Origin of the sequence: Sinomonas atrocyanea, from assembly GCF_030811715.1 — a bacterium.
GTDB lineage: Bacteria > Actinomycetota > Actinomycetes > Actinomycetales > Micrococcaceae > Sinomonas > Sinomonas atrocyanea_A.
Genome location: NZ_JAUSRH010000010.1, coordinates 115344 through 159684, shown reverse-complemented (window position 1 = coordinate 159684; position 44341 = coordinate 115344). Strand labels below are relative to the sequence as shown.

Here is a 44341-nt window from a genome sequence, read left to right as displayed (position 1 = left end):
GCTCACACTGTCCCCGCCGCCCCTCGCGGGGGGGGGGCCCCGTGTTGGGGCCCCCCCTCATCGCCGGCCCCGGGGCGGCGGGGGGGTAAAACCCCCCCCCCCCCCCCCGGGGGGGGGGGGCCCCGCTGCGGTCCAGGGTGGAGATGGGGGGAATTGAACCCCCGTCCGGTGCGGTTTTGCCAGGTATTCTCCGGGCGCAGTGTGCGTCGGGATTTCTCGGCCCCAGCCATCATGCACACCAGTGGCTGACCCGGGCCCAGTCGCCTTGAAGTCCCGGCAGCTCCGACGACGAGAGCTGCCAGCAGTGGCTATCTAATCGACGCCAGGATCCGGGACGATAGCAATCCCGGGCTGACGGACTTGCTCGCTACTTAGGCAGCGAGGGCGAAGTCAGTGCGCTTAGAGTTGGCACTTATTGGTTTACAGAGAGCGTTGACGAGATGACTCTGCATCCTCGGCCCGCTTCCCCTGTCTCGACCTACACCGTCGAAACCGATCATCCCCGTATGTGGTTGTCAAACCGTCCCGGCCTGAACCGGGACCCCGTCGGCGAACCGTCGGAACAGCCAGTATAGCGCGCGGGGCGCCGGGATTATTCCCCAAGCCCACACGGAGGCGACCGTCGTCACCGCGGAAGGAGGCCGGCCCGGTCTTTCGCCCCGAGCACGGCCAGCGCGGCGGCGTCCACGGTGGAGGCGAAGGCAGGATCCGCCTTCGCACGGGCCACGATCCCGGCCCAGACCCGTGGGGCCAGCTGCTGGTCGGTGCACAGTGCCATCGTGCCGCCGGCGGCGAGGAAGTCCGCCCCGCGCTGCTCGGGCGCGATGCCGGAGAGCTGGACGGCGTCGCAGAGGTCGTCCGAGACGACGATCCCGGCGAAGCCGAGGTCGCCGCGCAGCATGCCGCCGATCACCGTGGGCGAGAAGACCGCATCGTGGCGGGGGTCGATCGCTGGATAGGAGGCGTTGGAGAGCATCATCCACGGCACCCCGGCCCGCACGGCGTCCGCGAAGGGGGCGACGAAGGGATCGTGCCGACCGGTCGTGGCGTCCGTGACGCCGGAGGCCGTGTCGGTGTTCGCCGTCACGCGTCCGAGGCCGGGGAAGTGCTTGGGCACCGCGATGAGGCCGGCGTCGGCCATCCCCTGGGCGAACGCGATGCCGTGGGCGGAGACCGCCGCCGGCGTGTAGCCGAACTCGCGCTGGAAGTGCCCGATGGGCGTGTTCTGCGGCGCGAACGCGGCAGAGGGAACGGTGTCCATGACCGGGGCGAAGTTCACGTCCACGCCCGCGGCCGCGAGCTCGCGGCCCCAGCCGGCGGCGGCCGCCCGCAGGGCCGCGGGGGCCATGCTGCCCTGCGCGAGGGCCGTGGGCATGTCGGAGAACCCGGGGCCGCGCAGGACCTGCACCTGGCCGCCCTCCTGGTCGGTGGCGACGAACTGCCCCACGCGCCTGGTCGCTGCGTCCGTGGCCTCGGCCCTGATGCTTTGCACCACGCCGGCGACGGCGCCGACGCCAGCGGTCGAGCGGCCCTTGAGGAAGACGTTGCCGATGTGGAGCCGACGCAGGGCGTCGAGGGCCGCGGCGTCCGGTCCGGCCGCCGGCGAGCTGACCATGATCACCTGGCCCACCCGCTGCTCGAGGCTCATCGACGCCAGGATCTGGGCCGCGCGGCTCGTCGCGGGAGCCGCAGTCGTGCTCGGTCGCGGGGCAGGTGCGGACGACGCCGGCGGCGCGCCGGCGGCGGTGCGGGTCGCGGTGGGCGTCGGCTGGCTGCTGGCGCCCGAGGGCGAGGCGGATGCCGGCCCGGTGGCCCCTGCGGAAGGGGTCGGCGCGGGCCCGGCGGTGGGGCCGGCGAGCAGGCGCGGCAGCACCAGGGCGCCGACGACCGCGAGCACGGCGACGAGGCCGACCGCGACTGCAGCCCAGGGCTTCCAGTTCCTGTGGGACATGGCCTGTCTCGTGTGCCCTTCCGTCAGCGGCGGTTGCGGGCCCGCATGGCGCGCAGGGCCTCGCGCTTGTCCTGCGCCTCGCGGAGGGCGTGGCGCTTGTCGTAGTCCTTCTTGCCCCGCGCGAGCGCGATCTCGACCTTGGCCCGGCCGTCGCTGAAGTAGACCTGGAGGGGCACCACGGTGAGCCCCGACTCATTGACCTTGTGCTCGATCTTCGCCAGCTCCTCCCGGTGCAGCAGGAGCTTGCGCTTGCGCTTGGAGGGGTGGTTGGTCCAGGACCCCTGGGTGTACTCGGGGATGTTGACCGCTTCGAGCCACAGCTCGCCGCGGTCGAAGTGGCAGAAGCCCTCGCCGAGGGAGATGTGGCCCTCGCGGAGGGACTTCACCTCGGTGCCCATGAGGACGAGCCCGGCCTCCCAGGTGTCCAGCACCTCGTAGTCGTGCCGGGCCTTGCGGTTGGTGGCCACGACCTTCCGGCCACTCTCTCTGGGCACGGCGGCGCTCCTTGGGATTCGGTGATCGGCCTGCGATCAGGGCGGACATTCACGGCCGCGCGCGGGCGCGGCGGGACCTACCAGTCTACAGCAGCCCCATGGGGTTCACGGGCTGGCCGTTGAGCCATGTCTCGAAGTGCGCGTGGCAGCCGGTCGAGTTGCCCGTGCTGCCCGAGTAGGCGATGACCTGCCCCTGGCTCACCTGCTGTCCCGGCGACACGACGACGTTCGTGTTGTGGTAGTAGACGGTGGTCAGGGAGTTCCCGTTCACGACGCCGTGGGAAATCATGACTGTCCACCCGCCGCCGCCCGTGGTCCATCCGCCGACGGTGACCGTGCCGGCCGCTGCAGCATGGACCGGAGTGCCGCAGGCGGCCCCGAAGTCGATGCCGGTGTGCATGTAGCCTCCGGTCCCGTAGAAGTCGATGGTGCCGGGCGGGGTCGCGCGCCAGCCGAAGCCGGAGGTGATCGGGATGCTCCCGTCGAAGGGGTGGATGAGCCCGAACGCGGACGGGGTCACGGCCGCGGCCTGCGCCTGGCGCGTCTCCTCCGCGGCCTGGTTGGCGGCGGCCTGGGCCGCTGCCTCCGCGGCGGCCCGGGCCTGGCCGGCACGGATGGCGGCCTGCCGCGCCGCCTCGGCACGCTGGGCGGCGATGCGGCGCTGCTCGGCCTCCCACGCCTCGCGCAGCCTGCGGTCCCGGTCCTGGATCTGGGCGGCGACCTGGTCCTGCTGGGCCTTGACGTCGGCGATCTGCTTCTGGATGGCGGGCTTCTGCGCCTCGAGCTCCTTGCTCAGCCGGCCGGTGTCGTCGACGAGCTTGTCGACGGCGGCCTTCTTCGACGCGGCGTCGTCGCGGGCGGCCTGCTCCTTCTTGAGGGCCTCGTCCGCCTTGCCCTTGAGGTCCTTGATCTCGGCCTCGACGGCAGCGAGCCGGGCCTGGGAGTTCACGTTCGCGGCGTTCTGCTGCGCGAGCTGGTCGAGGGCCGTGTTCTGGCTCTCCATGACGGTGTCCGCGAGGTCGAGCGAGCCGGTCAGGGAGTTCGTCTCGCCCGAGCCGAGCATCAGCCCGACGTTCGAGGGCACGCCGCCGGACATGTAGGACTCGCTCGCGATCTCGCCGATGAGCTTCTTGGTGCTGTCCATCTTGCCGCGGTCGGTCTCGAGCTGGGCGGTGATCTTGGCCTTGTTCTGCTGGGCGGCGTCGACCCGCACGGCCAGGGCGTCGACCTCGTTGCTCGCGGCCGCGACGCGGCCCTGGGCGTCGAGGAGCGCCTGCTGGGCTCCCGGGAGCCGGGCCTGGTAGGTCGCGAGGTCCGCGGCCGTCTGCTGGATCCGGCCGTCGAGGAACTCGAGCGACTCCTTGACCTCCTGGGCGCGCTGGTCCAGCTGGGCCTTCTGGTCGTCGAGATTGTCCGCCCTCGCGCCGGAGCCGGCCAGCGCGAGGGTGACCACGAGCATCGCCGCGGCCGTGAGCCCGGTGCCCCGGCGGAGAGCCGTGCGGCTTCCCCGGGGCTCGAAGCCACGTCGTGTGCTGACCGCCTGCATGCTTCTGCGCTCCTGTCCGCTAAACCTTGAGATACCGACGGAGCGTCAGCATCGATGAGACGCCCGCGAGGACCACGCCCGTGCCGACGAGCAGGGGTGCGAGCATGAGGGTCTGGGACGGCGAGATGAATGCCGTGCCCGGGTACTGGGACGTCAGGACGTCCCCGAGGAAGAACTTGGCCACCGCCCAGAGGGTGCCCGAGGCGAGCACGGCCCCGATCACGGCCGCGATGGTGCCCTCCAGCACGAACGGGAGCTGGATCATGAGCTTGGACGCTCCGACGAGCCGCATGATCCCGGTCTCCCGGCGCCGGCTGAAGGCCGAGAGCCTGATGGTCGTGGCGATGAGGAGGATCGCGCAGACGATCATGACCCCGGCGATCACGATCGCCACGAGGGAGGCGGCGTTCATCACGGAGAAGAGCCGTTCGAGGACCTCCCGCTGGTCGCTCACGAGCCGGACTCCCGGCCGCGAGGAGAAGGTCTCGGAGATGATCTGGTACTTCTGGGGGTCCTTGAGGTTGACCCTGAAGGAGGCCGGGAGCTGGTCCGGGGTCACGGAGTCCACGATCGGGGAGTTCGCGAACTGCTCCCGGTAGTGCTGGTAGGCCTCGTTCTGGGACTCGAAGTGGTAGTCGGAGACGTACTGGGCGACGGCCGGCGAGGACAGCAGGGCCTCGAGCGACTTGCGCTGGTCCTCCGTCACCGCGCCGGAGACGCAGCCGGGGGCCTTCGACGTGCCGTTGCACAGGAAGATGGCCACCTGCACGCGGTCGTACCAGTAGCCCTTCATCTGGTTGATCTGCAGCTGCAGCATGCCGGCGGCGCCGACGAACGTCAGCGACACGAAGGTCACGAGGACCACCGAGACCACCATGGTGAGGTTCCTGCGGAGCCCGCTCGCGATCTCGCCGAGGACGAAGGCGGCCCTCATGCGCGCTCTCCCCCGGCCGGGGCCACCGCGGGGATCATCGAGGTGTACAGGGCCTTGGCCTCATCGCGAATCACCCGGCCGTCCACGAGCTCGATCACGCGCTTGCGCATGGAGTTGACGATGTCGGTGTCATGGGTGGCCATCACCACGGTGGTGCCGTTCTGGTTGATGCGGTCGAGGACGGACATGATCCCCTGGCTCGTGGTCGGGTCCAGGTTGCCGGTCGGCTCGTCCGCGAGGAGGATCCCGGGGCGGTTCACGACGGCGCGCGCGATCGCCACGCGCTGCTGCTCGCCGCCGGAGAGCTCGTGCGGCATGCGGTGGCCCTTGCCCTCCAGCCCCACGGTCTTGAGCACCTCGGGCACGGCATCGCGGATGATCGCGCGGCTGCGCCCGATCACCTGCATGGCGAAGGCGACGTTGGCGAACACCGTCTTCTGCGGCAGGAGCCGGAAGTCCTGGAACACGACGCCGATGCCGCGCCTCAGGCGCGGCACACGCCAGCTCGGCAGCGAGGCCACGTTCTGCCCGGCTACCAGCACCGCGCCGCCCGTCGCCCGCTCCTCGCGCATGACGAGGCGGAGGAAGGTGGACTTCCCGGACCCGGAGGCACCGACGAGGAAGGCGAACTCGCCGCGCTCGATCTCGAGGCTGACGGAGTCGAGCGCCGGGCGGGCCTTCCGGTCGTAGACCTTCGTGACATTGTCGAAGCGGATCATTGCTCTCAAACCCGTCGGGACGCACGCGTCCTGAGCCCGGCGCTCGGGCGAGGCTCGGAGGCAGGGGGCGCCGGCTGCTCGACTATAAGCACAAGGGCAGGACGTCCCGGGGTTCTCACCCCGGCGTGTCGGAGTCCAGGGACGCGGCCGTCTCCGCGGCGAGCGGCTGCCTGGCCAGCACGGCCTGCGCGACGGCGGCGGCGCCGTCGGCCGTCATGACGATCGTGTAGTGGTTCGTGCCGGGCACGTCGAGCACCTCGATCGCCGGGTGCTCCCGCCGCACCCGGTCCATGACCTCGTCCGGGTAGAGGGGCGGGAGCTGGCCCAGGAGTCCGCGCTCGGCCCGCAGCAGCAGGGTGGGAACCCGCAGCCGGTCGAGGGCGCCCAGGAGCGATTCGCCCCCGTACAGGTCGGCGTTGTCGTCGGCGAGGGCCGCGAGGGCGGTCGCGGGGCGCAGGCGGGGCGCGGCGCCGTCGAGGTCGTAGCGGATGTACTCCTCGAACTCCGGCGTCCACGCCCCCGTGAACGCCGGGTGCGGACCCCAGTAGTCGAGGTACGACTCGGGGCTCGCGAACTCCATCCGCAGCCGCTCGGCAGCAGGGCCAAGGAGCGCCTGGAGCGCCTCTTCCGGGCTCATGCCGGGCGGCGGCGCGAGCGGGATGCCGCCGTCCACGAGCACGAGCCGCTCGACGAGCTCGGCGTGCCGATCCGCGAGGACGAGGGACGCGAACGCGCCCATCGAGTGGCCCACGACGACGGCGGGCCGGTCCGCATCCGCTCCCGCCGCGCGCAGCACGGCGGCGAGGTCGTCGGCGTGCTGCGCCATGCCGTAGGGCCCGGGCAGAGCATTGCTGCGTCCGCGGCCGCGCAGGTCCGGCGCGACGACCCGGGCGACGTCTGCAGCAGAACCCGGCCGGGCGGCGTCGTCCGCGGACCCTCCCAGCTCCCCGGCCGGCGGCGCGAGCAGCGCACGGGCCACGAACGGCCACGCGAGGTGGGAGGAGGTGACCCCGTGGACCGCGAGGACGGTCTGCCCGTCCTCGGCACCCCTCCGGGACCACTCTCCGGCGCGCAGCTCACCGCCGCGCACCGGAACGTCGAAGGTGCGGTAGTCCAGGGATTCACTCATGCGAGCCGTCCTCTCTCGGTCTGTCTGCTGGTGCCGGCGCGGGGGCCAGACCGCGCTGGATGATGTCCATGAGCTCGTCGAGCACACGGTCCGGGATCTCCACACGGGGTCCCCCGGGCCCGCGGTCCTCGGCCTCCCACAGGATGTAGCGCATCCCGAAGAGCTCGCCCATGCCCATGAGGGCCCAGGCAGCCACCTCTGGGTCCATGGGGCGGACCTCGCCCGCCTCCTGGGCCGCGGCGAGGCCGTGCACGTAGCTGCGCACGATGTTCTCGTAGTGGCGCCGCTGCGCCGCGGGCGAGACGAACTCGGCCTGCCGGATGATCCGGTACAGGGCCGGGTGCTCTGCCGTGAAGCGGAAGAACGCCCGGAAGCCGGCCCGTTCCGCCGCCAGGCGCGTCCCGGCGGTGCGGGCCGCCTCGGTCATCGCGTGCCGGACGCGGGCGTTGAGGTCGTCCACGACCTCGTCGAAGATCTCCTGCTTGCCCGCGAAGTAGAGGTAGAAGGTGCCGAGGCCGATCCCGGCCTGCTCGGTGATCTTCACGATCGAGGCGTCATGGTAGCCGGCGGAGGCGAAGACGTCCTCGGCGGCCGCGAGCAGCCTCGCCCTGGTCCTCGTGCCGCGGGCGGTGCGGGGCTGGGCGCTCATGCCCGCTCCCCCGCCACGGTACCCGCGCCGAGCTCGGCGCCGCGCGCCCTCAGCCTCGCGCGGGCGACCTTGTGCAGGCCCGTGCGGGGCACCTCGTCGACGAACTCGATGGTGCGGGGCACCTTGAAGTGCGCGAGGACGCCGCGGAGGTGCTCGGTGAGCTCCTGGGCGTCGGTGGCCGCCCCGTGGCGGACGACGACGAAGGCCGCCCCCGTCTCGCCCCAGCGGTCGTCCGGGGTCCCGACGACGGCGGCGTCCGCCACCGCGGGGTGCGCGAGCAGTGCCTGTTCGACCTCCGAGGGCGAGACGTTCTCCCCGCCCGAGATGTAGATGTCCTTGAGCCGGTCGACGACGCGCAGGAACCCCTCGCCGTCGCGCTCGACGACGTCTCCGGTCCGCAGCCAGCCGTCCACGAGGACCTCGGCCGTCGCGGCGGGGTCGTCGAGGTAGCCGGCGAACACCCCGGGACCGCGCACCCACAGCTCCCCGCGTCCCTCGCCGTCGAGCTCCTGGCCCGTGGCGGGGTCCGCGACGGCGATCTCGACGTGCGGGTACGGCGTCCCCGCGGAGCCGACGCGGCGCAGCGCCTCCTCAGGGGCCAGGCACAGCACGTTGGGGCCGGCCTCGGTCAGCCCGTACCCCTGGGTGAGCGCGACGCCTCGGGCGTGCCACGTGCGCAGCAGCGGAGCCGGCATGGGCGCCCCGCCGACCACCGCACGGTCCAGGCTCGTCAGGTCGGCGCGGGCGAAGCCCGGATGCTGGGACAGCATGAGGTAGTGGGCCGGGACGCCCATCATGGTGGTGACCCGGCGCTGGGCGATGAGCTGCAGGACGCGGCCGGCGTCGAAGCCCCGCTCGAGGACCACCGTGGCCCCGGTCCACCAGGCCAGGAGCGCGTGGATGTTCCAGCCGCCCACGTGGAACTGCGGCATGATGCACAGCACCACGTCGTCCCTTCCCACCTCGACAGTCCGGGAGAACGAGAGGTTCGTCCAGAAGCAGTTCGCGTGCGTGAGCACGGCGGCCTTGGGGCGCCCCCCGGACGTGCCGGATGTGAACACCGCCAGGAGCGGGTCGTCGTCGTCCACCCGGCGCCGGGGCAGCGGGTCGCCCGCCCGCGGCAGCCCGCGCTCGATCCCGTCGCGGCCCGGTGCGGCGGTCCGCGGCGGCTCGGGCAGGAGCGCGGTCGCCGCGGCCCCGAGCGCGGCGTGCTCGGGCTCGATCACCAGGAGCGCGGGGGCGCACACGGCGAGCTGCTCGGCGAGCTCGGCCGGGGCGAGCCGCCAGGAGAGCGGGACGAGCGTGAGCCCCGCCTTCGCGCAGGCGAAGAAGGCCACGATGTGGTCGGCGCTGTTCCCCGTGAGCGTCGCGATCCGCTGCCCGGCGGCGTATCCGGCCTCCGCGAGCGCGTCGGCGAGCGCGGCCGCGCGCTGCTCGAGCTCGCGGTACGTGAGCGTCACGCCACGGTCGTCGACCGCGATGCGCTCCGGGGTGCTGCGGGCACGGTCGGCCGTCCATCGTCCGAGGGTGTGCAGCCCGTCGGCGCCCTGTGCTCTCATGCGTCCTCCAGTACTCGTTCGAGCCGTTCCTCCGGCTCGGGCGCGCGTGCGGCGCCGCGGCGCCGCGGCCGCAGCCTCGCGGCAGCGCCGGCGAGGCCGCCCGGAAGGAACACCACCACGAGGATGAACAGCGTACCGAGGATGAACAGGGGTTCGGACAGCGGGATCCGCAGCACCGGCGGGAGCTCCTTGATGGCGGGCGAGGCCGCGAGCGCGGCGAGCCGCTGGTCGAGCAGCGTGTACAGCACGCCACCGACCACCGCGCCCCACCGCGACCCGACGCCGCCGAGCACCACCATGACCAGGAGCGTGATGGTGAAGTCCGAGGACACCGAGCTCGGCACGGCACCCGACTGGAGGAGCAGGAAGACCATCCCGGCCAGCGCGGCCAGCGCTCCGCCGACCGTGAACACCAGGAGCTTCGGCGCGAACGGTGCGAGCCCGAGCACCCGCGCCCTCAGCTCGTTCTCCCGCACGGCCTCGGCCACGTGGCCGGCCCGGCTGGACTGGATCCACAGCACGACCGCGTAGACCGCGACGAGCGCCGCGAGGGCCAGCCAGTAGAGGTTGCGGGTGTTGACCACGCCCACGAGGGCATCCGGCAGGTTCTCGGCGGACAGGCTCAGACCCTCGTCCCCGCCCGTTGCCCCGCCCGGGTTGCGGCGCACGAGCACCGAGCCGGCCTGGGCGAAGGCGAGCGTCACCATCGCGAACGGGATGCCGCCCACCCGCAGGCTGATGCTGCCGACCGCGAGGGCGAGGACGATGGCCAGCACGAGGGCCAGCAGCGCCGCGGGAACGAGGGGCAGCCCGAGGTGTCCGAGGATGACGGCGAGGCCGTACACCCCGGCACCGAAGGAGAGGGCATGGCCGAACGAAAGCAGGCCGGCCGCTCCCAGCAGGAGGTGATAGCTCAGCGCCGCCGCCGCCATCGCGAAGCACAGCGCGAGCAGCTGCAGCGAGCCCGGCGTGTAGGTCGGGCCCGGCAGGATGCCGGGGAGGTCGATCGCGAAGAGCGGCAGCAGGGCCAGGACCAGGACCGCGGCCCCGCCGCCGGCAACCCGTCCCCAGGGCGCGGCGCCACGGCGGACACGGGGCCTGAGCCCCTCCGGCGCGGTCACGCCGCCGCCCCGAGGAGGCCGCGGGGGCGGACGAGCAGCACCACGGCGAGGGCGAGGACGACCACGAAATCACCGATCCCGAAGTAGAAGTTGGCGAACTGCTGGAGCACCGCGACCCCGACGGAGGCGATCGCAGCTCCGGTGAGGGAGCCGAGGCCGCCGATCACGGTGACGATGAACGCGAAGATGAGCAGCGAGCCGCCCAGCAGGGGTGAGACGTAGCCGAAGTAGTGGCTCGCGAGCACGCCGCCCAGGCCGGCGGCGGCGCCGCCGATCGCGAAGACGAGCGTGAACGCCTTCCGGACGTCGATGCCGAGCGCCGTCACCATCGCCCGGTTCTCCACCCCCGCGCGGATGATGAGGCCGTACCGCGTGCGCCTGAGGAAGACCACGAGGCCCGCGAGGACGAGGCCGGCGCAGACGATGGCCACGAACCTGTCGTTGGGGACCTTGGCGCCGAGGACGTCGGTCGTGTCCTTGAACCAGGCCGGTCCGCCGATGTAGACGGCGTCGGTGCCCCAGATCCCGTCGAACAGCGCCACCGTGGCGAGCGAGAGCCCCACGGTGACGAGCACCTGCTCGATGTGCCGCAGGTACAGCGGGCGGATGAGCGCGAGCTCGGTGACCGCCGCGACGGCGGCCCCCGCGGCCGCGCCCACGACGAGCGAGAGCAGGAAGGACCACCAGGAGTCCGCGCCGAGCCGCCTGGCGGCCTCCCAGCCGAGGAAGGCCCCGAGCGTCAGGAACGAGCCGTGCGCGAAGTTCAGGACGCCCATGAGCCCGTAGATGAGCGACAGGCCGGAGGCCACGAGGAAGTAGAGGGCCCCCAGGCCCAGTCCCGTGACGAGGAGGAGGATGACGGTGCTCATCGGGCAGCCTCCTTGGCATCCCCGGTCTCCTCGGCGTCCCCGCCGACCCCGTCCCCGCCGATGGCATCCCCGCCGACCCCGAGCAGGCGGCGGGTGAGGGGCTCGTCGTCGAGCAGCTCGCGCGCGTCGTCCGCGCGGTGCACGACGCGCCCGCCCGAGAGCACGATTGCCCCGGCGGCGAGGCGGCGGACCACCGCGAGGTTCTGCTCCACGAGCAGGATCGGGACGGCCCGTGCGGCTGCCTCGAGCGCCACGGCCACCTCTTGGACGACCTTCGGGGCAAGGCCCTTGGTCGGCTCGTCCACGAGGAGGATCCGGTTCTCGTTCAGCAGGGCACGGGCGAGCGAGACCATCTGCTGCTGGCCGCCCGAGAGTGTCCCCGCCGCCTGATGGGCCCGGCGGACGAGGTCGGGGAACAGGTCGGCAACGAGGTCCCGGCGCTCCTTCGAGCCGCGCCCGCGGACAGAGAGCTGGAGGTTCTCCTGCACGGTGAGCTTGGAGAAGACCTCGCGGTCCTCGGGGACATAGCCCACGCCGCGCTGGACGATCCGGTGGGTCGGCAGCCCGTCGATCCGCTCGCCGGCCAGGGTGACCCGTCCGCGGCGGCCGATGAGGCCGAGGACCGCCTTCAGGGTGCTCGTCTTTCCCACGCCGTTGCGGCCGAGCAGGGCCGTCACGCCGCGGTCGGGCACGGCGAAGCCCACGGCCTCGACCACCTGCTGGCCGCCCACGTGGGCCGAGAGCCCCTCGATCTCGAGGACCGCGGTCATACGGGCTCCCCCAGATACGCGGCCTGCACGGTGTCGTCGGCCATGACGGCGTCCGGCGTGCCGATGGCCAGCAGCCGTCCGTGGTGCATGACCGCGACGCGGTCCACGAGTCCCAGGACCACGTCCATGTGGTGCTCGACCATGAGCACCGTGGTCCCGCGGTCCCGGTGGAGGTCCCGGATCACCTCGGTCAGCGCGCCCACGTCCCCCGAGCCGACACCCGCCATGGGCTCGTCGAGCAGGACCACGCTCGGGTCGGTCGCGAGCATCATCGCGATCTCCACCTTCCTCTTGTCTCCATGGGAGAGGTCCTGCGCCCGCAGCCCCTCCTTGTCGGCGAGCCCCACCTCGGCGAGCCTCTCCCGCGCGCGGCGCGTGGCGGCGTCGTGCGTCCGCGGGAAGGCGAGCACCGAGAGCGAGCCGCCGAGCCGCGCCTGGGCCGCGAGGCGGACGTTCTCGAGCACGCTCAGTGCCCCGAACAGGCTGGAGGTCTGGAATGTCCGCCCCAGCCCCGCCTTGGCGCGCCGGTGCACGGGGAGGCCGGTGACGTCCCGGCCGTCGAGGAGCACGCGGCCCGCGGTGGGCCGGGCGAGGCCCGAGAGGACGTTGAAGAGGGTCGTCTTGCCCGCACCGTTGGGGCCGATCACCCCGAGCATCTCCCCCTTGGCGACGGCGAAGCCGACCTCCGCGAGGATGCTCGCACCGCCGATCGCGAGCCCGAGGCCCTCCACCGCAAGGGCGGGACTCTGCGGACCCGCTGCCACGCCGGTCAGCTCTTCTTCTCGGCCGGGGCCACGGCGTCGGCCGGGACCGCCTTGACCAGCTGCGGCGTCCACGCGCCGTCCTTCTGGACGAGCTTGGCCTGGTACATCGGCTGGACGAGCACGTGGTCCGAGGCCCGGACGCTCTCCTTGCCCTTGGGTCCGTCGAACGAGTAGCCCTCGAGGCCCTTGACCATGTCGTCGACGTTGGCACCGGACTTGACCGCCTGGACGATCATCTGGCCGGCCACGAAGCCGTCGGGGGTGAAGAGGTCCGGCTTGGCCCCGGCGGCCTGGACGTCCTTGACCATCTCCTGCTCGACGGCGTTGTTGCCGCCGGCGCCCGGGAAGTAGTGGCTGAGGAAGCTGATCTTGCCGCTCGCGGCGCCGTAGGCCGAGAAGGTCGACGCGTCGCCGAGGCCCGTGACCACGGGGGCGGCGTCGAAGACGCCCTGCTGGGTGAGCGACTGCCACATGGCCCCGCTCGTGGCGCCGGCCCACGCGACGAACGTCATGGCGGGCTTGGCATCGATGATCTGGCGTGCGAAGGGGGTGAACTCGGTGGCGTCCTCGGGGACGAGGACCTGCTGCACGGTGGCACCCTTGGCGCCGAGGACGGCCTTGACGGCCGCGACGTTGCCCTGCCCGAAGGCGTTGTTCTGGGCGAAGACCACGATCTTCTTGCCCTGGAGGTTGTCCACGAAGGTGCCGGCGGTGGCCACGTCCTGGAGGGACTGCCGCCCCGAGCGGAAGGTGTACTTGTTGGCGCCCTGGAGCGCGTCGGTGGCGGCGGGGCCCGAGATGTAGAGGACCTTGTTCTGCTCGGCCTGCTGGGCCAGCTTGAGGGCGACGCCCGAGACGACGGTGCCGGCGAGGATCTTGTAGTCCTTGCCGATGAGGTCCTTGGCCTCGGCGACGGCCTTGTCCGGATCGCCCGCGTCGTCCTGGTAGGTCAGGTTCAGGGTGGCGTTGCCGACCTTGCCGGTACCGCCGGTCGCGTACTTGATCCCGGCCTGGAGGCCCTGGTAGTAGGCCGCACCGTAGGCCGCGAGCGGGCCGGTCTTGGAGTAGACGATGCCCACGTTGACCGTGCGCGCCGCGTCCGAGGCGCCGCCGGCGCCGGCGGCGCTGGAGGTGCTGGGGGCGCACCCCGTCGCGGCGAGGCCTGTGGCCAGGGAGGCGGTGAGGAGGAACTTCGTCGTTGCCTTCACGCGGATGCCTTTCGTGCGGGTGGTTCGGAAGAGGGTTCCGGCGGGCAGGCCGGAACCTGAAAGGTGATTCAGGTTACGGAAAACGTACGACGGCGAGGGGTCGCCGTCAAGGGGTCCCTCCCCTTCCGCCGAAGTCACCCCGCGGGAGCGCGACGTCACCCCGTAGGCGCGCGAGGTCACCCCGCGGGAGCGCGACGTCACCCCGTAGGCGCGCGAGGTCACCCCGTGGGAGCGCGAGGTCACCCCGTGGGAGCGCAAGGCGGCCAGTGTGGCGCACAGAAAGGGCCCGGAGCCTCCAACAGGAGGCTCCGGGCCCGGAGAGCTCGGGGTCCGCTCTAGCTCTCGGCGTGCTGGCGCTGCCCGGCGCGCCAGCGGATGCCTGCGTCGATGAAGTCGTCGATGTCTCCGTCGAGGACCGCGGCGGTGTTGCCGACCTCGTGGTCCGTGCGCAGGTCCTTGACCATCTGGTACGGATTGAGCACGTACGAGCGCATCTGATCGCCCCACGACGCTTTGACGTCGCCCGCGAGCGCCTTCTTCTCGGCGTCCTCCTGCTCCTTCTTCAGCAGCAGGAGCCGCGACTGCAGGACGCGCATGGCGGCGGCACGGTTCTGGATCTGGGACTTCTCGTTCTGCATCGAGACGACCAGACCCGTGGGGATGTGCGTGAGCCGCACGGCGGAGTCAGTCGTGTTGACGGACTGGCCGCCCGGGCCCGAGGACCTGAAGACGTCCACGCGGATCTCGTTGTCCGGGATGTCGATGTGGTCGGTCTGCTCGATGAGCGGGATGACCTCGACGGCCGCGAAGGACGTCTGGCGCCGGCCCTGGTTGTCGAAGGGGCTGATCCTCACGAGACGGTGCGTGCCGGCCTCGACGGAGAGCGTGCCGTAGGCGAAGGGAGCGTTGACCTCGAAGGTCGCGGACTTCAGGCCCGCCTCCTCCGCATAGGAGGTGTCCATGACCTTGGTCGAGTAGCCGCGCCGCTCCGCCCAGCGGAGGTACATGCGCATGAGCATCTCGGCGAAGTCGGCGGCGTCGACACCGCCCGCTCCGGCGCGGATCGTCACGACGGCCTCGCGCTCGTCGTACTCGCCATTGAGGAGCGTGACGACTTCGAGCTCCTCGAGGGCCTTGCTGATCGAGCCGAGTTCTTTCGACGCCTCGGCGAGCGCGTCGTCGTCGCCCTCTTCCTTGGCGAGCTCCACGAGGACCTCGAGGTCGTCGATCCGCTCCCCGAGCTTCTCGACCCGCTCGAGCTCGGACTGCCGGTGGGACAGCCGGGATGTGACCTGCTGGGCCTTCGAGGGGTCGTCCCACAGGTCCGGGGCGCCGGCGGCCTCGCTCAGCTCGGCGATCTCGGCCCGCAGCGAGGCGACGTCCGTGACCTGCTCGATGGAGGAGTGGGTGGCGCGGAGGGCGCGGATCTCTGCGGGAAAGTCGATGTCAGCCATATCCATCCAAGATTACGCCATGGCCGCGGCACGGCCGCGCGTCCGGTCAGTAGCCGGGGGCCGCAGCCATCAGGAAGTACTGCTCGAGGGTCGGCACGCCCCAGGAGCGCATCTGGGCGGCGGCGTTGGTTCCCACGTACCTCAGGTGCCAGGGCTCGAAGGTGTACCCGGTGATTCCCTGGAAGCCGTCGGGATAGCGCACGATGAACCCGTACCTCCAGGCGTTGGCCGCCGCGAACCTCCCCGCGGGGGTGTCACGGAAGCACGCCTGGAGGCCGCAGGGGGCGCCCGGGTTCCCGATGTCCATGGCGAGCCCGGTCTGGTGCTCGCTGAATCCGGGGCGGGCGGAGATGGTGTCGGCATAGGCCTGGCCGTACCGCGCCACGTAGGAACCGTAGAGCGCCGCCTGGTCGCTGTAGGAGCGGTACCCGCTCACGGTCGTGATCGGCACCCCTGCCGCGGCGGCGTCGCTGATCATCTTCCGGAGCGCGCCCGCCGCGTCCGCACGCATCTGCTGGGTGCCGACCCAGACCAGGGAAGGCGGTGCATACGTGAGGGGGCTCAGCGGCCGGCGCTTGTTCACTGCGACGAGCGGGTTCCAGTCCCAGAGGCTGTAGGACATCGGCGCGTTCGGGTTCCACGTGATCTGGCCGCCCCAGAAGCTCTGCGTGCACCTGGCTGCGCACACCTCGGCCGAGGTCGGATACCCGAAGGGCCCGTTCTCCCACCCGTACGACGCCCAGTACGCGCCGATCGCGCCCCACACCGGGTTCGTTCCGAGGGCCGGTGACCAGTACACCTTGCCGCCCTGGAAGTCCTGGTAGCAGCCGCCCCCGCGCAGGCCGCACCGCTCTCCCCCCACCGCGTAGCCGAGGTGTCCCGTCTCCCATCCCAGCCCGGCCCATCTGGCCTCGATGCCTCCCCACGTCGCATGGGCGCCGCTGGCGCGCGAGAAGTGGATGCTCCCACCCTGGTAGTGCCGGACGCAGCCGTCGTCCTTGAGCCCGCACCGTCCGGCGTCGATCGGGTTCCCCAGCCGTCCTGCGCTGCCACCGAGCCGCTGGTAGGCGGCGTTGATGGCACCGCCGTCGTCGAGTGCGCTGGCCGGCGAGGCACCCAGTGCGCCGGCGAGGAGGACCGCGGCAATGATTGCCGCCCATCTGCGGAGCAAGGTGGTCATGACGTCCCCTGATCTCGGTCCCGCTGCGGCGGTCCGCTCGCCATCTTCCCGCATCGTAGGGCTGCTCCCGTCGGCCTACAAGGGACCACCGGCCCGCCTGACGTCATCGCAGGAGCCTCGCCCTCGCGCTGGAGGTCGCCTGGATCGGCACCCCGTCGGGAAGGATGACGTTGACCACTGGGATGCGGGCGACGGCGGTCAGGGTCACGGTGGCCGTGCGGCCGTCGGGGCTCCCGGTCGCTGCCGCCACCGTCAGACCCTCGAACCGGGCCGCGGAGCCGTCGCGCGCGAGATAGGACGCCACGACGCCCCGCACCTTCTCCGGTGCGAGCACGGCGGCCGGCGGCCCGTCACCAGCTGCGGTCTCGACCAAGGTGAAGCTGTCAGCGGCGGCCACCGCGGCGCCGTCGGCCGCCGAGAGCAGCTTCTTGAACTCGATGTGCACCGCCGATACGGCCATCACCGTGGTGGCCACGAGGAGGCACAGCGCGGTGAACCCGATGATGAGCACCGTCAGCTGCCCGGATTCGTCCGCGTCGCGGCCGCGCCGCATGCGACGCACGACGGCGGCCGCCCACCCGGTCATCGGAACCTCCCCACGATCTGGGTGGCGGAGGCGTCGATCCGGCCGACGGTGAGTCCGAATGCCGAGGTCACCGGGCTGAGCGGCAAGGGCACGTCAACGTGCACCGAAGCGCGGACGGCGGTGCCGGCCTGGAGGCACGGGGAGCGGTCGCAGGCGACCTCGAGGCGGGCGGACTGCTCGGCGAGCCCGAAGTCGGACAGGGCCACCCGCACCGATGCCTCGGCCGCCGCGTGGGCCGACGCGTCATCCGCCGCCTGCGCGAAGGCCTTGGCTGCGTGGTCCGCCGCCCCGGCGGCGGCGAACGAGGCTCCCTGGAGTGCCGCGACGGTGAGGACGAAGTAGACCACGGGGACTAGCAGGAGCACGCCGAGGAAGACGAATTCGACGACGGCGCTCCCGTCCTCCCCGAGGGCGGCGGCCCGGGCCAGCCGGGGCCGGTCACTGCAGCGGCGCATGGCCCGCGACCTCCATCGTCCCAGCAGGTCCTATCAGGCCGACGACGGGGATCGGTGCCACCACGCGTACCTCGAGGGTCCGCACGCCCGAGCTTTCGGACTGGCCGACGGTGACGCGGGCCGCGTAGTCAGCTCCCACCGCCCCGGTGATGAGATCGGTGGCGCGCTGGCGCGCGTCGGCCGGCGTCCGGTCGCCGAGCGCGATCCTCGCAGCCGTCCAGCCCCTCGCACGCCCAACACTTCCGGGACAAGTCCCGGCCAACTAAGCCACCAGCTCCCCGCCGTCTCCTGCCTTGGGCGGGGAGCTGGTTATACAAGGAGTGGTCTCAGTGATCGCTACGACATGTCCTGCAACTTGATCGCCGCGCCATCCTTCTCGCATTTTTCGGCCACTGTCTGAGCCTGCATGAAGAAGGCCGTGCCTTGGTCCGAGTTCCCATTCGTCAGCCCCGGAGTGTAGGGAATCTCATCATGGAGCGCGACAGCGACATCGCCATGGGCTTTGTCGTAAGCATCCTTTGTGGCGCTAGCGAGGTCGCGAGCCGCGGACCGCGCTATGTCCGTGCCCAACTTGGCTCGGACTGTCCCCGCCAGCCCGTTGTAGGACGATTCGAACAACTTACAGGCAGTGTCGTTCTGCGAAGGAGCCGAGCAACCAGCTAGAAGGACCGCCCCCAATGCCGCCATAGCGGCCAGTCTCATATTCATGGCTTGAGTGTATGGGCAAGCGCACTAAGTGAGGGACAGTTGCCAGATCGTGTCGGGGCCGCGAAGACAACTCGGGACCAAAGGCCCTAATGGTCTGATGCCCCGTCTCCTGCCTTGGGGGATCCGGTTGAACCAGTTGTGCCTCAGGAGACCGCTACTCCACGTTCAGCCCTTGCTTTGGCTCCGCGACAACAGTTCGAAGAGCTTTTCTGCAATAGGTGAGGCGGTGGACTCCGAAGGAGAATCACCCTTCCCAAAATTCGGTTCTCCGAAAGCCCTCACTGCAAAGGATGTCCTAAGCGCGTCTCTTACAGACTCGGATCCGATCGGATCCATGTACGCCTCGAAGGTCTTGAGTTGCACTGCGAGTGCACCGGCCCAATTGCCGACAGACCTGTGGTGGTTAGCTTGCTTCGCCAAGTAGCCGGCCAGCGCGAAGATGGCACCGGTGACAACCAACCTCTGGACTAGATGGACATAGTCCGACCCTCCGACAGAAGGAGCGAAAACCAAAATCGCCGCAACCATCCCACCAAAGATCATGAGCGCAATAGTCGCGAACCTGAACTTGCCAGCCGTATCTTTCTCAGCCTCCGCCAGCTCGTCGAAGAACTTGGCCATTGCGTTCTGCCCAGTTGTCCCGGCAGCCTCGGAGACCTTCGTGGCTGTCTCTTCGATCTCTTCGCGCTTATCTCGGGAGGTAAGCACGTCGAAATCCTGTTGCAGCCTGTACATCAGGTTCAGTATGGCCTCAGGAGCATATGCGGATACTCCCGGCTCATATGAACCAAACTGCCGGAGGACGTAGTTAAGCAATGATAGTAGCTCGCGGGCGACTCCGTTTTCGTTGAGTATGCGATGGGAAATGGCACCCGTACGGACCTGCTCTGAGATTTTATCGATCCGTTCGAGCAGCTTAGGCGTGAGCCAGAAGCCTTCGCGCTGCTCAGCGTAAGTATTCTGAACAAAGGAGTTGGAGAGAAGCCTGGCCCATGAGGAGAGAACCCCGGAAAGCAGTGATGGTCTAACGTCTAGCGAATAGGAGGCATCGGACCCTTCATAAGAGAAACTGGCGGGCTCCAAAGCGTCGGCAAGTTCGCTGACTTTCTTCGCTACTCGTTTGATCTCGTGGAGCGCTTCGACATTGACCATGAACCACTAACCTCCGCTACCCACCCAATACCCTAGCCAGTCCTCAATCATGCCAGACCTCGGCTACATTGTTGTCACCACACCCCACGTGCAGGACCGTTTTCTGTGTCAAGGCTGGTCCGTCCTCATCCATGCGATCCGAAGCACCATGGATCTTCCACCTCCGAAGGGTTTGACAGTCTCCTGCCTACGATGCAGACATGACACCGAGCCCTTCCGAAGTGGCGGCAGCGACAGATGCCGCCATGTCCGCAACCGACTGGATCCAGCTCGCAGCCGTTCCTGTCCTGACGGGTCTCTTCGCTCTCCTCGGAGGCTGGCTGGGGTCCAAGATCGGCAAGGCCACGGAGCACCAGCAGTGGCTCCGCAACCAGAAGCACGAGGCCTACGTCTCCTTCCTGAACGAGGCGCGAGACTTCCTCACTAAGTACAGGTCGCTCAACTCGGAATCGTTCGATTGGAAGGAGTTCGTAACCCGGATCCGGCCTACTAACATCCTCATTCTGGCTCCCGAGCCCATCCGCGAGGCAGCGACATCCCTACACGGCGGGCTCCTCTTCCTCTGCCTGCACGCCACTGACGAGGAGCGACGAACGTGGCCGAGTGTGAAGAGGGGGATCGAGACCGCCGAAGATGATTACATGCGGCTGGAGGAGCTTTGCCGCAAGGAGCTAAGAGACCTGAAGGTCAACTAGACACTCATGCAAAGACCCCCGGCTGGCTGAGTCCCATGTGCAGCCGGGGGTCTTCTGTGTCCAGCCTAGCGAGGTATTCATATATCCCGCCTCAGCCCGGCACGTCGCCGCGCTCTCTGGGGCCCTGTGCGAGTCGCTGCGGCAGCGCGGCGACGAGCATGGAGAGTGCGATGCCGGTACGCATCAGTGCGGTCCTGCGGATGGTCGGTTTCAAGTCGGTTCCCTTTCCCCCGATCGGGTGGTGCGTGAGCGCGGTAGTCGATGGTCAGAAGCCAAGGGTGATGGCGGCGACGCCCGGATAGACCGCGAAGACCACGGTCAGAGGAAGGACGCCGAAGACAAGGGGCACCACGCAGGCTTACCTTTCGTATTACTGGCTCGCCCTCTCGCTCGCGGGCCCAGTACATCATCGAGGAGGCCGAGATGCAGGGGTGCAGCAATTCCGAAGAGCACCAGGCCGATGAGCTGGCTGACCCCGGCGCCGCTTACGGGCTGAGCGTCTTTGATGCCGGTCTGATCATCGAGATGGCCAGGGGTGGCGGGGTGCACGAGGTGGCCGAGGATAGCCCCGAGTGGCTGGTGCTCCTGGCCTACGAGGCTCTTCAACGGCCACACTGCACAGAATGACGCCTGAACGGCGCTACTCCGCACTGCTAGCTACAGACCCACACGCCCGCTTCTTAACCTCCCGGCCGACGTGGGTCGAACGGAGCGAAGCGGGCGTTGAGATGGTGGATGGCTGCCTGTCGTGCGCGCACTTCCTAGATTTGACCGAAAATGGACCAGGCGTGTGGCTTGAACGGGAAGACAGACTGCACCCGGACGGCACAGTCAGTCTCGGCACAACTCGGGCGTTCGTCGGGATGGACTTGTCCTGGCGGGTACGACGAGCCCGGCCGTCCTGCAGGAAGTCGCTGCGGCTCTTTCAGTTGCTGCAGACCTTATCGAAGGTGAAGCCTCGGGCTGAACTCGGGGCTTATGGCCGCCCGGCACTCCCCCACAACGGGCGGAGCGCCGGGCGGCACCTGACGCTCACCATGCTCCAGACGATCCCATCGCTCCCGCACCCGCATGGCCGCCGGGGCGCAGCCACAGCCCTCCGGGGAAGTTACGAAGGATCCGCTCAAGCAAGATCTCCAACAACAGAAGCCGAGGCCAAGACCGCCGCCGAAGAGTCGTCACGCAAAGAACGCTCAGCATAGGCCTGCAACTCAGCAAGTCGCTCTTTAGCCTCCCTCACCAACGCATACGCCTCCCTGAGCTTCTCCGACTTCTCATTTTGCTCCGCCATCTCAGGCAGGGGCGGAATCGGGAATTCCAACAATTGCTCGGCATTCTCCAAGCGGGTTCTATTGCTGGTGCCGGTAGTGAAGCCGAGGAGCATCTCCTTTGCGGCATCTGACCGGAGAAGGATCTGAATGTACTCGAGACTCGCACGTTCGCTGGCGCCTTCTCGGAGCCGGTAGGCGTACATCTCCTTGCTCATTACGAGACCATGGACGTCGTCACCCGCAACTGCAACGGCGCCGTTCACCAGATCGATACTGGATAGGACCAGGTCGCCCTTCTGCACGACCCAAAGGTCACTCGGACTGTAGTCAACCTTGGCCTGACCCTTTCTAACAACCTCGCCGGTTCGAGCCGCGAGTGCGAAATCGTACTCCCCATTACGTGATGCTTCGGGGCTAACTCGCGACACGACCTCAAGGATATCTCCCAGTGAGATTAGCGCCCCATACCTGATCGCCATTTCAGCGCGTCGCTGAGTGAATCGGGCATCATAAAAGTCCAGCCTGCCTCCGCCGACACCTTCATCTGCTCGTGAGAAGAAGGTCTCGCCATGCCCTGGCAGCGCTTGGGTGGCTGACAGCGCACCCGGGGCATCGAGGTAGCGATTCCGGTACGACCGCAGCACTGCAGACTGGAACGAGCGATAACTGTTGAGGACCTGCGGCAGGTCATCACCGACCCAGGTGCCTAATGCACTGTATCCAACCCGTTCCGCATGAGAGAAGAAGATCGGCTCTTTTTGAATGAGCTGGACGTCCGGCTTTTTGATCAGGTAAAGCACCGATGTTTTCGCATCGGTATGCGCCAGGTACTTGAAAGCGTCTCGCGAAAGAGAAACGACCGCCTTCACGAAGAAGTGCCTGCGTACAAATTCTCGGACGACTGAATATTCAGGAGTGTTCAAAACGGCTTCGTCTACGACGATGGCGGTGCGGCCACCCTGCCATTCGATACCGGCGTTCTGATCACGGTCTCCTCGCAGGTAGTTTGCGATCGCGCCCAGGAATAGGGCGCCACCCTTGAGGGACCGCCCACGGGGGACCTGCGTCACCTGACCAGAAGAGATGGCATGGCGCAGCTCGACAATCCTGGCCGCCGCCCGGTCTCGAGCACTAATTGTTCGGGTTAGCTTGCCACGAGGACGCTCCGCGGGTTCCATTGCCTCAAGCTCGGAGATGAGTGCTATGGAAGCTTCATGACGCTTCTGCTGTTCCGCGAGCTGGCGTTCTTCCACTGTCTCTAGGGGAACGACACCAAGTGACTGGTAGAAGGCGGCACTGTCGTCGGCTTCGCCCCCCAGAGCGATCCACGACTGAAGCGCAGCCGTGTAGTCGGTGTCGCCCAAAGGGGGGTTCGTGAGGACGATGTCCACACTGCCGTTCAGCCCAGTCTCGCGGCCCGGAAAGACCGAGCGGTCGGCCAGAGCCAGACCGTTCACCGTTGCAATACCGGATCTGCCGTCCCCGTGGATGAACATGTTCATCTTGGCGATAGTTGAGACCCAGTCATCAATATCAGCCCCGAGCAGCTGACGTTCCCTGATGGACTTCTCGACTTCTTGGAGTGGAGAAGTGGCGAGATGAGCCTTGCTGAGCATGTGTTCCATCGCCGCGATGAGGAATCGCCCAGTACCCACGGCCGGGTCCAAGGTCACGTCGGTCGCCCTCATCTCAACGAGGTCGGCGCCGAAAGATACCACCTGCGCAGGCGTGAAGAACTGTCCGACCCGCGTATCCTTTTCGCTCCTTCTAGCGAGTGTTTCGAAAACGGCACCAAGCACGTCGACTCGACCTGCGTGGAAGTCGTATCGGTCGAATGCAGGGAGAATGAGTTTTTCGACCAACTCGTCATTGATACGTGCGTGAAACGTCACCGGTACCCCGCCGACAGGCTGGAGTAACCCCGTCTCCCTGAGGCTCGGGTCCTCGCTTATCTCATGGAGAAGGGCCTCGACCATGCGGCCGCCGTAGCTACGGTGCCAAGCCGCCGGCACTCCTTCCCGCCAAGAACGAAATCCGTCGAGCGTGAAACGACTCTGTTGGCCGGTGTGCCTCTGGCGGCGTTCTTCATAAAGGCGAATAAACGCAAGGTAAACCAGAGTGATGTTCGCGTTGTTTCCAGTGATTCCGTGACTTCTAAAGTCATTTTCGACCTTCTGGAGGTCCTTCTTCAGCTGACGTTCGCGCTGCGCGTCGAACTCTTGCGACTCCTCCGCAAGCTCAGCCGCCAGCTCTAAGTCTTCAGGAAAAATGGTCTGCTGCACAAGTTCGCGGGCTCGTGCATCGTCGACCGCAGTGCTCCATCGGGCGAAAAAATCACCTAAACGGGACGAAGGATAAAGCTGTGGGTCCGCCGAGCTCAGCTTGTCGAGCATAAGCTGAGTGGCTTCAAAGTCGAGGCCCACCATGCGGCCCGGGGTGCCTTCGCGCTCCTGATTGCGATTGTACAGGTCCCGGAAGTTAGTGCTCATGCGAGCAGAAGTTGCAGGGGAGACGTACAACATGCCGTAGTCACGGTATCCCCCAGCGGCGATCGCCCTGCTGAGGTGGTCTTTTACCGCGAGAAACTCGCCGTCAGCAGCCGAGCCTCGTCGCTTGGTTACCTCTACGAGGATGAGGCGGCCGTTTGCAGGGTCCTGTACCTCGATGTCCGGCTTTCCGCCTGGTGAGTGGCGTCCACCCGAGTTCGTGCCGTGGTGAACCACGGTACAGCCGCGGGGTTCGAACGCCCTCCGAAGGTCGGCAGCCAACTGCTGCTCAAGTTGAGTGGACGCGTCAAGCTCGTCGTAGCGACTGGCCATACCTTGTTGGTCCCGTTTCCTTGTGGTCTCGATGATGGTCACAGACTGTCTACAGCCTACCTATGACAGTCGTGCCGGTTGCGCCAGCGACGCAGTCAGCGGCGGTTCTTGACCACTCACTCCTGCTCTCGCTCTGGACGAGCGACCCAGGAGCGGGTAGCCGAACGATGGCTGCTCCAGCTATGGAAATAGCTGGGCATCCTGCTGGTGGTTTTTGAGCCGGCAGGTCTCCATGTGAGTGGACAGCCCACTGTCGGCCGGACCTTCAACCCAAGTTACAGGGACGTCCCACGCGGACTCATGATTCGGCAGGTCCACCTGCTTCACATCCCCAGTGAAACGGATGCTGACAATGTCGTGGGGCACCTCCGCAGTACCCAGCGGTAGTCCCGCCGCTCCCGGGGTAGCGGCGCGAATTTTCGTCTCACAAGCGCTTCTGACCTCAGAAGCTGTCGCACGATCCACGGATGCAGCTGCTGCAGTCGTGACAGTGGGCACTTCCGCGCCGTTTGAAGCAATGCCGCAACCGGCCAAAAAAGCGAGAGACCCGAGCACCATTAGCGCAATGGCCCGGTAGGCGCCTTTCGCGGGCGCCAGCCCCTCCTTGTTCTCCAGTCCCCCGACCGCCGGCTCACTCATTATCGAGAGGCGGGGGACATTCTCCGCGAGTCACTGGACAGAACGACGGATCGAAAGGCTTCCTGGCTGCGTCAGTCGCCGACCAGCGCTTTGTAACTTGGTCGTCCTCGCGGAGATAGCGAGCGAGACACAGAACAGACGCCCCCATGGCCCCGGCGCGTCTGGCCTGGATCGCCACCGAGAGCGCGTTGCTACCGGAGACCCAAGAATCCTCCACGACCAACACGTGCTGGTCCTTGGGGTCGTGGGTGAAGCCGAAGTCGTCAGGACGAATGCCGTCTCCTCGCCCCTCACGTGGCTGCCCAACGAATGTAGCTTCGTTGTTGAGCAAATCCTTGGAGAAGTAGTGCGTCACAAACTCCTCGAGCGGGTGGGGCTTCCTTCCTCGACCAGATGGGACCGTTACCACTGATGTGACGGGCATTCGGGTGAAGCGCTGAATGCAACCCCAGTGTGCGACGGTGAAGTAGTACATCAGGATCGACAAGCGGCGGACTGCAGCTAGATTCGGCGGATCGCCTTTGTAACCATATACGTCACGGCGGGACTGAGGTGTTGCGCCTGCATAGGTCAGCGGCACTACGACTTCAGGCATAGCCCCTCTGTAGGATCTGCTCGCCTGATTGCACTGATAGCAGTGCGAATAGCCATAACTGATGGGCCGGACACATAGCCTGCAGTAATCAAGCTCGGGCAGTACAGCGCCGAAAGCGCCGGCCCCCGATTCGAGCGGCTGGCCCGGATTCCGCATGATTTGCGCCACCTCCGGAAGGTACTCAAGGCTAGGGCCCCCGCTCATCACCAAGATGCTGCCCTCATACCGATCCCCGGGAAGACGGCTCGCACGGGCTTCGCCTTGTCGAAGGCTACCTGGGCGGCTTCGTCAACTGAGGAGACCACGCTCACGTCGAGGCGATCAGGATCGCTGGCTAGTTTCCGGCCCCAGCTCGTTTCCTTCGCCACGGCGTCCCAGATGACGAGGGGTCGTCCATGTGTGATGGCACGAAAGGCCTGGTGTTTAGTCCCCGACTTCTCCGACGCCTCCACTATGACGGTTGCGGCGGAGAACGCCGACATCACTGCGTTGCGCATAGGAAAGTTGAAGCGGGTCGGCCCTGTACCGGGCCAGAACTGCGATAGAACGAGGCCTCCACCGCTCTCGATACGTCGCTGAAGATGCTCCGAGCTCTTCGGGTAGTACCGGTCGATACCGGTCCCGATAATCCCGACCGTCCTGCCATCCGCGCGAAGAGCCGCCGTATGGGCCGCGGCATCAATGCCAGCGGCAAGCCCTGAGACCACCGGGACGCCCTGCTGCGCGAGCCGTTCCGCGAGCAGCGAAGCCGAGGCCAGCGCGTCCGGCCCGGCGCTACGGGAGCCGACGATGCTGATACCGCGTTCGCGCTCGCCACGCGGCCATAGCCTTCCACGTCCGAACACGAACGGTGGAAGATCGTGGACTTCACGGAGTTGGCGCGGGTACTCGGGATCCAAGTAGGTCAGGAAGCGGGTGCCATCACTCTCCCACTGGTCGATGAGTCGTGCGGCGTGCTCCACCAAGTCGTCAACCGCTCCAAACGCGCCACCGCTCTGCCGCTTCTCTTCCAGAAGTACGCTCGGCGGCACATCGGTCTCGAGGAGAACATCCCGCAGGGGAGCCCATTTGAACTCCCCCGGGGGTCGTAGTAAGGCGACGAGTGACGCGCGCTCAAGGGCTAGATCCATGAGCTCCAGCCACCTCCCGTATCCCTCATATCACTCCTCTTGTAGGTTACCGTCTCGCGAGCGTGGGCCCTGCGGCAACGCGGCATTGTTGCACCCAGTCACCTGCCGTTGCCGGGATCCTTGGCGTCGGAGGGTGGTTCACCACACACTTTTTGGCGATCCCCCAGAGATATTCGCTAGGCACCGGGGGCGAGGTCGGCGAGGGTGGAGGGGGGATGGTGGGGTGGAGGCTACTGCCCCTCCCCCTTGGGTTGCGCCTGCACGTCGTTGCCTCGCCGGCACAGCCGCCCGGTGGGCTGACGGTCGCACTGGGTGTCGTCCTGCTGCACCTATCCGCGGGCAGGTCCCCACCGGCGCGAGACACGCAGGCCCACCACACGCCGCTCCCGGCGTTCGCCGGTGCGGTGAGACACGTTCGGGGCCGGCTGGGCCTGTCAGCCATCCCCGCCGCGCCCTCGGCCCGGTAACGCTCTGCCCACCGCCTGGCCGTGGTGACCGAGACATCGAAGCGCTCCGCGGCCCGGCGCAGTGGCCAGCCGTCCTCCACGATGCAGCGGGCAAGCCGCAGCCGGCCCGTCGGCGTCAGGGAAGCGTTAGCGTGGGACATGAAGACCTCCGGGTTGAGGAGCGGTTCCTAGACAGCTCCACACCTCACCCGGAGGTCTTCCTCATGTCACGCCGACATGCCGATCCCGCACCTAACGTCCCGGGTCAGTACATCTAGTCCGCCGCGCACGCCTCACGCTTTCTACGCCGCAGACTTCTTGGCTGCAGACTTCTTGACGCCGCGCCTTCGCCACCATCGCTTGATGCGGGCGGACTGGAAGTCAAGAGCTGCGGCGCTTCCCCAAATGACTCCGCCGATCAGTCCGACGGCAAACTGGCCCGGTTGAACGGGCTTATTATCGATAGCCGACGTGATAGCAGGCGCCATGAGGCCCAGGAAGAAGAACGCAGTTGGTCGCAACCAAGCTACGACCGTCGAGATCGCAGTGCCTATCCTGGAGGACAATAACTCGCCTTCGGCGTCCTGGATGTGCTCGGCCAGTACCATCTCTCGCTTGTCCGCAATCAGACGCGCCGTTGTCTCCAACTTATACGAGAAGGCGTTCACAGCCGTTTTGTGGGCAGCCGCAGCTTCATCAGATAATCTCGATAACGGCGTCAGGCTGGCAGCGCTTTCGGAAGGGTGAATGGCGCCTGCGATTGGAAGCTGCGCATCTTCTGTTTTCGGAGCAGCGCCATCATCGATCATGATCGGTCGGCTTCCCCTCGGAGGCTCCGCCAACATTGGAGTCCGTCGCCAAGTGCCGACGGCTGCGCCCCAAATCACCAGCCTCTAACTTCCGAATCACACGATTTAGCGTCTCAATTTTCTGCTCTTTATCGTGCAATTCCATAGTTAGCTCGTTCAGCATGCGCTCCGCTCTGCTTATGGTCGTTGCATACTCGGCGCGCCTCTCCCTAGTTCGCTTACGAGTCGCGTAGAGCGTACCCGCGGCTCCTGCCGTCAACGCGAACACGGTTACGGCAGATTGAACCAAGATCAATTGCTGGCCTATGCTATTGGGCGAGCTGGGCGAATAGTCTTGCGACAGTGAAAGAATGAGGATCGTCGCTGCGACGGCGACCGCCATAGCACCGAATAAGACAGCACCGAGCGCCCAGAACCGGGCCTTGGCTTCCGCCAGCCGTTCGCGCCTGTAGCGATCCAGTTCTGTCTGAAGGAGCAGCGCTGCGAAGTCGTCATCGGACGAAGAGGCATGGCCAGCAAATCCCCCTGAGTTCGTTAACCGGTACCTCTTGCTCGATCGTGCCACCATGTGGAGATTGTATGCGTCAACAAGACCGGCTGTGCTGATGATCCACTCCCAGTTCTGAAACTACGAGGGGTTGACGAGTGGCACCATCATGCCGATCTCCTTCTTCCCGGCGGCCTCCATGAGTTCCCGTTTGGCCAGGTCGCGGACATCCTGCGCCTGGGCGCGGAGGACGTCTGCCAGTGGCGTGCCCCGTTCGATCGCTACCACCAGGCCGTCGACGAAGCGCGAGATGGGGGCGACGTCGACGCGATCGCCCATGGCCTGCAGAGCCCGGACGAGTGGGGTGCCCGAGCGGGTGTCAGCCAGGACCGCCGTGAACTCGCGTGCCAGCTCGCCCTGGGAGACCCGGGCCGTGCGGTCCAGTGCCCCTGCCGCTGTCTCCCCTGCGCCGACGGCCAGGGCCATCATGTCGGCGACCGAGGGGAACTCGGCCAGGATGCGCTGCTTGCGCCTGCTGATGGCCAAGCCGAGCAGATAGTCGCGGGCCATGAACCCGGCGGCTGTGGCAGCCAGGACCATCAGGACTGCGAAGAGCGCGTTGAGCCTGCCGGAAAGTGCGGCGGCGGTCGAACCGAGCGCCGCCAGCACGAAGGCTGCGCCCGCCCAGAGGAGCTGCTCGGCCCTGAAGTCAACCGGGTTCTTGGGCGAGCCGGCCTGCGCAAGGCGCCGGGCGAGGGCCGCGTTCCCGAGGTTGAGCCGGCCGAGCGAGCCCACGGCGTCGCGCAGGAGGGGCCGAAGGATCTGTTCGAGGGGTCCGAACGGCGTGATGTTCGCTTCGGCGTCCTGCAGGAGGCGCGAACGGCGGTCCGCCGAGCGCAGCTGTGGCGCGACCCGTTCGGTGAAGGTGGTCCGCCGCATGACGGGCAGCCGCACGAAGGCGAGCCAGAGGCCGATTCCGCCGGTGGCGCCCGCGAGCATGGCCAGGGCCGTCGTGCCGCTCACCGGAGGACCCGCTCTTCCTCAGGCAGCGCCGCGATGCGGAGCATCAGCCGGTAGCACAGCACCGAGACCCCGAGCCCTACGAGGAGTACCGCGAGCCCGGTGGGCCGGGCATAGGCAGCCATGGCCTCTGGCCTCGTCGACATCAGCAGGAGCACGATCCACGGGGCCGAGACGGCGAGGCGGGCGGCGTTGACCGTCCACGACTGGCGCGCCTCGAGCTCGCTGCGGGTGCGGGCGCTCTCCCGGAGGAATTCAGACAGGGTGCCCAGCAGCCGGCCGAGGTCAGAACCGCCGACCTCGCGCGTGAGCCGGAGGGCCTCGATGATCCGATCCGCGACCGGGTCCGACAACCCGTCCTTGAGCCGGTCCAGCGCGAGGCCGAAGCTGCCGCCGGAGCGGTAGTCCGCGGCGAAGTCGAGGAAGACTCCGCGCAGGGGCTCCGGACCCTTGTAGCCGAGCTGCATGAGCGCTTCGGGAAGGGACAGGCCAGCACGGATCGCGGAGCGGAGGTGATCGACGACGTCGGGCCAGAGCTCGCGCAGGATCGCGGCACGGCGCTTGGCCTGCCAGCGCACGAGGCCCACGGGCAGCCCAGCCGCGAAGAGCCCGAAGCACAGCGCCACCGGGGCGGCCGCCGTCACCACGAAGAACGCCAGGGCCACGAAGCAGCCCAGACCCGCGCTCGAGAGGACGAGCGCCGTCGGTGAGACCCGCTGGAGCCCAGCCTGCGCGATGAGCCGCCGCAGCCTGCCCGGCGGCCGCGGCGCCGAGGAGCGCACCGGCAGTGGCCAGAAGGACCACCAGATGAGGAAGAGGCCGACCCCGCCGGCAAGCCCCATCGCCGCCGCCATCAGGCGGCCTCCAGGAGCCGGAGCACGTCGATGCCCGCGCGCTCGAACTTCTCGGTGGCTGGCATGCCGGTCGGCCGCGCCTGCAGGACACCGTCTGCGTCGAGGGCAAACACGGAGGACGTCTCGATGATGCCGTCCTCGACGCGTTGCCCCACCGCGAGGATCTCGGCGACCCGTCGCCGCCCGCTGGTCTGGCGGCTGCAGTGCACGACGAGGTCGATGCAGGCGGCCACAGTCGGCACGACGAACGACGAGGAGATGTTCGCTCCGGCGAGCAGCGGCAGGGTACACAGCTTCGTGACGGCGTCGGAGGCCGAGTTCGCGTGGATCGTGCACATGCCGGGGAGCCCCGACTGGCTCTGAAGCGCTATGCGCACCACTTGAATCCTCGCTTTTCGTCGCCCACAGAGAAGGCGCGACACGATTGTGGAGGACCAGCCCATACGGCGCCACCTCACATCCCCCACTTACAGTACCCGTGTGAGCGAAGAAGAATTTTCCGACGAAGACGGCCCCCACGTTAAAGCAGTTCATGCGTGGAATAGGCCAGAGCGGCACGGTCAGAGCTCTTTTGAGTCCGAGGACAGTCCCTCAGTAATGCTGAGATTCAAACCGAGGCATTACGACCTATCGCAATATACGCTGGTCTACCAAAATCTTCAAGCTCTGGTTGTGCTGATTTTTGCCGATGCCAGAATGGTCAATTCCATGCGGTGGAGCCGCTACCGTTCAGCTAGAACAGGCCAGTTTACAAATCGCTACCCAAGCCAAAGAGGGTCAGCTGCTCGCCGCTTGACTAGGGCAAAGGTGCTCTCGGGTATACGAGTGGAAAAGGTCTCTCTAAATAGCCCAATGGATTTGGTCCTATCGGTCGATCCTCACATCATCTCCTTTGGAACGGGCTTAGTCTTGGCACGCCTCGGCCTCATCAGTAAGATGATCGATATCTGGACTTCCATCCAGAATGCCCGAGTGCAGAAAGCCGACGCCGACGAGCACGTCGCCCGCCAGAAATTGAAACGAAACGTCTGGGAGCTTCTTTCGAAGGAACTGGATGGGTTCGACGGAGATTACGAATCTCTTCCAGAGAATGATCCTCTCTCACTCATGGTGGATAAAGCAGCCCGCACGGTGATGCTCCTCGAAGGCGCCAGCCCCATCGGATCGACGAAATTAAAGGAAGGTGACAAGCATAAGAAGAAATGAAACGTCCCACCCCCGTCCCCGCAATAGACCGCTCCCTTAAACTGGACCTTCGCCCCATGTACCCGATTCGAGTCGATGCCTGTCGCCGTCCAAGGGCTGTGGGCCCCTATCAGGACCCACTGTCTTGCGACTCGAATGTCCCAGGCCTTCCCGAGCGCATGGACGCTTTGGGGCCCAACTGACGGAGGTAGAAAGAAGGCACAGCATCAGCTCTGGATGCCCCGGGTATCGGCTTCGCTTGACTCTTCCGGACCGCCTACCGCAACGATGACGGAGCCCTGATGGGGCTCGCAAGGGCCTAAGCCTAAATCTTCACACTCGTCCAGCTGCGGCCATGTGGCTGGCTCTGGTGAAAACTGCGGCCGGCCCTGCCGCAAGCTCCACGCCCCACCGCTCTTCGGCATGTTGCACCCCTCTTCGCCGCGAAGGGCAGTCGTCAGTAGCCGGTGCACATCTCGGGAAGGGCCGGACACCGCTCACGCAGTCGATTTTGCCCCCTGTCCCATCTGGGTCTGGCTACTGTGTCAATCGGGCTACCCACAACTCTGGAGGCAGATTCGAAGGCCCTGACGTCTCGCCGCGTCGACTGGACTCCGACGTGCGCCGCAAGCAACAGCGGGACTGGCGGCCCGAAACGTATCTGACCAGACGCTTACAGGAGCCGCCTGACTCAACGAGGCGCGGCAGCTCGGCGGGGTTTTAGGACGGTTGCCGGATTAGATCATTTATCGACAGCTTTTACAGCTGATCGCTGCCTGTGAGTTCGCCGCCTGCCTCTTCACCAATCGCGTCCACGACGGATTCGCTAGCAAGCGGCTCTTCCGACAGAAGTCTGCAGAAGTCGACACGCGAGCGTTCCTCTCCGAGCCCGCGCAACAGTGCTAGGAATGCCGGGTCGCCCACGAGGCGTGGAAAGTAGTCCGGCAGGCGTTTCTCGAGCCGCGCCAGTGAGGTACTGAATGCATCGCCCTCTTCCGGCGACCTGGTCGGAGGCGCAACGCCATGCCGCCTAAAGAGCTTGCTGCTAAGCGACCACCACGCATCATTCGCCAGAGGAAGGTCCAGCGCGCGGACCTTCACCTCGGCATAGTCCAAGAAACTTCCAATCGGATCCTCTTCCGATTCGACTGTAAGTAGCCACTCGTAAAATGGGGGATAGAGATTCTGGAGAATCACTGCAACCATCAACTGATGGTATCCTCCGGTTAGCTGACCCCAGGTCGAGTTGAACTGCGTCTCGAGAATGAAACTGTTAATCAGCCTCTTGATTCGTCTCGGATTCCGCCCCGTGCGGTCGACCAAGACCGCAGCGACGTTGTCATCGATGATCTCCGATGTTTGGGATTGTTCTGCATAACCACGTATCAGAGCCTGCACCTGTACCCTAGAAATTGGCCGCAAGCGATATACGACCTGAACGATCTTCTCTAGGTATACCCGGGCATCCCCCCCGCGATCGGAAGACGAGACCCCTTGGGCAACGACCGACAGGTCACAACCGATGACAAATACCAGACCTGGGGAATCAAGATAGAGCTTTACCGCTTCACAAACATTTACGATAGCCTCGTTGGAACACCTGTCGAGATCATCTATGAAGACAAGTAGCGTCTTCGCGCGCCCGTGCGCAGACGGCTTGCTTGACCACTCCGTGAGAATCTCTGTGATCGATATCCTAAGTTGATCACGGTGCTTGGGGTCGAAGTCAAGTTGTTTCCACAGTTCATCTATGAGTCGCGCCCCTCCTATGAAGCGGAAAAGCATCATCGACAGAACCCGGACTAGACCGACGACATGCCGCTGCTTCGCTAATTTGGCTGTCCACCGTCTGAGAAAATTCGGATCCAGTTGAAGAAGAACAGATTTGATGAGACTCTCCAGCGCATTATCTCCCACAGCTGTCCACGCGTTAAAGCGAACTATGTGCGTGTCCTCGTCGGGAGAAATGGCCGATTCGATCAGACGAAGGACCGTACTCTTCCCTAGCCCCCATCCACCGTCTACGGCTATGACAAGAGGCGAAGACGAACGGGATCGGTCAAGTACGGACGCAAGTGCCTTGGCACTCTCCGCAGAGTCGAGCAAGTCGTCCTTCGGATCGCTCACCGGCCTGTCGCCCAAGAGCACGAATGAATTCGAGAGGGCAAGCGCATTGCCGTGAGGTAGCCGCGTATCCTCGCGGCCGTCCGCTAGAGCTCCAGCTAGTGCGCCCTCCATCGCCCCAGACGCCTGAGCAGCCGCCCTAACAACCTCTCGGACAGAGATCTCGATGATCTCCTCAAATTCGCCCTCCCGCCATCTTCGCTTCAGGCTCTCGAGTTCCAGCATCAATTTACTTTCGCGATCTCTAATACTGGCTGCACTTTCGAAATCTTGATTGTCAATTGCAGCCTCCTTTTCAATTCTCACCAAATTGATTTTGTCTTGAATTTCGCGAATGGGCAAAGGAGTTGCGCGGGCGGACCGGGTCTCAGCACCGGCACTATCGACTAGACTGAAGGCACTTTCAGGAAGCCTCCTCTGCCGCAAAAACCGATGCGCTAATTTCACCGCACTGTACAGTGCGTCGTCCGTAATCGTGACCCGGTGAAATGTTTCGAGATCATCGCGTTTACTCTTTAGGTACTCGACTGCCACATCCTCTGACATCTCTTCCACCGATATAGGCTCGAGAACGCGCTGCATTACTTGATTCTTGCGAAGAATAGACTCATACTCTTCCGGCCCTGTTCCCCCTATAAGAGAGAGATCTCCGCTCTTAAGAAAGGAAGTAATCGTTGAAACAAGTTCCCTTGTCTCGGCGGTAGGGCCATCCTTCAGGATCAAGTGCAATTCATCAATGTACAGTACTACACCTGCGCTACCGGCTTCCTTCAGGATTGTGTTCAAGTTCTGGTATATCGAATCGCTTGACACCGCGCCCAACTCGCCCAAGTCAACGACATAAAGATGGCGCTTCTTAAGTTGGCCCGGGGCGTCACCGCGCACTATAGATTGCGCAAGGCCTTCAATGACAGCGTTCTTGCCGACCCCGGGCTCACCCACGAGGAGTGGAATATTTCTTGTGCGAAGAGACAGGACACGCATAACGCGTTCCATCTCGTCGTCACGGCCTATTGTGGGGTCGAGCTTGTTTTCCCATGCGGCACGGGTGAGGTTCGTGCCGAACTTCTCTAACATGATTAGGCCGCTGGGCGGCCCCTCGTTCTGAGACCCTCCATTCTCCCCATATAGGGAATCCCCGTCGTTGAAAAGGGCCAGAAGTTCCAGTACCCGTTCGCGAAGGACGTCAAGGTCGGTGCCCACTTTTCGGAGCACCTTGATAGCGCGGCCTTCCCCCTCGCTCAGGAGCCCCAGAAGCATGTGTTCGGTACCGATGTAGTTGTGCCCGAGTGCGAGCGCCTCGCGGAGAGATAGCTCCAGCGTTTTCTTGGCCCGCGGGCTAAATGGGATATGTCCAGTCGTTGGCTCCCGCTCACCGAGCCCGACCAGGTCGACGACTTCCGATCGAATCTCGTCGATCGACACGCCCTCAGAATCAAGCGCCTTAAAGGCCACCCCCTCCCCTGACGACAGCAGGCCCAAAAGGAGGTGTTCGGTTCCGATGTAGCTGTGGTTCAAAGTACTGGCCTCGTCCTGCGCCACAGCAACCACTCGCCGGGCACGACCGGTGAATCTCTCGAACATGTTCAGATGCTAACCGTCGCTGCGGCGCTAGAGCAGGAGCCCCTGGCAACTGGGCACGACGAAACCCGGACTGGTGCTCAACCCGGCGCCGCAATTGCGTCACCCGATTTGCCGCCACGCCTCCCCCCGCCACAATGGCATGCCCACGAACTCAGTCAACAGGGTGAACCTGGCGCGCGAAGCGCACTCTGCGGGGGCGATAGTCTCGCTGCGGTTCTCGAGGGCCAACCACTCGCCTCGAGCTCAACACGGTCGATACCACCTCGGGGCTTCGGCCTACCCGAGGCCCCGGAGGCGGCCGAAGGTGGCCCAGCCTTACTGTCCAGAACCCCGCACCAACGCTATGCGAGCGATCCTGCGAGGAACGCGCCAATTCAACATCGGAGGTGCCATGATTGCTCTAGCAGCCCGGATGTACGTGTCCATCGACCAGCCATTCGGATGCCGACCATTACCGCATCCCTTGGGGATTACTTTGATTGGGGGAGCTCACCGTGAGCACGGAGAACCAACACCCAGGCTCGGACGAAGCCCGGGTTCGCAAGGCAACCCGGCCCTTCTGGAAGAAGAAGCGCTTCATCATCCCGGCAGCCATCGTTGCCCTGTTCGTCGTCGCCGGCATAGCTGGCGGCGGCAACAAGACCGAGACCCCGGCAGCGGTTAGGTCGGCCACCGCCGCGCCCGGGGTGACCACGGCCGATGCGTCGTCGCCGTCGCCGACGCCGGTACCGGTCAAGACGACGCAGGCCCCGCCGCCGGCACCGCCGAAGCCGGCCGTCCCGGCCGAGTACATCGCGGCGCTCGCAAGCGCCGAGTCCTACTCGGAGAACATGCACATGAGCAAGGCCCGGATCTACGACCAGCTCACCTCCCAGTACGGGGAGAAGTTCTCGGCCAAGGCCGGCCAGTACGCCGTGGACAACCTGAAGGCTGACTACAAAGCCAACGCCCTGGAGACGGCCAAGACCTACCAGCAGCAGATGAACATGTCCCCGGCCCGGATCTATGACCAGCTCACGAGCGCGTACGGCGAGAAGTTCACAGCCGCCGAAGCACAGTACGCCGTCGACAACTTGGGCAAGTAGCACATGCGGACCAAACGCGCCGCTCTCGCGGCGCTCCTCATCCTAACGGCCCTTTCCGGCTGCGCTCAGGCACAGCCCGCCGGCACCTCCACCTCCACCTCCAAGGACTGGAGTACCTCCACCACCAACACGGAGACCGCGCCGCCCCTGACCAAGATCCAGCAGGCCCTGGCGGCCTGCAAGCTCAGCATGGGAACGGACTCCATCGGCGACAGCGGGCACACCGTGACGCTGCGGTGGGGCAAGGAGACGACGTTGACCTACGGCCCCCGGGAGCTGGACACCTCGGACGTGAAGTGCGTCCTTGACGCCACCGGGATGCCCTCCGCGTACTGGCAGCAGATCGGGCAGACCCGCGCCCTGGACGGCATGCAGCACGCGTCTTGGGGGCCGTACAAGGCGACCTGGACCTTTCACCCCGACGACGGGGCCAACCTGATCCTCACGGACAACCTCTAAGGAATCCTATGGAAAACTTCCAGCCAAAGAACTCGCTGGGGATGATCGTCTCCGGCGTCATCATGGCGTACCTCGTCGCGCCAATCGTTCTTGCCATCAACATCCCGATGCTCGGGTCGTACTCGAGGGGCCAGGGGGCGATGGTCGGGCTATTCTTCGGAATAGGCGTGGCCGTCGTCGGCATGATCTTCCTGATCGTCGGCCTGGTCCGGGTGCTCCGGACGATCGACTTCCTAGGCCGTAGGGCCGCCGCCAGCCAAGGGTCCTGGGTATGAGTGAGGACCGGATCAAGGTCGGGTAGGTCTTCTCCCTGAAGCACGGATACATGTGGTCTAGCCAGAACGCCTTCTGGCTCTAGTTCCTCCCTATGGCGCCGTGCTAGCTTGTGCCCTGCGTCACAGGGCGCTACTCCCGAGGCCCTCCTCCTGCCCACTATCTTCGGGCTGGATGGGGGCCTCGAGGTTCCTAAATGGCGGAAGGGGAGAAACTGCAGCTGGTAGCTATAGTCGCTGGGCTGTTCCTTTGTACGGGGGTGCTCCTGCTCATCCGTGAAGCTGCGCGCCGGGAGAACGGCGGGCTCATGGGGTCCGGCATGGTGGCTGCGGCCATCGTCTGCATGGTCTGCATGGGCATGCGGGTGTGGCCGTTTGCGCCCCTGCTCATTGTGGGCATCCCGCTCGTGATGATGGACCCGGGCCGTCTCCAGGAAGTCTGGCGGGGCCGGGTGAAGCTACGCAGGCGTGCGCGTGTAGAACGCGCCCAGGAGCTGAAGTATCCCACGTACATCCGCCGCTGGACCCCTGAGCGCAGAGACGCCGAGACGAGGGCGCACGGGGCCTACGACGACCTTTTCAATGCGCTGCTAGAGCAAGCGGGCTAGACGCTCTCCCGTCTTCGCTACTATGCAATCTCTGCCACCCCAGAGGCTGACGCCAGGCTCTCGATCGCGTCTGCAGGCTCCGCACCCGACGCCTCCTCCAGCTGCAACGAAAGTTCATAAGCGCGCACTTCTTCGAGAAGCGGCCACGTCCGCCACTCCTCTTTGGCTAGTTCCTCAATTTCGACTAGACGCTTACCAAGATCGTATGCAGCTTTGGTGTCGTCGAGAAGTGCTAGACGAGCCATCTTAAAGCGCGGAGCAAGCGCCTCCACTTGCCAAGCCTCCACTTCCCTACGGATGCTTACAGCTCCCGAAATCCGCTTCTTCGCTAGCCAGGCATTCACGCGCAGGATGATACGGTCCTGCTCTGAAGAGCAGTCTGGATGAGCGGACTGGGCAATATGCAATGCCGCACTCCACCTAGCTTGCGATAACAGGTCGTAGACAGCCTTTGAAATCATCGCATCCGCCGCGCCGGACTGTTCGTCCTTCAACAGCGCCTTCATGGTCCGGAACTGCAGGAGGACGCCAGCGACGGTTAGGTGATCAATGGCCGACTGGAGGTATTCGTACTCGACCACCAGCCTGCTCCCCACCTTCGGCTTGGGGGCAAGTGTCTTCATCTTAGTCAAGTAGAGGTTGTTCACTATGCCGCCGTTGTGGACAACGAGATGTCGCCGCTGAAAAACCTCCCTGAGCTGAACCGTGTCGGCTGCGATGCTGTCTATTGAGACGCCGCGAACCCGCTTCTCGAAGAACCCCATCCAGTCATCGAAGCCCCCTCGCAGGAGCCCCTCGGCATACCGCTCCGCACAGTAGGCACGAAAATCATCCAGTGTCTCGTGGTCTTCGATATCGGCCAGAGAATATCGAGTCTCATCGCTTCGAATAGCCGCAGGCCGCAGCCGAAGGAACTCCCGGACGATTGCACTCACCAGAACCTCGAAATTACCGACTGCGGTCGTGAGTAGCGAATCGAAAAGCATAGAGGCACGTTTGGGGCGAGCGCTTGCATTGATGTACGCCATCACACAGTGAACAGGGGCGTTCTTATGGGGAATCACCTCCTGAATCTTCCGGGTGAGCTCTCTAAAAGAGCGCTCCAGCTCTTCTTGCTCGAGTGTCTCGCCAGAGCCACCATTTTTCGCTTCGTCGAGTGCTGTGAAATGTCGGACAACAGTTTCCGCCGCAAGTGAAGACATTTCGAAGCCATGATCAGGAAACTTATTTTGTATCTCTTTTCGAACACCAGCTATGAGGTCATCCAGCGCGTGGACATGTTCGTTCGCGAAGTCTGCAAGCTCGATTACTGCGTCCATGGAATGGCGAAAGCTTGTCGCCACCCCTTGGAAAGGTTTCCGGGGCTTCGGCTTATCTTCTTCTTCGTGCTTTTCAGAGCTGTCCACATCCGAACTCTACAGATCCTTGAGTGACCCAGCCACCCCCCCCGAATCCCACGCCTCGCGGCGCCCGGTGAGGCGACTCAGGATGCGCGCGGGCGTTGAACCGCCGTGAAAATGGCCAGCATCTCGACCACGAACAGCGGTCGCAGGAACGACTCGACCAACCCAGTGCTCACTTCAGCTAGCACCGGGCACTTCCGGACATGTGGCCGGGCCTCGCCGCGCCACGCGCGGGAGGTGCTCGGTTGAGGGGTATTTAGTTAGAAGGCTGCGAACTCAGCGGTGTCGGCCGTTGAAGCAAGACGTACGACAGCGGCGACGGGCTGGCGCCCTCTGCCGACCACGGGGACTCGGCATCAAGGCCCCATGGTTGGACCTCTTGAAACGAACTGGTCGGGCACCACGCTGGCGCGCATGCCCGACCAGTGACCCAGCTGCCCACCCCCCCTCTTGCCCTAACTCTCCTGCTAGCCGATCCGGCACTTGGCGCTTCAAGATCCCTGAATCCACGGGCGACCAGCGGGCGTGCCGGGCTCCGGTAGGATGGCGCTCCAGGAATTAGAGGGGACAAGATCGGGGGGACATGGGGAGGCCCAAAGCACGGTACCCGCGCTACTGCATGCAGTGCAGGAGCACGCATCCGCAGCGGCGGTCGGAGTGGAAGCTGCACAAGGCTCGAGGCTTGTGCGACACCCACTACCGGGCATGGAGGCGGACTCTGCCGAAGTGCAGGCACGAGGGGTGTCAGGTTCGGCTGGGGGTGAGGGCCAAGGACTCCCGTCAGGGCTACTGCCGTCGGCATGACCACCTCCTGCTGAAGGAGCCCCACCGGACACCGGATGCCATCGAGAAGACCCAGAACAAGTTCGTCGCCCAGATCGTGGGCGACGCCGTGAACGGCTGCTGGGTGTGGGCGGGCCGGGCCAACGGGAGGTATCCGCTCATCAACGTGGGCAACCATGAGTGGCTGGCCCACCGCTACAGCTATGGCGCCTTCATCGGGGGCCACGAGCCGGGCCTGACCCTCGATCACGTCTGCCGCAACCCGCTGTGCGTGCGGCCGGACCATCTCATGCCCATGACCCTGCTCAGCAACACCCGCAAGGAGCACGACGGCAAGGACTGGACGCGGGACGAGATTGCTAGCGCGCTGCTGCTGGTGCCTGAGATGTCACCTCAGGTGACCCTCTGGGCCATGATGAAGCGCTTGCCGATCGGACGCGCCCGGCCAGGGGAATCGTTCGAGTTCGGGCTGGACGGTCAGCCCGTCAAGCGCTACTTCGGCCCCCCTGCCTACCCTTCGGTCCAGGAGCTCGCCCGGGCTGGAGGCCCGAGCCGATCCTGACTCCGCCGGCCCAATCCTCTGGAACCCGTACGCCAATCAGCTTGCTATGACGACCGGGCGGGAACGTTCGCGCGCAAGGGGTACCTCCCCCTCCCCCTGAGGTGGCAGCTCTCTCCGCGAGCCTCTGGGTCCACGTTGCCCCCTCCCATCAAACGACCGTTTATCGGGAACCGCAGGGCGCCCTAGGGAGGGGCGCCCAAGCCGGTTTGAGCCTCTCTATTGACTCTCATTTGTCGTTCCCATAATCTAATTCCCATCAACTCTGAACTAGCACGTTTAGTGAGAATGTGGGGTAGGGCCGTGGCTCTCATTGGCTACATGCGCGTTTCCACCGAGGATCAGAAGACCGATGGCCAGAGGGACGCACTCGTGGCGGCGGGCGTCAGGGACGACGCCCAGCACCTGTTCACGGATCACGGCGTCAGCGGCAAGACCGCCAGCCGCCCTGGACTCGATGCGTGCCTAGCTGCTCTCCGGCATGGGGACACGCTCGTCATCGCCAAGCTGGACCGGCTCGGCCGGTCCCTTGGAAACCTCATCGGCTTGTTCGAGGAACTGGGGGCTCGGGGCGTGGGTGTCCGGGTGCTGGACAACCCCATGCTGAGTACGGACGGCAACGCCGCCCAGGCGAAGCTCATGCTGGGCATCTTCGGTGCACTGGCTGAGTATGAGCGCTCTCTGATCGTGGAGCGTACGAACGTCGGCCTTGCCGCCGCTCGAGCTCGCGGCAGGAACGGCGGGCGTCCTCGTGTGGTGGCTGACGATCCGCGCGTGGTCCGAGCGAAGGAGCTGCACGCGGCTGGACACCTCACGCCGACAGAGATCGCGAAGACGCTGGGGGTGGGCGTGAGCACGCTCTACCGCTGGCTGGCGAAGACCCCAGCCACGGACCAGTAGACCGACTGCTGCGAACTCCGCGGTGTTCCCTCACCGCTCGGGGTTCTCCACTGGCAATCGGCCGCGAGCAGCTGTATGGCCATGCGATTGCCCCTCAGAAGCCGCACGAGGCTCGCTGGCCGCCTTGGGGGGCGGGCGGGCCTCTTTATTTTGAGTCGTCATTCAAAGCCCTCAGAGAGGCGCACAAGGCGTTTAGTCCTTCCCTCTAGGGCGGCCCTTTCCAGCACTCGTCTCATCGAAATGATCCCGGAGAAGGGATGTCAGCTCGCCGGGTGCATGCGAGCCGATTTCGTAGCTCAATGCGTAGACCCCATCAGCCCTCCGTGCGAGGTTGAAGCCCATCACACTGACCAGCGTGGTGGAGTCATCCTCCTGCAACTCGGACAGTTGCTCATCTACAGGCCCGAGGAGCTGGAACAACTCCTCCAGGCCGTCGCCGCGCTCGTTGGCGAGCCTCACGTGGACGGTGCTCGGGTCGAACATACGCGAGGAGCCTCCCCGCGATGGTAGAAGCACGACGTCGAGACGGGCCCGCACAAAATCCCTGCGTTCGTCTATGCTCCAGCGGTTCCAAGCAGCGAGCGTGCGCTCAAGGGTCTCTCTCCGCAGCGAGTAGCGCCCCTCCTGCAGGCGTGAGCCCGCTTGCCGTTCAGCCTCGGCCATCCGGCGCTGCAGATCCTCGCGCTGCCCCGTGAGGGCGGCGTTCACTCTTGCTATCTGCTCGGGCAGGATCGCTCCAGAGGCGATCTGCTCGGCTATAGCGTTACTCCGAGCGTCGAGAGCCAAGGCTTCGGCCTCCAGCTCAAGGCCCTCAGCGGGATCCGCGGTGTCGACTCCGCCTGCGTCGATGAGGGAGAGAACCAGGAGCGCATACTGCTCGACGTGTGGGTCAACGTAGGCAATGCGCTTGCCGACGTGTCCTCCTCCCCGCGCAGGACACCGATACGTTGGCAGGAGCCTCCCCGAGCGGTCGCTGACTGTGCCTGATCGCACGGCCCGTCCGCAGTGGCAACGAGCGATCCCCGACAGCAGGTGCCTGGCCTTATTCGACTGGGAGCGCCTGCGTCTGGGATCAGTGAGAACTGCCACCACTGCGCGGTATTGGGCCTCAGAGACGAGAGCAGGCGCCTCCAGGCGACCAATCTCCTCATTGTGATAGGTGGCGATGCCGGCGTTGCGGGGCCGGAGGAGCATCTGCCGCAACTGTGCGTAGCCCCAGGGCTTGCCCGCAGTCGTGAGAATGCCGCGTTCGTTGAGGCTGGTGACGAGAGAGCCTAGCGACCGTCCCCGGATGACCGCTGCCGTCGCTTCGCGCACGACAGCGGCCTCATCGTCCTTGAGGATCAGCGCGCCGCCGTTGACTTCCCACCCGAAAGGGCGCGTACCACCCGTCCATTTCCCCGAGCGGGCCAGTTCTTCCATCTTGCGGCGCGCGCGTTCCGCCTTTCGCTCCGACTCGTGTCGGGCGACAGCCCCGCTGATCCGCGCCCTGAGCCTGCCGTCAGCCGTGTTCAGGTCAAGCTCGCCTGCCTGTACGGTGAGAGTCAAGACCCGCGCCCGAGCGTCGCCTCCTGTCGCTGAAATCCACTGCTCAAGCTCCACGGGGCTGCGATGCAAGCGATCCGTGTGCCAACAGATGACGGCCTCAACCTCGGAGAGCCTCGCCAGCATGGCCGCGTAGCCCGGCCGCGTCTTCGAGCTGTAGGCACTGACGTCGTTGTCCGTGAAGACCTCCACTACCTCGAAGCCACGTAGGGAAGCCAGAGCCTCGCAGTCCTGGCGTTGCCGGGCGACGCCCAGGCCCGCATGCTCGCGGTCCTGGGAAATCCGACAGTAGATGAAGGCCCTTGCTCCCATGCGAGCAGAGTAACCCGATCGCGCGTGAGCCGGCCAGCGGGAGCCCGGAATTGAGGGCGATCAGCATGTCGAGGCTCTCGGCCTCGCGGACCTCGCCGACGACGAGCCTGTCCGGCCGCATCCGCAGGGCCTCTTTGACGAGTCGGCGGAGCGGGATCTCACCCGTTCCCTCGAGGTTGGGCTGGCGACACTGGAGGCCGACGACGTCGCGCAGTGGGAACTGCAGCTCGAAGATCTCCTCGACCGTGACCACCCGTTCGCGCGAGCCGATCGCGGCGCCGAGGCAGTTGAGCATGGTCGTCTTGCCCGCCTGGGTGGCGCCCGAGACGAGGATGTTCAGGCCGCCTGCGACGGCGGCCTGGAGGAACCTGGAGGCCTGGTGGCTGAGCGAGCCGAGCTCGACGAGGTGTTCCAAGCGGCTCGCCTTCACGACGAACTTGCGGATGTTCACCGCCCAGTGGCGCCTGGTCACGTCCGGGATGACGACGTGCAGGCGTGAGCCGTCGGGCAGCGCCGCATCGACGAACGGGCTGGAGAGGTCGAGGCGCCGGCCCGAGGACTTGAGCATCCGTTCGACGAGATCGCGCACCTCCTGCTCGGTGAGGGTGACGCCCGTCAGCTCGGACTCCCCGTCCCGGGCCACGTAGACCTCGTGCGGGGCGTTGAGCCAGATCTCCTCGATGGTGGGGTCATCCAAGAATGGCTGCAGGGGGCCGAAGCCGGCGACCGCGTCGAAGAGCCTCCTCCTCGCGGCGTCGAGCGGGCCGAGCGGCGGTACGGCGCCGAGGAGTGCGCGCTCGTCGTAGTCCACCACGGCGGCGTCGACGAGTCGCCGGACTTCCCCTGCCTCCCGCAGCGGATCGAGGCCGCGGAGCCTGATGAGCTCCCTGACCTCGCCTTCGACCATGCGCAGAGCATCCACAGACTTCCCCCCCGGGTGCGCCCTTCGCGCCGGGCCCCTACCCGGCAGCAGCCTCAGCCTAACGGATCCTGTAAACCCCCGTCCGGGGAAGAGCGAGCCCTGTGGACAACTCCCCGGTCACCGGGCGTCGCCGTCGTCGCCCTCGGCCAGCGGGTGGGCGCGGAGGCGCTCGGTCCATGGGGAGGGCACGAAGCCGGTGGTCTGGATCTTGGCCAGGTCCAGGGTCGAGCGGAGGGGCCGCGGGGCGGCGGACCTGCCGGCGAAGTACTCGGCAGTGCTCACGCGCCCCACATGCGCGGGGTCGCGGCCGACGGCGGCGAAGACGTCCGCGGCGACGTCGGCCCAACTGGCGTCCTCGCCCGCACCGGTCAGGTTGTACGTCCCGTAGGGGACGTTCCCTTCGAGCAGGTGGCGGATTCCGGCCGCGATGTCCGCGGTGAACGTGGGGCGTCCGATCTGGTCGTCCACCACCGCGGGCTCCACTCCCCTGCGGGCGAGGTCCGCCATGGTGGCCACAAAGTTGCGGCCTTCACCGATGACCCACGAGGTCCGCACGATGTAGTGCCGTGGCACCACCGACACCACGG

39 protein-coding genes, 1 other RNA gene and 3 pseudogenes (1 of these 43 running past the window's edge) are annotated in these 44341 nt (G+C 66.0%); 9 read left to right on the top strand and 34 right to left on the bottom strand.

Annotated elements, in window-relative coordinates; all coding sequences use genetic code 11:
• Window positions 1–135: 135 nt before the first annotated feature.
• The 20 genes from ssrA to J2W21_RS15050 all read right to left on the bottom strand — a co-directional run bounded on the left by ssrA (window position 136) and on the right by J2W21_RS15050 (window position 19248).
• Window positions 136–504: a transfer-messenger RNA gene (gene ssrA / locus J2W21_RS15145) on the bottom strand.
• A gap of 121 nt (window positions 505–625) precedes the next feature.
• Window positions 626–1951: a glycoside hydrolase family 3 N-terminal domain-containing protein gene (locus J2W21_RS15140; protein ID WP_307115336.1), complete on the bottom strand. Its 1326-nt coding sequence runs from the start codon at window positions 1949–1951 to the stop codon at window positions 626–628.
• Window positions 1952–1974: 23 nt separating this feature from the next.
• Window positions 1975–2445: an SsrA-binding protein SmpB gene (smpB, locus tag J2W21_RS15135; RefSeq protein ID WP_307115335.1), complete on the bottom strand. Its 471-nt coding sequence runs from the start codon at window positions 2443–2445 to the stop codon at window positions 1975–1977.
• A gap of 85 nt (window positions 2446–2530) precedes the next feature.
• The gene (locus J2W21_RS15130; protein WP_307115334.1) at window positions 2531–3991 is read right to left on the bottom strand and encodes a M23 family metallopeptidase; all 1461 of its coding nucleotides are present in this window, start codon (window positions 3989–3991) and stop codon (window positions 2531–2533) included.
• A 19-nt stretch (window positions 3992–4010) separates the two neighbouring features.
• Window positions 4011–4925, bottom strand: coding sequence for a permease-like cell division protein FtsX (gene ftsX / locus J2W21_RS15125; RefSeq protein ID WP_307115333.1), 915 nt, complete (start codon window positions 4923–4925; stop codon window positions 4011–4013).
• A complete protein-coding gene (gene ftsE / locus J2W21_RS15120; RefSeq protein WP_307115332.1) occupies window positions 4922–5644 on the bottom strand; it encodes a cell division ATP-binding protein FtsE in 723 nt (240 codons plus the stop codon). The genes ftsX and ftsE overlap by 4 nt, the downstream gene beginning before the upstream one ends.
• 115 nt (window positions 5645–5759) lie before the next feature.
• Window positions 5760–6773, bottom strand: a complete 1014-nt coding sequence (locus J2W21_RS15115; protein ID WP_307115331.1) for an alpha/beta fold hydrolase — start codon at window positions 6771–6773, stop codon at window positions 5760–5762.
• On the bottom strand, window positions 6766–7422 hold the full coding sequence (locus J2W21_RS15110) for a TetR/AcrR family transcriptional regulator (protein ID WP_307115330.1): 657 nt from the start codon (window positions 7420–7422) through the stop codon (window positions 6766–6768). Before J2W21_RS15110 ends, J2W21_RS15115 begins: the two co-directional genes overlap by 8 nt.
• Window positions 7419–8981 (bottom strand): AMP-binding protein, encoded by a 1563-nt coding sequence (locus tag J2W21_RS15105; protein ID WP_307115329.1) that lies wholly within the window; start codon window positions 8979–8981, stop codon window positions 7419–7421. Before J2W21_RS15105 ends, J2W21_RS15110 begins: the two co-directional genes overlap by 4 nt.
• Entirely contained in the window at window positions 8978–10102 is a 1125-nt protein-coding gene (locus tag J2W21_RS15100; RefSeq protein WP_307115328.1) for a branched-chain amino acid ABC transporter permease, read from the bottom strand. The genes J2W21_RS15105 and J2W21_RS15100 overlap by 4 nt, the downstream gene beginning before the upstream one ends.
• Window positions 10099–10971: a branched-chain amino acid ABC transporter permease gene (locus tag J2W21_RS15095; protein ID WP_307115327.1), complete on the bottom strand. Its 873-nt coding sequence runs from the start codon at window positions 10969–10971 to the stop codon at window positions 10099–10101. The genes J2W21_RS15100 and J2W21_RS15095 overlap by 4 nt, the downstream gene beginning before the upstream one ends.
• On the bottom strand, window positions 10968–11741 hold the full coding sequence (locus J2W21_RS15090; protein ID WP_307115326.1) for an ABC transporter ATP-binding protein: 774 nt from the start codon (window positions 11739–11741) through the stop codon (window positions 10968–10970). Before J2W21_RS15090 ends, J2W21_RS15095 begins: the two co-directional genes overlap by 4 nt.
• Window positions 11738–12505: an ABC transporter ATP-binding protein gene (locus J2W21_RS15085; RefSeq protein WP_307115325.1), complete on the bottom strand. Its 768-nt coding sequence runs from the start codon at window positions 12503–12505 to the stop codon at window positions 11738–11740. Before J2W21_RS15085 ends, J2W21_RS15090 begins: the two co-directional genes overlap by 4 nt.
• A gap of 5 nt (window positions 12506–12510) precedes the next feature.
• The gene (locus tag J2W21_RS15080) at window positions 12511–13713 is read right to left on the bottom strand and encodes a substrate-binding domain-containing protein (RefSeq protein WP_307115324.1); all 1203 of its coding nucleotides are present in this window, start codon (window positions 13711–13713) and stop codon (window positions 12511–12513) included.
• Between the two features lie 335 nt (window positions 13714–14048).
• Window positions 14049–15167 (bottom strand): peptide chain release factor 2, encoded by a 1119-nt coding sequence (gene prfB, locus J2W21_RS15075; RefSeq protein WP_307115323.1) that lies wholly within the window; start codon window positions 15165–15167, stop codon window positions 14049–14051.
• A gap of 46 nt (window positions 15168–15213) precedes the next feature.
• Window positions 15214–16347 (bottom strand): D-alanyl-D-alanine carboxypeptidase family protein, encoded by a 1134-nt coding sequence (locus J2W21_RS15070; protein ID WP_307115322.1) that lies wholly within the window; start codon window positions 16345–16347, stop codon window positions 15214–15216.
• 103 nt (window positions 16348–16450) lie between these two features.
• Window positions 16451–16933, bottom strand: coding sequence for a hypothetical protein (locus tag J2W21_RS15065; RefSeq protein WP_307115321.1), 483 nt, complete (start codon window positions 16931–16933; stop codon window positions 16451–16453).
• Window positions 16930–17388, bottom strand: coding sequence for a hypothetical protein (locus tag J2W21_RS15060; protein ID WP_307115320.1), 459 nt, complete (start codon window positions 17386–17388; stop codon window positions 16930–16932). Before J2W21_RS15060 ends, J2W21_RS15065 begins: the two co-directional genes overlap by 4 nt.
• Window positions 17389–17724: 336 nt before the next feature.
• A complete protein-coding gene (locus J2W21_RS15055; protein WP_307115319.1) occupies window positions 17725–18096 on the bottom strand; it encodes a hypothetical protein in 372 nt (123 codons plus the stop codon).
• A gap of 165 nt (window positions 18097–18261) precedes the next feature.
• Window positions 18262–19248, bottom strand: a complete 987-nt coding sequence (locus J2W21_RS15050; RefSeq protein ID WP_307115318.1) for a hypothetical protein — start codon at window positions 19246–19248, stop codon at window positions 18262–18264.
• A gap of 200 nt (window positions 19249–19448) precedes the next feature.
• Here J2W21_RS15050 and J2W21_RS15045 point away from each other — a divergent pair, with 200 nt between their 5' ends.
• Together J2W21_RS15045 and J2W21_RS15040 are read left to right on the top strand one after the other, a co-directional pair.
• Complete coding sequence (locus J2W21_RS15045; RefSeq protein WP_307115317.1) at window positions 19449–19943, top strand: hypothetical protein; 495 nt, start codon at window positions 19449–19451, stop codon at window positions 19941–19943.
• Between the two features lie 423 nt (window positions 19944–20366).
• The gene (locus tag J2W21_RS15040) at window positions 20367–20570 is read left to right on the top strand and encodes a hypothetical protein (protein WP_307115316.1); all 204 of its coding nucleotides are present in this window, start codon (window positions 20367–20369) and stop codon (window positions 20568–20570) included.
• Between the two features lie 496 nt (window positions 20571–21066).
• Here the strand turns inward: J2W21_RS15040 and J2W21_RS15035 are convergent, their stop codons facing one another.
• From J2W21_RS15035 to J2W21_RS14995, 9 genes and pseudogenes are all read right to left on the bottom strand, one after another.
• Window positions 21067–24075 (bottom strand): N-6 DNA methylase, encoded by a 3009-nt coding sequence (locus tag J2W21_RS15035; RefSeq protein WP_307115315.1) that lies wholly within the window; start codon window positions 24073–24075, stop codon window positions 21067–21069.
• A 589-nt stretch (window positions 24076–24664) separates the two neighbouring features.
• Complete coding sequence (locus J2W21_RS15030) at window positions 24665–25267, bottom strand: hypothetical protein (protein ID WP_307115314.1); 603 nt, start codon at window positions 25265–25267, stop codon at window positions 24665–24667.
• 203 nt (window positions 25268–25470) lie between these two features.
• On the bottom strand, window positions 25471–26397 hold the full coding sequence (locus J2W21_RS15025) for a DNA-processing protein DprA (protein ID WP_307115313.1): 927 nt from the start codon (window positions 26395–26397) through the stop codon (window positions 25471–25473).
• Window positions 26398–26732: 335 nt separating this feature from the next.
• A pseudogene (locus J2W21_RS15020) lies at window positions 26733–27004 on the bottom strand (helix-turn-helix domain-containing protein); the annotation flags it as partial.
• 141 nt (window positions 27005–27145) lie between these two features.
• Window positions 27146–27652 carry a hypothetical protein gene (locus tag J2W21_RS15015; protein WP_307115312.1) on the bottom strand — a complete coding sequence of 169 codons (507 nt, stop codon included), beginning with the start codon at window positions 27650–27652 and terminating at the stop codon, window positions 27146–27148.
• A complete protein-coding gene (locus J2W21_RS15010) occupies window positions 27642–28220 on the bottom strand; it encodes a hypothetical protein (protein WP_307115311.1) in 579 nt (192 codons plus the stop codon). The genes J2W21_RS15015 and J2W21_RS15010 overlap by 11 nt, the downstream gene beginning before the upstream one ends.
• Before the next feature lie 60 nt (window positions 28221–28280).
• On the bottom strand, window positions 28281–29162 hold the full coding sequence (locus J2W21_RS15005) for a type II secretion system F family protein (RefSeq protein WP_307115310.1): 882 nt from the start codon (window positions 29160–29162) through the stop codon (window positions 28281–28283).
• The gene (locus J2W21_RS15000) at window positions 29159–30013 is read right to left on the bottom strand and encodes a type II secretion system F family protein (RefSeq protein ID WP_307115309.1); all 855 of its coding nucleotides are present in this window, start codon (window positions 30011–30013) and stop codon (window positions 29159–29161) included. The genes J2W21_RS15005 and J2W21_RS15000 overlap by 4 nt, the downstream gene beginning before the upstream one ends.
• Window positions 30013–30429: pseudogene (locus tag J2W21_RS14995) on the bottom strand (CpaF family protein); the annotation flags it as partial. The pseudogene J2W21_RS14995 and the gene J2W21_RS15000, both read right to left, overlap by 1 nt.
• Before the next feature lie 64 nt (window positions 30430–30493).
• Here J2W21_RS14995 and J2W21_RS14990 point away from each other — a divergent pair.
• The gene (locus tag J2W21_RS14990; protein WP_307115308.1) at window positions 30494–31219 is read left to right on the top strand and encodes a hypothetical protein; all 726 of its coding nucleotides are present in this window, start codon (window positions 30494–30496) and stop codon (window positions 31217–31219) included.
• Window positions 31220–31957: 738 nt separating this feature from the next.
• Here J2W21_RS14990 and J2W21_RS14985 read toward each other — a convergent pair.
• Window positions 31958–34906, bottom strand: coding sequence for a P-loop NTPase fold protein (locus J2W21_RS14985; RefSeq protein WP_307115307.1), 2949 nt, complete (start codon window positions 34904–34906; stop codon window positions 31958–31960).
• A gap of 494 nt (window positions 34907–35400) precedes the next feature.
• On the opposite strand from J2W21_RS14985, the gene J2W21_RS14980 reads away from it, so the two are divergent.
• The 4 genes from J2W21_RS14980 to J2W21_RS14965 all read left to right on the top strand — a co-directional run bounded on the left by J2W21_RS14980 (window position 35401) and on the right by J2W21_RS14965 (window position 37330).
• Window positions 35401–35991 (top strand): Ltp family lipoprotein, encoded by a 591-nt coding sequence (locus tag J2W21_RS14980; RefSeq protein WP_307115306.1) that lies wholly within the window; start codon window positions 35401–35403, stop codon window positions 35989–35991.
• A gap of 3 nt (window positions 35992–35994) precedes the next feature.
• Window positions 35995–36450 (top strand): hypothetical protein, encoded by a 456-nt coding sequence (locus J2W21_RS14975; RefSeq protein WP_307115305.1) that lies wholly within the window; start codon window positions 35995–35997, stop codon window positions 36448–36450.
• 8 nt (window positions 36451–36458) lie between these two features.
• A complete protein-coding gene (locus J2W21_RS14970; RefSeq protein ID WP_307115304.1) occupies window positions 36459–36725 on the top strand; it encodes a hypothetical protein in 267 nt (88 codons plus the stop codon).
• Between the two features lie 257 nt (window positions 36726–36982).
• Complete coding sequence (locus tag J2W21_RS14965; protein ID WP_307115303.1) at window positions 36983–37330, top strand: hypothetical protein; 348 nt, start codon at window positions 36983–36985, stop codon at window positions 37328–37330.
• 20 nt (window positions 37331–37350) lie between these two features.
• On the opposite strand, the gene J2W21_RS14960 is transcribed toward J2W21_RS14965, so the two are convergent.
• Window positions 37351–38736 carry a hypothetical protein gene (locus tag J2W21_RS14960; RefSeq protein ID WP_307115302.1) on the bottom strand — a complete coding sequence of 462 codons (1386 nt, stop codon included), beginning with the start codon at window positions 38734–38736 and terminating at the stop codon, window positions 37351–37353.
• Between the two features lie 757 nt (window positions 38737–39493).
• On the opposite strand from J2W21_RS14960, the gene J2W21_RS14955 reads away from it, so the two are divergent.
• Complete coding sequence (locus tag J2W21_RS14955) at window positions 39494–40078, top strand: HNH endonuclease (RefSeq protein ID WP_307115301.1); 585 nt, start codon at window positions 39494–39496, stop codon at window positions 40076–40078.
• Between the two features lie 318 nt (window positions 40079–40396).
• On the top strand, window positions 40397–40975 hold the full coding sequence (locus J2W21_RS14950; protein ID WP_307115300.1) for a recombinase family protein: 579 nt from the start codon (window positions 40397–40399) through the stop codon (window positions 40973–40975).
• A gap of 192 nt (window positions 40976–41167) precedes the next feature.
• Here the strand turns inward: J2W21_RS14950 and J2W21_RS14945 are convergent, their stop codons facing one another.
• The 3 genes and pseudogenes from J2W21_RS14945 to J2W21_RS14935 form a co-directional block, all read right to left on the bottom strand.
• Window positions 41168–42832, bottom strand: a complete 1665-nt coding sequence (locus tag J2W21_RS14945; RefSeq protein WP_307115299.1) for a recombinase family protein — start codon at window positions 42830–42832, stop codon at window positions 41168–41170.
• A gap of 37 nt (window positions 42833–42869) precedes the next feature.
• Window positions 42870–43754 (bottom strand): annotated as a pseudogene (locus tag J2W21_RS14940) (CpaF family protein); the annotation flags it as partial.
• Between the two features lie 117 nt (window positions 43755–43871).
• Window positions 43872–44341: the end of a bifunctional dTDP-4-dehydrorhamnose 3,5-epimerase family protein/NAD(P)-dependent oxidoreductase gene (locus J2W21_RS14935; protein WP_307115298.1), read on the bottom strand. The gene runs 979 nt beyond the window's last position; 470 of the gene's 1449 nt are visible here — the last part of the coding sequence; its start codon lies beyond the right edge, outside the window; it ends in the stop codon at window positions 43872–43874.

Bases quoted from the DNA above. Each gene is read 5' to 3' on its own strand.
- J2W21_RS15105 (WP_307115329.1), bottom strand. From the start codon at position 8,981: ATGAGAGCACAGGGCGCCGACGGGCTGCACACCCTCGGACGATGGACG.
- J2W21_RS14975 (WP_307115305.1), top strand. From the start codon at position 35,995: ATGCGGACCAAACGCGCCGCTCTCGCGGCGCTCCTCATCCTAACGGCC.
- J2W21_RS15015 (WP_307115312.1), bottom strand. From the start codon at position 27,652: ATGATCGATGATGGCGCTGCTCCGAAAACAGAAGATGCGCAGCTTCCA.
- J2W21_RS15090 (WP_307115326.1), bottom strand. From the start codon at position 11,741: ATGACCGCGGTCCTCGAGATCGAGGGGCTCTCGGCCCACGTGGGCGGC.
- prfB (WP_307115323.1), bottom strand. From the start codon at position 15,167: ATGGCTGACATCGACTTTCCCGCAGAGATCCGCGCCCTCCGCGCCACC.
- J2W21_RS15010 (WP_307115311.1), bottom strand. From the start codon at position 28,220: ATGGTGGCACGATCGAGCAAGAGGTACCGGTTAACGAACTCAGGGGGA.
- J2W21_RS14970 (WP_307115304.1), top strand. From the start codon at position 36,459: ATGGAAAACTTCCAGCCAAAGAACTCGCTGGGGATGATCGTCTCCGGC.
- J2W21_RS15095 (WP_307115327.1), bottom strand. From the start codon at position 10,971: ATGAGCACCGTCATCCTCCTCCTCGTCACGGGACTGGGCCTGGGGGCC.
- J2W21_RS15050 (WP_307115318.1), bottom strand. From the start codon at position 19,248: ATGGTCAATGTCGAAGCGCTCCACGAGATCAAACGAGTAGCGAAGAAA.
- J2W21_RS15030 (WP_307115314.1), bottom strand. From the start codon at position 25,267: ATGCCTGAAGTCGTAGTGCCGCTGACCTATGCAGGCGCAACACCTCAG.
- J2W21_RS14950 (WP_307115300.1), top strand. From the start codon at position 40,397: ATGCGCGTTTCCACCGAGGATCAGAAGACCGATGGCCAGAGGGACGCA.
- J2W21_RS15025 (WP_307115313.1), bottom strand. From the start codon at position 26,397: ATGGATCTAGCCCTTGAGCGCGCGTCACTCGTCGCCTTACTACGACCC.
- J2W21_RS15140 (WP_307115336.1), bottom strand. From the start codon at position 1,951: ATGTCCCACAGGAACTGGAAGCCCTGGGCTGCAGTCGCGGTCGGCCTC.
- J2W21_RS15130 (WP_307115334.1), bottom strand. From the start codon at position 3,991: ATGCAGGCGGTCAGCACACGACGTGGCTTCGAGCCCCGGGGAAGCCGC.
- J2W21_RS15110 (WP_307115330.1), bottom strand. From the start codon at position 7,422: ATGAGCGCCCAGCCCCGCACCGCCCGCGGCACGAGGACCAGGGCGAGG.
- J2W21_RS15045 (WP_307115317.1), top strand. From the start codon at position 19,449: ATGACACCGAGCCCTTCCGAAGTGGCGGCAGCGACAGATGCCGCCATG.
- J2W21_RS15000 (WP_307115309.1), bottom strand. From the start codon at position 30,013: ATGGCGGCGGCGATGGGGCTTGCCGGCGGGGTCGGCCTCTTCCTCATC.
- J2W21_RS15070 (WP_307115322.1), bottom strand. From the start codon at position 16,347: ATGACCACCTTGCTCCGCAGATGGGCGGCAATCATTGCCGCGGTCCTC.
- J2W21_RS15065 (WP_307115321.1), bottom strand. From the start codon at position 16,933: ATGACCGGGTGGGCGGCCGCCGTCGTGCGTCGCATGCGGCGCGGCCGC.
- ftsE (WP_307115332.1), bottom strand. From the start codon at position 5,644: ATGATCCGCTTCGACAATGTCACGAAGGTCTACGACCGGAAGGCCCGC.
- J2W21_RS15055 (WP_307115319.1), bottom strand. From the start codon at position 18,096: ATGAATATGAGACTGGCCGCTATGGCGGCATTGGGGGCGGTCCTTCTA.
- J2W21_RS15060 (WP_307115320.1), bottom strand. From the start codon at position 17,388: ATGCGCCGCTGCAGTGACCGGCCCCGGCTGGCCCGGGCCGCCGCCCTC.
- J2W21_RS15115 (WP_307115331.1), bottom strand. From the start codon at position 6,773: ATGAGTGAATCCCTGGACTACCGCACCTTCGACGTTCCGGTGCGCGGC.
- J2W21_RS15040 (WP_307115316.1), top strand. From the start codon at position 20,367: ATGCAGGGGTGCAGCAATTCCGAAGAGCACCAGGCCGATGAGCTGGCT.
- J2W21_RS14985 (WP_307115307.1), bottom strand. From the start codon at position 34,906: ATGTTCGAGAGATTCACCGGTCGTGCCCGGCGAGTGGTTGCTGTGGCG.
- J2W21_RS14945 (WP_307115299.1), bottom strand. From the start codon at position 42,832: ATGGGAGCAAGGGCCTTCATCTACTGTCGGATTTCCCAGGACCGCGAG.
- ftsX (WP_307115333.1), bottom strand. From the start codon at position 4,925: ATGAGGGCCGCCTTCGTCCTCGGCGAGATCGCGAGCGGGCTCCGCAGG.